Source organism: Pseudanabaena sp. lw0831, assembly GCF_016584665.1.
Taxonomy (GTDB): Bacteria; Cyanobacteriota; Cyanobacteriia; order Pseudanabaenales; family Pseudanabaenaceae; genus Pseudanabaena.
The window spans coordinates 1-57671 of record NZ_BBJB01000084.1 but is presented as its reverse complement, the minus strand read 5'-3'; the positions used below and the strand labels follow the sequence as shown (position 1 = coordinate 57671).

The window sequence follows — 57671 nt, the reverse complement described above, 5'->3', positions numbered from 1 at the left end:
CAAACTCTCGAAGAAGCTGGCTTACTAGAAAAAGTCGGTGTGGATATTCATCCAAATCCTAAGGCTGCAAGTAATGAATATCAAGGTATCGTTTTTATCAATCAGGGCTTAATTACCAATCCTCCCTTTGATCGAGCCTATGAAGCCGCCGAAGACTTTACCCGCGCTTTACAGAAACGCACCAAGTCAGCAGGTTTCATGAAAACTATGCTCTTACAAAGAATTTGTTCCAGCTTTGCTTCTGGTCGCATCACCGCCGAAAAAATGTTGCGCCGCGAAATTCTCGAAGATGAAGACCAAACTCGCCTATTAGAAGAAACAATTAACAATTTGACCTATGAAGAAGAAACTCACCTCAAAACTATCGTTACCGAACTATCACGAACAGAGGCGCGAGATCCTAAATTAGCAGCAGTGCAGTACTTTCTCACCCAACATATTACCGATGGCAAAACATGGCTAGAGCATGGCTGCATCGTCTTTAGTCAGTATTACGACACCACCTTTGCGATCGCCTCAGAACTAGCAAAGCTCCTACCTAATGAAGCGATCGGTGTCTATGCAGGTGCAGGTAAAAGTGGACTATTCAAAGATCGTGACTTTAGTTCTGTGGAACGCAACGAAATTAAAACGGCGGTTAAAGAGCGAAAAATCAGACTAGTAATCGCTACCGATGCCGCTTGTGAAGGTCTAAACCTGCAAACCCTCGGTACTCTAATCAACGTCGATCTTCCTTGGAATCCTTCACGCCTAGAACAACGTTTAGGACGCATCAAACGCTTTGGTCAAGCAAGACGCACCGTTGATATGCTCAATCTTGTCTATCACGATACTCAAGATGAAAAAATCTACCAAGTCCTATCACGCCGTATGCAAGACCGCTACGATATTTTTGGCGGACTACCAGATACGATCGAAGACGACTGGATCGACAGCAAAGAAAAATTAGAACAAATGATGGATGAGTATATCCATCTCCGCCATCAAGCCCGTGATGTCTTCGAGATTCGCTACCAACAAACCATAGATCCTAATAAAGATCGCTGGGAACTCTGTGCCAGAGTCCTATCACGCCGAGATGTAATTGACCGACTATCTTTACCTTGGGGAACTATTCAAAAATAGGGTTCAATCAAGTAAAAAAAAGAGCATAAGTCCCTTGACCACCATTTAGAAAAATGAGGATGCAAGTTTTCATGCAATAAATGCATTAAGGTTTTGCAATTATTAAATAAAGTTTAAAAATATGTAGTTTCTTATACGAATCGGGATCGAAACGTTAAGTAGTGTAAACACAGAATAAAAAGTTTCAATAGCGCTTGAGAGTTTGAAATTTTGAGATTTTGCTTAAGTAGCGATCGCCAAAATCATAAAGTCTCAACCCTTAGCCAAGGATAAGTAATATGGCAAATAAAATAGAAGACCTAAAATCTGCAAAAGATGGTCTTGCTGTAAAAGCCGAAATCGCCCGCTTCGCCGAAATTGGCTGGGAAGCGATCGATAACGACGATTTGCAACATCGCTTGAAGTGGTTGGGCGTATTCTTTCGCAAAAGTACCCCTGGTCGGTTTATGGTGCGGATGCGAATCCCCAATGGCTTATTGAGTAGTGACCAGATGCGAGTTCTTGCTTCTGTGGTTAAAAAGTGTGGTGAGCATGGTGTTGCAGATATCACCACCCGACAAAATATTCAAATGCGCGGCATTCTCATTGAGGATGTCCCTGAAATGTTCGAGAAGTTTAGATCGGTGGGACTGACAAGCGTGCAGTCAGCGATGGACAACATCCGTAATATTACAGGTTCACCTGTAGCTGGTATTGATGCTAATGAGCTTTACGATACTCGTGAGCTAGCCATTCAAGTGCAAAACCTGCTTACAAGTAATGGTGAAGGCAACTCAGATTTTACTAATTTACCTCGCAAGTTTAATATCGCGATCGCGGGTTGTCGAGATAACTCAACCCATGCCGAGATAAACGATTTAGCTTTTGTGCCAGCTTTTAACGAAGATAACAAAGAAATATTTGGGTTTAACGTATTAGTCGGTGGATTTTTCTCAGCTAAGCGTATTGCTGCTGCAATTCCTTTAAATGTATGGGTTCCACCTGAAGACGTTGTTGCACTCTGTGAAGCATTACTCATCGTTTTCCGAGACAACGGACTGCGTGAAAATCGCGCTAAAGCTCGTTTGATGTTTTTGATTGATGAGTGGGGAATCGAAAAATTCCGTGCTGAAGTGGAAAAACAAATGGGTAAACCACTTGCCACAGCAGCTCTCAAAGATGAGATCGAATGGGAAAAGCGCGATCACATCGGGGTTCACAAACAAAAGCAAGCAGGAATGAACTACGTCGGGCTGCAAATTCCTGTCGGACGGATGTATGCCGACGATATGTATGAATTTGCGCGGGTTGCTGACACTTACGGCAACGGCGATATGCGCCTTACAGTTGAGCAAAATCTGCTCATTACTAATGTGAGCGATGAGCAAGTGTCAGCGCTTCTGCAAGATCCCCTTCTTCAGAAGTTTCCTGCTGATCCTGACAACCTTATGCGCGGGCTGGTTTCCTGCACTGGCAACCAGTTCTGTCCTGTAGCGATCGTGGAAACTAAAAATCGCTCCCTTGCACTTACCAAACAACTTTCCGAAGACTATGTTCTTCCTAAAGTTGTGCGGATTCATTGGAGTGGTTGCCCTAATTCCTGCGCTCAGCCTCAAGTTGCCGATATTGGCTTTACGGGATGCAAAGCTCGTAAAGATGGCAAAGTTGTCGATGGCGTGGACATATACATGGGCGGCACAGTGGGTAAAGATGCCCATCTTGGAACCTGTGTAATGGAAAAAGTCCCTTGCGAGGACTTGCGCGATGTGGTCGGCAAGCTCCTAGTCGAACGCTTTGGGGCTATTCCTAAAGAGAACTCTGCAAACGAGGCGATCGCAACACCATCGGCAGAACTTATTTCTGTCAGTTAACCAATTACAAATTCAATCTAATTCAATCTAATTCAATCTAATTCAATTTATATTAAGGAAATCAATGAGTACATTCTCTCGCCGCAAGTTTTTGACCACCGCAGGACTTTCTACTGTGGGCGCGATCGCTTTAAATGCCTGTACAAGCACTGAAGCTCCTAAAACGGACGCTACCACCAAGGCAAGCCCTTCTTCTACTGCAACTTCCACTCCTAAAGTCAGTGCGGCTGATACTCCTGAAACCACTAAGGCTAAGCTTGGCTTTATCGCTCTGACCGACTCCGCACCTCTCATCATTGCTAAAGAGAAGGGGATATTTGAGAAATACGGCATGAAGGATGTCGAAGTGCTCAAACAAGCTTCTTGGGGAACTACTCGCGACAATATCGTCCTTGGCTCTGAGGCAGGTGGTATTGATGGCGCTCACATCCTTTCTCCAATGCCTTACTTGATTTCTGAAGGCAAAATCACCAATGGTAATAAAGTGCCAATGTATATCTTGGCTAGGTTGAACACCAACGGTCAAGCCATTTCGATCGCTAATGAGTTTAAAGATCTCAAAATTGCCCTCAAAAGTGAGGCTCTCAAGGAAAGCTTTGCCAAAATCAAGTCTGGCGGTAAAGAAATCAAGTGCGCGGTGACATTCCCTGGTGGAACCCATGACCTTTGGATGCGCTATTGGTTAGCCGCAAATGGCATTGATCCTAACAATGATGTCAGCACAATCGTAGTGCCACCTCCACAAATGGTCGCCAATATGAAAGCTGGCAACATGCAAGCGTTCTGTGTTGGTGAACCTTGGAATGCCCGTCTAGTTGCTCAAAACACTGGCTACAGTGCTCTGATTACAGGCGAACTTTGGAAAGATCACCCAGAGAAAGCCTTCTCAATGCGTGCTGATTGGGTTGACAAGAATCCTAAAGCTGCCAAGGCAATGCTTGCGGCCGTTCTCGAAGCTCAAGTTTGGTGTGATAAACCTGAGAACAAAGAAGAGATGTGTAAGATTATCGGAGCTGATAAGTGGCTAAAAGTGCCTGCGGCTGAGATTTTGGGTAGACAGCAAGGTAAGGTTGACTATGGCGATGGTAGAAATCTTGACAATCCCGATCTCGCGATGAAGTTCTGGAAAGATAGCGCTTCTTATCCATACAAGAGCCACGATATTTGGTTTGTGACTGAAGATATGCGTTGGGGATACTTTGATGCTGACACTGATGCCAAGAAGTTGGTTGACAAGGTTAACCGCGAAGATATTTGGAAAGAAGCTGCGAAGATGATTGGTCAAGAGGCGGCGATTCCGAAGAGTACTTCTCGCGGTATCGAGACTTTCTTTGATGGAGTCAAATTCGATCCTGAAAATCCTAAAGCCTATTTGGACGGACTCAAGATCAAGAAGGCATAATATCGGCTATCGCAAAAGGCGGCGCAAAGCGCCGCCTTTTGCGACAAATACAAAAATATAGGTAGGGGCAATTCATGAATTGCCCCTACCATAAAATATTAATTCCAATTTAGGAGACAAAAAAATGGCGGCAGGTAGCATAACTTCTAAATTCACGCTTAATAACATAGGTGAATGGTTACAACAGCAAGCAAAATCTTTTATTCCACCATTGTTAGCGCTAGTCTTACTTTTAACGGCTTGGCAAGTAATTTGTTCTGGCAAAAAACCACCATTACCACCACCAAGTAAAGTTTGGGAAGAAACTCAACCATACATTTGGCATCCCTTCTTCGATCGCGAATATTACGATGTCAACTCCAAAGAAAAAGTTGATAGCCCCGCCCGCAAAGAACTCAAAGAAAAAGTAACAATCGAACAGGGCTTAGGTGTCAAAACCATGATTAGCGTTCGCCGCGTGGCGATCGGTTATACAGCCGCAGCGATTGTCGGTATTTCACTAGGCATTGCGATCGGCACAAATGCTTTTCTATATCGTGCCTTTGATCCAATCTTCCAAGTCTTGCGAACTATTCCTCCTCTAGCATGGTTGCCGATCGCTTTAGCCGCATTTAGTGGTATGAATGAATCTCTCCAAACTATCGGGTTGAACGTTAACGAAGCGGCGGGACTATTCGTAATTTTTGTAACTTCAATTTGGCCGATCTTGATGAATACGGCGGTGGGTGTACAGCAAGTTCCCCAAGACTATCGCAACGTAGCTAGGGTTTTACGTCTCGGCAAATTTGATTACTTTATTACAATCTTGATGCCCTCGGCAGCCCCCTATATCTTCACTGGTTTACGCATCGCTGTTGGTTTGTCTTGGTTAGCGATCGTTGCGGCAGAAATGTTGACCGCAGGTGGTGGCATCGGCTTCTTTATTTGGGATAGCTACAATAGTGGCAAACAGAGCGAATTGATTCTGGCATTGTTATATATCGGCTTAGTTGGGCTATTGCTTGACAAACTAGTTTATTACATTAGTAAATTTGCCGTTCAGTCAGATTCGTGATCATATAGGAGTTTTACTTGTGCCGAAGGCACAAGTAAAACTCCAAATCTTTAAAATTAATCAAAATAGCAATATGCAGACCCTCGATCTTACAGATAACAACCAGAAAAAAAATCAAGACCCTTTTTTAGTAATAGATGGAGTTTCCAAAGTTTACCAAACTGCCAGAGGCCCCTATACCGTTCTTGAAAACGTGAACTTAACGGTATATGAAGGTGAATTTATTTGTGTGATCGGTCACTCTGGTTGCGGTAAATCGACATTACTAAATATGGTGGCGGGTTTTAATAGACCAACTGCTGGAGAGATTTGCTTAAAGTCAAAACCAATTCTGCGTCCAGGGCCCGATCGCATGGTGGTTTTTCAAAACTATTCGCTATTGCCTTGGATGAGTGCTTTTGAGAATGTCTATCTTGCAGTAAAGCAAGTTTATACCGACAAGTCTAAAGAAGAAAAGACGAAGATTGCCAAAGATAGTCTGGCTCTGGTGGGTTTGGCTGAGGCAATGAACAAAAGACCGAAAGAACTCTCTGGCGGGATGCGTCAGCGCGTATCGATCGCGCGTGCATTGTCAATTCGCCCTGAAGTGCTAATCCTTGATGAACCCTTCGGCGCGTTAGATGTAATGACTCGCGAAGAGTTGCAAGAAGAACTACTATCAATTTGGCGAGCCAATCGAGTTACCGCACTGATGATCACCCATGACATCGATGAAGCCTTATTCTTAGCCGATCGCATTGTCCTGATGAGCAACGGTCCCGCCGCCCATATCGCTGAAGTTATTGACATTCCCTTCTCCCGACCTCGCGATCGCAAAGCAATTGCTGATGATCCCCGCTATTACACTCTTCGTAACTACATTCTTGAATTTCTATATAGCCGTTTTGCCCTTGCGGATGAGGCGGAATAATTACGAATTACGAATTAATAGTACATAATTTCTTAACTGCTAAATGGTAACGCTCAATCCATAATTCGTAATTCGTAATTCCCAATTCGTAATTAATAATTCGTAATTCCCAATTCGTAATTTACCAACAAACCATTATGTCTGCATTCCTAGAAATCGATCACGTCAGTCGTGTTTTTAAAACCCAAAATGGGCAACCCTATGTTGCTGTCAAAGATGTCTATTTTGAGATGAAAGAAGGCGAATTCGTCTCGATTATTGGACATTCGGGCTGCGGTAAGTCAACAGTTCTGAATATTTTGTCAGGCTTAGATAAGGCTAGTGCTGGCGGTATTGTTTTAGAAGGGAGAGAAATTAGTGAGCCTGGACCCGATCGCATGTTGGTTTTCCAAAACCATTCGCTATTGCCTTGGTTAACGGTGAGGCAGAATATTGGTTTGGCGGTAAATCGGGTCTTAAGAGATTTACCTAAAGAAGAGCGTCGTCGGATTATTCAAGAAAATATTGATTTAGTTGGGTTAAGTCACGCAGCAGATAAGTACCCTCGAGAAATTTCAGGCGGCATGAAGCAACGGGTGGGAATCGCTCGTGCTTTGTCGATTAAACCAAAGATTTTATTGCTAGATGAACCTTTTGGCGCGTTAGATGCCCTGACTAGAGGGCGCTTACAAGAGAAGCTAATGCAGATTTGCGACGAAAGCAAAATTTCGGCAGTGATGATTACCCATGATGTCGATGAAGCTCTGTTACTAAGCGATCGCATCATTATGATGACCAACGGGCCAGAAGCGAAAATTGGTCAGGTTCTCACCGTTGATTTACCTCATCCACGCAAAAGGCTGGAGTCAGTCAATCACCCGAACTATTATCGACTCCGAGGCGAAGTCGTTAACTTCCTCGATCGCCAGAAACAAATCAAAATTGAACGTGCTAAGAATAAGAGCACGGCAGCGATCAGTATGGGCAATATCGAGAAAACCAATCTCACAATTGGATACATTCCTCTTACTGATTGCGCTCCCTTTGCGATCGCCCAAGAGAAAGGGTTATTTGCTAAATATGGTCTAGATGTTACACTCTCCAAGGAAAATAGCTGGAACGATCTTGCTGAAGGAATCCGTGAAGGTCGTTTGGATGCAGCACAAATGGTCACAGGAATGCCTCTCGCCATTAGCCTCGGTATGGGGAATAAGATTCCTGTACCTGTGGTCACTTCCTTAACTTTGAGCCGTAATGGTAATGCGATTACCCTCAGCAATAAGCTTCATGAGGAAGGTGTGCATGATCTTGCTTCCCTCAAAGAATATATCGATAAATTTGCTGATGATGCGTATAATCCTGCGATCGGTATGGTACACCATGCTTCCATGCATAACTTACTGCTGCGTCATTGGTTAGCTAGTGGTGGGATTCAGCCCGATCAAGACGTAGATGTGATTGTGATTCCACCACCACAGATGGTTGCCAACCTGATGGCAAACAATATTATTGGTTACTGTGTAGGCGAACCTTGGAATGTGAGAGCTGTCAATAGTAACGTTGGTTTTGTGGTAGCTACTGATTTAGATATTTGGCGGGGACACCCAGAGAAAGTTCTTGGTGTACGTAAAGATTGGGCCGAGCAATATCCCAATACACATTTGGAACTTGTCAAGGCTCTATTGGAAGCAGCACAGTTCTGCGAACCGTTGGAAAATCGTGATGAAGTGGTGCTGACTTTGGCAAGTCCGAAATACCTCAATATCGATCCCGTTTATATTCGTCCAGGCTTTGCTGGGCCCTACCGCGTCAGCACTATGGAAGCGAAATATGAGAAAGATTTCTGCCAATTTGGTGTGGGCAATATGCCTTCACGCAAGGAGCATCTATGGGTGTTGACCCAAATGGCTCGTTGGGGATTGATTAGTTTCCCAGAGAATCACGCAGAGGTGATTTACAACTTGCTTGCCACTGATGTCTATCAGCAAGCTGCGAAGGAGCTAGAAATTCCCATTATTGAGGAAGATAAAACGCCAATTGTTTTAGCTGATGGTTCTATGTTTGATCCTAACGATCCGATCGCAGCCTTACAATCTATGCCCTACTCTAAATTCACTGAAACCAGCTATTTTGACTCTGTCAAAGGTTTCGCCAGCAAAAAAATAGCTGTTCGCCAATAGCTAAATAACCGTCTATGTCTGCATCTAGCCCTTCTACTCAATCTATACCGCAAATCGTCAAAACCCTATGTCCCTACTGTGGTGTTGGTTGCGGCTTAGAAGTCGTGGAAACAACGAATCAACCAACAGTCAAATTTCCCGATCGCTTTAAGGTACGAGGCGATCGCACACATCCTTCCAGTCAAGGCATGGTCTGTGTCAAGGGCGCGACTATTGCTGAATCAATTCAAAAAGATCGGCTCCTGCATCCGATGATGCGTGATCGCCTTGATGATGAGTTTCGCCAAGTTAGTTGGGATGAAGCTCTAAATGAGATCGTCAATCGGATGCAGCAGGTGATCGCCACCAAAGGCGCAGATGCTCTCTGTATGTATGGTTCAGGGCAATTCCAAACCGAGGATTATTACACTGCTCAAAAGTTATTTAAAGGTTGTTTAGGAACTAATAACTTTGATGCTAACTCACGGCTCTGCATGTCATCAGCAGTTTCAGGCTATGCCAAAAGTTTCGGCTCCGATGGGCCACCCTGTTGCTATGAAGATTTAGATATTACCGATTGTCTATTTGCGATCGGGACAAACACGGCTGAATGTCATCCCATTATTTTCAATCGCTTTCGGAAACATCACAAAAAGAATTCCCACGTTAAGCTCATCGTCGTTGATCCGCGCCGCACCCAAACCGCAGCAGTGGCAGATTTGCATTTAGCGATTCAACCAGGTACAGATATCGATTTATTAAATGGTATCGCCCATTTGTTATTGAAATGGGAAAAATGCGATCGCGAATTTATTGAGAAGCACACTACAGGTTTTGCTGAATTTGCTGAAATCACGCAACTCTATACGCCAGAATTTGTAGCGCGACGTTGTGGAATTGATGTTAACGATCTAGAACTAGCTGCTAAATATTGGGCAGAATCTTCACGAGTTCTATCCATTTGGTCAATGGGTGTCAATCAATCTACTCAAGGCACAGCAAAAGTCCAATGCATCATTAATCTACATTTGCTTACTGCTCAAATTGGTAAAGCTGGATCTGGGCCCTTCTCATTGACTGGTCAGCCCAATGCGATGGGCGGAAGAGAAGCTGGTGGCTTAGCGCATTTATTGCCTGGATATAGATTTGTTGCTAATCCTCAACATCGTGCTGAACTAGAAACATTTTGGGGATTGCCTGATGGTCAAATATCCAGTCAAGTCGGACGTACTGCATGGGATATAATTCGCGGCTTAGAAGCCGATGAAGTGGACTTTCTCTGGGTTGCGGCGACAAATCCTGTCGTTAGTTTTCCCGATCTGGTGAGGACTAAAGCCGCTTTAAAGCGATCGCCTTTTACGGTCTATCAAGACGCATATTACCCAATCGAAACTTCTGCTTTTGCTCATGTTCTGCTCCCAGCTACACAATGGAGCGAGAAGACTGGCACAATGACCAATTCTGAACGCTGTGTCACACTCTGCCAAGCCTTTCAGCCGCCTCTAGGAGAAGCCCGCGATGATTGGTCGATTTTTGCTGAAGTTGGTCGTCGCCTCGGTTTTGCCGATAAGTTCAACTTCCAATCTTCGGCAGATGTGCATTCTGAATTCGTGCAGATAACCCGCGATCGCCCCTGTGACATGACAGGGATTAGTCACGCGAAGCTGGCGGAAATAGGCGTAATGCAATGGCAAGCTTCCGATCAAAATCCTGAACAAGACCAAGTTCACAATAAGCGGCTCTACACCGATCTCCAATTCCATACGCCCGATCTCAAAGCTAGATTTGGAGCTTATCATTCCAAAGGTGTATTTGAAATTCCTGATGAGCAATATCCATTTATCCTTACAACAGGAAGACTTTATGGACATTGGCACACGCAAACCCGCACAGGGCGCATCGACAAAATCCGTCAGATGCACCCAAATCCCTTTGTCGAGATTCATCCCAAGGATGCGAACAAATTCGGTATTAATAATGGTGATCTCGTAGAAGTGCGATCGCGTCGTGGTTCTTCCAAATTCCCTGCTCTGGTAACAGAGGCGATCTCCAGAGGCGTTTTATTTGTGCCCATGCATTGGGGAGCGCTCTGGGCAGACAATGCGGAGGCGAATGCGCTCACCCATTCTGAAGCCGATCCCGACTCGAAGCAACCAGAGTTAAAGGCTTGTGCTGTAGCGATCGCATTAGCTAGCTCTCTTTATCAGAACTAATTTCTGTAACCAGTGAATCACTAGCGCATTCACAATCTCAGGGCGATCATCGTGGGGGCAATGCCCTGTATTGGGAATGGGAATTAATTGAATATCCTTAGTCTTACCTGCTTCTTCATAAACCTTCGCTCCATTAATTGGAGTCCAAGGATCAGCATCACCCCAAAGAACTAATAGAGGCTTCTCTAACTTAGCCAATAAATCGGCAGTGCGGGGGCCAGCAGGAGCCATCAAAATTGAAGCAAAAACCTTTTGTGCACCTTTATCACAGGATGGCTGATAGAGCATATCCACCAACTCATCATCGATCGCTTGATGATTGCGATAAACCTGACGCAGAGAATTCCGAATATTTTGTTTTTTGCGAACTTGATTGAAGACAAACTTACCAGTCACCTCAGAGCTTACCAATTTTGCAAAAGCACCCATCACTAATCGCAATGGCAAATTTAGCTCTTCAGGACGATGATTTAAGCCACCTGCGGCATTGAGTAAGACTGCGCCGATCGCAATTTCAGGACTGTTAGTTACCACCATCAACGCTAGCAAAGCACCGATGGAATTACCGATAAATATCGCTGGTTGCTGTACAAATTCTTGATGAAAATCCTTGAGCAGTTCTTCCCAAAGCTCTAATGAGTAACCTAAAGCTGGTTTCGCCGAACCACCAAAGCCGAGCAAGTCGATCGCAAATACTTGATAGCCAGCCTCAGCAAATGCAGGAATGTTCTTTTTCCAATGACCGATCGATGCGCCGAAACCATGAATTAGGACGAGAGGCGTACCTGTACCCGTGACTGAATATTTGATTTGATGTCCACGCCATATCCAAGTTTGTGAAGCACTTTGCAATAGATCTTGGGGACGATCGCGAGTTTCAGGATTTTCTGTGGTTAGCACGGCGGTGACTCTTTTTTTTGGAAATGTCTAAGTATAAAACCTAGAGCTTGCACCGCCCGCTGCGCGGGCGGTGCAAGCTCTAGGTTCTAAGTTTATTTTATGATGATTTATTCAGAGCGTCATCATACCTAGAGTTGACCCTATTCTTTTTCGTAAAAGACTAGGGCAGTTTGTCCATATTGGCGGCGATCGCAACAGATGAGATCTCCCATCACATCAGGAAGCGGACGTAAGCGATCACATTCGGCAATTACTAGCGCTCCATCGGCAAGCAATGGCGATAATGCTGTAAGCACGGGTTGGTATAGATCGCTTTGGTAAGGTGGATCGAAATAAACCAAATTAAAATATTTGGGTTGTAATTTCCGCAATGTCTTGAACGCATCGCCTTTAATAATTTCAAATTTTTGATTTGACTTCGCAAATTTCTGCCAGTTTTCGCGCACAATCTGACAGGCTATCGCAGATAGCTCAATGCCGACGATATTAGCTGCACCCCTTACTAACGCCTCTGCTCCCATAGCACCTGACCCAGCACAGATATCTAGCCAATTTGCGCCTTTGATGCGAGTTTGCAAAATATTAAAAACTGCGGCTCTAACCTTACTAGCGGTTGGTCGAATTGATAGATCGGTTGAAGTTTTGAGCGCACCTGCGCCGTTGATACGAATAGACATATTGAAATCCACTAAGCGAAGGCGGAGCGAAGCGATACCTTCACTTAAATTAAATGATTAGAAAAAGATAAACCTTCAATCTGATCGATGGGAACCATCCAAATCTTATTTTGGTATGGTCGCCATACTGCACTCATGACATAGTGATTACGGATCGAGATGATGTGAACATGAGGAATGCCAGAAAATTTTGAGCAGGAGCGTAAAAAATCTAAAGTTCTGATTAGACGGCTATGTAAAAAAGTTGCCATTTCATCACTACAGTTTTGGCGCAACATCGGTACAACTTGCGGATCGGTATCCCCCCTTAGCTCGTAAATAATGTGAGTTTTACCCTTGAAATCAATTTTGCGAGATCTCACTTCCCAGCTACACAACACGCCAAAGCCAATCACAGCCATACCCAAATCGATATGGAAGTCACGCATTTGGAATTTCGTGTTACTACTCATATCTGTGTGGGTGTTATACCCAGTCCAAGCATGAAACCTCTCTAAGTTATCGTCGTTAATATCAACTGCCGAACGATAGGGAGAAGTTACAGCACGGTTAATTTGCGTGTTTTCTGAAGGTGGCTCTGATGTCATACTTGTCCCATGAGTGACAGCATTTATTTGCAAAAACTAGACCGATGTAATAAACAACAATCTTACTAAAAATGCGTAAAAGCTAAAGCTATATATCTATAAGCAGCTTAACATTCTTTTATAAAAGTTCTTGGTTAAATTACTCATAGCTTATAACTGTACAGACATGTATGCCTTCTAAAAGTTCGCTTAACTACCAACAATTGCAACCAATTTATCTACAGCGTGAGTTGCTGCAATATCAGCGTACTTTACTTGCTAATGTCGGAATTTTAGTCGGTCTGACTGCATTTGGCACATTGGGCTATCGCTTCATCGAAGGATGGAGTTGGTTTGATGCCCTCTATATGACGATTATTACCCTTGCCACGATTGGTTATGGCGAAACTAATCCTCTACATTTTGAAGGGCGTATTTTTACGCTTACTTTAATCGTGATGGGAGTTTTAAGCATTAGTTATATCGCTGCTCAATTTACAGCAGCGATCGCCAATGGTCATATCTATAATATTTTTCAAGCGAGGCGGCAACGAAAGGTCATGGATGCATTAGACAAACACTACATAGTGTGTGGATTTGGTCGAACGGGGCGACAGGTTACAGCAGAATTTGCGGCGGAGGGAAGTATTTCATTTGTAGTGATTGATAGCGATCCCGTGGCAATTGAGCAAGCTGAGCTAGAGGGTCATCCAGCTTTGCAAGGAGATGCCGCTCTCGATAACACTTTACTTCTTGCGGGGATTGAACGGGCTGTTTGTATTGTGGCGGCTTTACCATCGGATGCTGAAAATCTCTATACGGTATTATCGGCAAAAACCTTAAATCCTGAGATTAGGGCGATCGCTAGAGCAAGTACGGAAGAGTCGATGCAAAAGTTACGGCGCGGAGGAGCAGATGAAGTGATTTCGCCATATATTACTGGTGGCAAGCGTATGGCGGCAGTGGCGCTGCGTCCGCAGGTGATGGATTTTGTCGATGGCATTATCGCTGGGGCAAATCGCTCATTTTATATTGAGGAATATCGCATTGATGACTCTAGCTATGTCGGAGTCACTTTGAAAAAGGCGAGTTTGCGATCGCAGACTGGGGCTTTAGTATTAGCAATTCGTCGCGCTGATGGCGATGTCATTGCGGGACCTGATGGCAATACGGAAATTTTGCAAGGTGATGTATTGATCTCCATGGGGACACCTGAGCAATTAAGAGCGCTGAATCAAATCCTAAGTCCGCTTTCAAAAAAAACAAATGTGTTACGGTTACCTCGCATGAAATAAATTCCCAAATAGTTAGGCTTTTGCCCCGCAGGGGCGCAAACCTAACTATTTGGGTTTGTAACACTATCATGAAATTTACTTCTCCATCTCGAACTCTTCAAATAGCGATCGCCTCAGCCATTAATTCAGAATTTAAGCTTTTGCTAGATCCTAGAGAAATCGCGCTGGAGATTTGCTATCCAAAATATGATGCTCATTACACATCGGCGATCGCGTTGTCGCTCGCCAATCGCTTACAGAGAAGCCCTGTACAGATTGCTGATGCGATCGCGCAAACTTGTTCGCAAAATCCAGAAATATCTACTCAATCGCAAATCAGAGCATTTGGCAAAGGTTGGTTAAATATTTTTTTTAGGGAGCAATATATCTCTGAAATTTTATTATTTCTGGAGAATTTGCGAATAGAAGGAATTACGAACTGTAATGGATTCTGGCAAAAATGCGAAATTGTTCTAATTCCTATAGGGAATTCAACTGAACAATATGTCTATGCCCGATGCTGTGCGCTCATGCGATTGGCAATTCATGAATATGTAGGGGCAATTCATGAATTGCCCCTACATTTAGAATCTGATTTAGAACCTGAGGAAATTAGTTTATTGATGCGAAATTTGGCGATCGCAGATTATTTAGAAGATGAGAATATCTTGCCTTTGAATAGACAGAAGAGACAGAAATTATCGCGATCGCTAGCTGAAGCTTTTTTGCGTTTTTACGATCGCTGTCGAATTTTTGGAGTATCTCGCGAAATAGTGGTCAGGCGATTATTACTAATTAGAATTACGCAAAAAATGCTACTCGCGATCGCGCCACCCGAAATTAATTACGCAATATACTTGTAAAACCCGTAAGGTTTCGCCCCTGCGGGGCGAAACCTTACGGGTTTTTTATCGAAGTATCAACATGGCATCACCGAAGGAATAAAAGCGATATTCTTTGGCGATCGCTTCTTGATATATCGACATTAAAAATTCGCGCCCACCCTCACCCAAAAACGATGACACCATCATTAGCAAAGTTGACTTAGGCAAATGAAAATTAGTCACCATTCCATCTAAAACTTTCCACTCATACCCAGGATAAATCATCAAATTCGTTTTACCCTTAAAAGCCTGAAAATTTGAATTTTCCAGCGATCTCGCCACCGTGCTACCAACGCCGATCACGCGCCCACCGTTTGCTTTAGTTTCTTTGATTTTAGCGATCGTCTCCTCAGGAACTTCACACCACTCGTTATGCATCACATGTTGCGTGATGTCCTCCACCTCCACAGGGCGAAATGTACCAATACCCACATGTAGAGTCACAAAGGCTTTATCAATGCCTTTGTCAGCAAGCTTTTCAAATAGCGGCTCGGTAAAATGTAAACCTGCTGTAGGTGCAGCGATCGCGCCTGCGATCTCTGCGTAAATAGTCTGATAGCGATCGGGATCGGCATGGGAATCGGTGACATAGGGCGGCAAGGGAACTGTGCCTAGTTGATCAATGATTTTGTCAAGGTCAGCCCCAGCAGGAATATGAAATTGCAATTCTCTAGCTCTAGTGGTTGTCTCAATCCCTTCAACTGTCGCTTTGACATTATCCGAAAAGATGATCGTGCTACCAATCGGCAAGCGCTTACCAGGCTTAACCAAGGCTAACCAGCGATCGTGTCCAACTGGCTCCATCAGCAAAATCTCGACAGGCACACCCGATTGCTTATGCCCATACATTCTCGCAGGAATAACTTTGGTGTTATTAAAAACAAGTAAATCTCCCGCCTGCAAAAAATTTGGCAAATTATAAAAGTACTGATGTAGTAAATTGCGATCGCGATCAATTACCAATAGACGCGATGTATCCCTAGGTGTAACTGGATCTTGAGCTATGCGATCGCTTGGCAATTCATAGTCATAGGCGCTTAAAGCATAATCAGGCTCAAGTTCAGTCGCAGGCGATGAAGTCATAGAAAAGTTACACTTTGGGACATTGGCGCTACTAAAGTAGCTAAGCACGGTTAAATATAAAACTGCAAAAACTGTACCGCCCGCGCAGCGGGCGGTACAGTTCTTGATTTTTTGTTTTTAATTATGCTGAGGTACTTAATTATTTACAGCACTTCTCTAAGTGTTTGATAAAAAGTGACGAAGTTACAAAAAAATATAAGAAATTTTATATACCAATCGCGGAAACAGTGGTATACAGATGGCAGCAGCAACATATGCTATACATATGGGGCGATCGCGTTTTCAGACTTTCAATATTAAACGAGGAGTTTATGCAGTATTTAATGACAGATCTTCACCAACGCTTTATTGGTGCATTGAACTACAACAAGCCTCTCTCTGTGGGCGATGTATTTCGTGCAGATAATACCAAGACTTATACAGTTGTTAGCATTAACGACACTCGCAACAAGAGTAAGGATGTCAAGTCAGTAACCGTCATTCCTGTACGCGAAGCTGTGGCTGCTCATTAACTTACTAAATTAATAGGCAAGTTAATTGGCTTATTAACTTATTGTCTGGTAATTGTTCGCTTGATAGTCTATGTACATTGCTCACACTAGCTAAAAGTATTAGCTAAAAATACTATTTCAAAACATTGAAAGTAAGAAATAAGTCTAGGGAATTATCAAAATCAATCTGAGAGAAGCATCGAAGCTATTGACAATACATTGATATAAACGAGTATTTCTTTGTTCTCTTCAGATATCATCATTAATGACAAAAGAAAAGCAGCGCCAAGCGCTGCTTTTCTTTTGTCATTAATACAAAACCCCAAAAACATTACCGCCCGCTACGCGGGCGGTAATGTTTTTGGGGTTTTATATTAAAATCATGCCATTTTTCAAATTATTTAAAGAGGCTGCATCAATAGAGTTGCCTCTTAGATCTAGGCGCACAAGACTCTTAAGATTTGAGATTTCATGAGGCAGAGCCGTTAGCTGATTGTAAGACAAATCTAGTTCTGTGATCTTTCTGAGATTACCGATCGCAGATGGAAGACTAGTTAGTTGATTATTGCCAAGATAGAGATCTGTAAGTGCGGAAAGATTGCCTATTTCTTCGGGTAAATTAGTTAGATTATTTTTTCGTAAATCTAGCTCAGTTAAATTGGTGAGGTTAACAATTTCTGGCGGTAGTCTTTCCAACTTATTTTCACTCAAATCAAGCCATGTTAAAAACTTAAGCAATCCAATCTCAGATGGCAACTCTCTTAAAGAGTTATTGTTAACTGCAAATCTTGCCAAATTTGATAATTTGCCAAGATCCGATGGCAAACTAGAAATACGATTTTCAGCTAAATTTAGCACTGTAATATTTTTGAGCTTCATGACTGCATCAGGAATTTTCGGCAGTTGATTAGCTTCAAGATGCAGCCATGTTAGTTTTTGTAGATTCGCGATCGCATCTGGTAAAGAGGTCAATTCATTCTCGCTGAGATACAGCCATACTAGATGTTTCAACTTGCCAATCTCTTCAGGAACTGACACCATCTGTAGTTCACTAAGATAAAGAGATGTTGCTTCAGCATCTCTGGCGCTCTCAATTTCTTTCAGAATTTCCTGTTCGTTCATGGTCTCGCTTGCATTATTTGGTTATGGTACTCAAGGTGCAAATTGATAATTATTGTTTTAGCTACTGCTCAGAGGGCAATTCCAAGCATCCCACAATTTTGTTTTTGCATGGATTTATGGGAAATCGTTTTGAGTTCAAACAAGCGATCGCGATTTTGTCGAAACAGTTTTACTGTGTGGCGATCGATTTGCTGGGGCATGGTCAGACTTGTGCTTTAGATCAAAGGACGGATCAAGATGACTCCTACACAATACAGTCCAGCGCAAACTTTGTCATCAAATTTTTGGATTTACTTCGTATAGATTGTTGTTTCTTAGTTGGCTATTCGATGGGCGGTAGATTGGCTTTATATTTAACAATCCATTTCCCGCAATATTTTCATCGGGTTGTGCTCGAATCTGCATCCGCAGGATTGTCATCAGCCGTTGCCAGACGCGATCGCCTAGCCAAGGATCTGCAAATGGCAACAAAGCTAGAAACTGGTGATTTTCGATTATTACTAGAAAATTGGTATCAGCAGCCCATTTTTGCTAACCTGCGATCGCATCCAAATTTTGCGCAGATGCTAGAGCAAAGGTTAAACAACTCTCCCGCGCAGTTATGTAAATCCTTACGCAATCTCAGTACAGGAATGCAACCATCATTATGGGAAAAGCTCTCTGAAAATGAGATTCCGTTGCTATTACTTGTGGGTGAGTTAGATCTCAAATTTGTGCAAATAAATCGACAAATGCAACAGCTATGCAAGTACTCACAGCTAGAAGAGATATCTAGCTGTGGTCACAATATCCATTTTGAGAGTCCAGATCTATTTATTGAGAAGATTAAAACTTTTTTTTGATATAGCCTTCTCTAAATGTATCAAAAATCAAAAGAGAGTTGCGGCGCGAAGCGCCGCAACTCTCTCAAAAACAAAAGCGGCGCAACGCGCCGCTTTTGTTTTTAGCTAGAAGCAATATTTCTTAAATCTGGACGGGGCGCAGGTGCAAAAAAGAGCGTCTCAAAGGAAGCATCACGATTACCTAAAGTTTCGTAAAAGAAGAATGAGAAACCGTCAAGGGTGAGTTCACGCACGATTTTGACTTGACCCTTGATTTGCCTCATATCGATATTTTGGACTCTTAAACCCGTCAAAATACCCACCGCTACAGGGATTTTTAGGCGAATCTCTTGCAACTCTGGGCGTTCTAATTCCCGCTTAAAATTGTCAATATCATCACGATATACCTGCACAATTAATTCATCAATATATTTGAGATAAACCCAGCTATACCAATCTTGTAAGTATTTCTTATAAGAGAACTCTTTAGGATTGGGGGAAAGAGAAATTAAGCAGTTAGGTTTGATCGCTCTAACTGATTTAGATATCTTTCTCATTAAATTGGTGACGTATTTAGCACGCCATTTCATCCATGCAGGATCATTGATATCTTCTGGTGGCAATCTACCGAAGTGATCTTTCTTATACAAAGCGATCGTGTAATCATCGTACCCAAGTTCTGCTGGCATCCCAAAATGATCGTCAAGCTGAATGCCGTCAATATCATATTTGGTAACAACTTCTACGATCAAATCTGTGAGCAATTTCTGGACTTCAGGGCGTGCGGGGTTGAGCCAAGCAAGGCGATGTTGATCTCTTTCGCCATGCAGGAAAACATGGGAGCCATCTTTACGCTGGGTGATCCAGTCAGGATGTTGGCGCATTAACTCCGAGCCTTCCTCAGTCATTAAGCCATACTCAAACCAAGGAATTACCGCAAAATCTTGTTCATGTCCAAACTTGATCGCTTCGGCAAGCATATCTCGCTCTTTAAGCTCAGGTATGGGATAAACAGGTACACCAAAACTCTCTTTGGCAACTTTACTAGGGTATAGCGTGTATCCTCGATTCCAAACCGTTGGATATATGGTGTTAAATTTTAAACGCTTTAATCTTTTAATCGCCTTTTCAAGACTCTGAGACGAAAACAAAACATCACTATCGACATTAGTAAGCCAGATACCGCGCAATTCATTGCCATTAGATGGTCTGATTATCGGTAGATTAGGTGGCGCTGGTTGATCAACTTGGTTAGGTGGGGGGGATTGATTAATGTTGTTGCTAGCAGTATCACTGTTAGGAGTCTGAGCTACCGCCCAAAAAGGAAAATTGATCATCATTGAGATCGCGAATCCTAAGAACGTTAAAACTAGGAAACGGAGGCGCGTTCGCCACGAGGCAGAATTGATTTTCCCCATAATTACTAACGAGCTAGGTAAGCTCTAACTCCTCACATTTAGTCTGCAAATTTTTTTGTAAATTTATTGTATAACAATGTAAAAAAACACAAAAGTAGAAGTGATACTTAGCGATCGCATCTTTATTTACGAACTTTTGGGCTGAGGTCCCAGAAACTGTCGATTTATCTCCAAAATGGGACATAACAAATCGGCAACATTTTTGGGCAGCAGATCTTTGACCACATCTTGCATGATCAAATAAGTGATATTACAAACCTCTTGTGCCCCAAAGGCTTGCATGATCGTCTGAAACCAATACAAGAACTGCTGTCGTAAAAGCTCTGGGTCATCTAATAAAACGGTCATTGCCGAATGACGTAAAACCCTTAAAGTGTCTTGTTTCCATTTACCTTGCAAGTCCTCTCCCTTTGGTAAAAGCAATTTGGGATAGGATGTGCGCAGTTTTTGTAAAACAGTTTCGACGATCTCTTTCTCTACTTCTTTGATGCGGCGATAAGCCTCAACTCGTGAATCAAAGGAGTTGATATAGGTATCCATAAACTGCAATTCTGCATCGCTGGCATAGCGACCATCTGCATTTGTTCCTAGTTCTTGCAGCTTACTTAACATTGCTGGCTTTACTCGATGTTTGTGTATAAATAGCTAAGCACAATTAAATATAAAACCCAAAAATCTATACTGCCCGCGTAGCGGGCGGTACAGATTTTGGCTCTGGGTTTTTAATTATGCTGAGGTACTTGCATGATTTTATATGAATTTGAGTCTGAAACAATCCGCCACTTCAAGCATTATCTCTAGCGATCGCCATTTTTTTGTTACGATTCAGATAAATCGATAAATAAATAATCGATATTTCCGACACACATCTATGCGATCGCTCGCCGCCATATCCTGTCATGTTATCTGACAATGATCACATTGAAGGGCTGTTCCCCGAAGCTGCCCAAAATTGGGATTTAAATCGGCTTTATGCAGATTTACAAGCTTCTAGTGGCAAAGAAATTAAGCCATTTGAAAAGGCTTGCTTGCGTGGGTTGCTATGTCGTTATCGTCCAGGGCAGCTTGCGTTTAAGCTGACTTGGACTTCAGGGGCTTTGCGAGTTGAGTTAAATAAGGGGTTGTATCGATCGCTTGAGGCGATCGCGGATCAGCCAATCAATACCCTACGCTGGGAAAAAGTGCCTGAGTGGTTGGAGGCTAAAGGATATAAAGCACAACGCCAAAGTTTGCATAATACAACTGCAAACTCTCAAGTTAGTTTTGGGACAAATGTGGCTGATTGGGGCGAGGCTCCAAATATTCAGACTTTTTATGGACGCACTGAAGAGCTTGCCAAGTTAGAACAATGGGTTGTGCGCGATCGCTGTCATCTTTTGGCAATTTGCGGCATGGGCGGTATCGGCAAGACGGCGCTGGCAGTAAAACTGGTCGAAAATATCCAATCGGAGTTTGATTGTTTTATTTGGCGATCGCTGCGTGGGGCACAGCCGACCGCACAATTAATCGCCGATCTGTTGCAATTTCTGAATAGTTCGCAGCAAACTGGTTGTGGTATTTCCGATCTGTTAGAAATTTTGCGCCAAAAGCGTTGTTTAGTTGTACTAGATGACTTTGAGGCAACGCTCCAAGATGGGGAATTAGTGGGAGCCTATCGCCAAGGTTGCGAAGCTCATTCGGAATTATTACAGCGCGTTGGTTCGGAACGACATCAAAGCTCAGTAATTTTGATTGGGCGGGAACAGCCGAAGGAAATATCGATGCATCAAGGGGAAGATCAGCCGATTCGCTATTACAAAGTGAATGGATTACAGCGACAAGATGCTTTTGAATTATTAAGAGCGCGAGGTTTTAAAGGGACTGAAAATGGTTTAGATGCTTTAGTTCAACAATATCGTGGCAATCCTTCTGCTTTAAGGATCGTGGCGGGGACGATTCAGGAATTATTTAATGGTAATGTTTCGGAGTTTCTCAGACAGACGGCTCTAGCTCTAGGTGATGTATTACGCACTCTTCTCTATCAACAGTTTGAGCGTCTCTCAAAACTAGAAAAAGATGTGCTGTATTGGCTAGCAATTAAGCATCGTCCAGTGTCCCTCTCAACCTTGCGATCGGAGATGAACTTGCAAACTTCTGGTTCTGAATTAATCAATGCTCTGGAGTCATTGCGCTGGCGATCGCTAATTGAGAAAGTCTCAGAACAGGATGAGGTGATGTTTTTGCTGGAGCCAGTGGTGTTGAAATATGTCAATCGTCAATTTGTGGATGAAGTGAGCAAAGAAATCACCGCGATCGCTATGCAACAAAATCTCAAATCAATTAATTTACTACAAAGCCATGTCCTCGTTGAAGATCGTGCCCCTGACTCGATTCGGGCGATGCAGATTCGCTTAGTTCTGAAGCCTATTAAGGACAAGTTAAATAAAGCGATCGCGCAAAATAATATTGAATTGGAAGCTCTACGGGAGATTCTCGCTAGTCAACATCAAGTACAACCAACTGAAGGCACAAGTTACACCGAAGTTAATCTCGCCCTGATCGGCTTATGGTGGTAGTTGATCGCAATGTTATGATTAGTGTTGCGAATTGCTGCTAATCTTGAGCCTAAAATTCTGAATGCTAAACCTATGACAACATCACCGACCCTATTGGCAACAAACCTCAAAGATGCCTATCGCGTGTGCAATCTTGCACCATCGGTGATGCAGAGTGAGGAATTACGGCAATATTACGTGGATTTGTCAGCATCGCGTAAAACTAATGCAATTAACAGTATTAGCTTAATTCTGGAAGATTTAGAATCGGGCGATCATTGCACCATCTTATTTACGGGACATCGTGGTTGTGGTAAGAGTACGGAATTGGTGCAAATCCAAAGGCAGTGGGAAAAGGAATATAAGATAATTTATATTGATGCAACCCTTGATACGGATGTCAATGATGCGGCTTATACAGATATCTATTTGATTGTGCTTAAGTGGGTGGGCTATGTATTGCGACAGGAGCGATTAAAGTTTGATGCAGAACTATTGAAAAATGTGGAGGATTGGTTTAAGGAAGTCACCAATGAAACGGAAGAGTCGGTTGAGCAGTCAGTTTCTTTACAAGGAGAGCTAACACTCAATGCAGAAGTTTCTGACAAAGGATTACCAGTATTACCAACATTTTTAGCAAAATTGGTTGTAAAGTTGCTTGCCCAAATCCGAGGCTCGGCAAAGGAAAAGAAAACGATTCGGCAAACCTTGTCAAAGGACATTTCGCGGTTGCAGTCGGATGTAAATTTACTGTTGGCTGACGCTTTTAGTAAATGGAAACAGAAGTTTCCTCAATGCAAAGGATTTTTGTTCGTTTTTGATAACTTAGACCGTAGCCCTGTAGATGTTGCCAATCATTTGTTCTTTGACTATGCTTCACAGCTAAAGGAGCTACATTGCCCAATTATTTACACAGTGCCAATCTCAGTTGTTTATTCTCCTCAAAATGTGAATAATACTTTTGAGAACTATCATATTATTCCGATGATCAATATCTATCGGTATGATGTGAGGGATCGCAGTGGAAATGAGCCTGATTATGATGATAAAGGATTGGATGCGATCGCAAGTTTAGTAGAAAAAAGGGTTGATGTGAATGCAGTATTTGAGTCGCGTGACGGCTTGATCGAGTTAGCTAAGGCGAGTGGTGGGCATGTGCGCCAGATGATGCAAATGGTGCGAAAGGCGATCGAAAATGCGAGATCTGGATCTGTTCGCAGGACAAAGGTAACGGCTGAAGATGTGATCTATGCGATTAATCAGGAACAGTTTAATTTTGAGCGAATTATTCCGACAGAGCATTATCCGATTTTGGTACAGGTATATTTGAATAAGAATGCACCAAAGAATGAGATTGGACAATTGATGCTGACGAATATTTCGGTATTAGAGTATAACGGTACGAGTCGCTGGAATTATCCTAATCCTGTGGTGATTAGAAGTCATATTTTCCAAAGAGCGCTCGAAGATTATCGTCAACAAAATCCCTAATTGTTTAGATAAATCCCTATGAATCCGACTGATCTAGAAAGTTATAGTCCAGAAGTTCCTCTAGATATAAGTGAATTTATGACGCTCAATCATGATGCGTTACGAAGCATAACGTCACTCTTAGATTTGGCTTCGGGTTTCACAATTGCTTTTGCGGAATGTAATTTTTGGCAGGATGGGGTAGCACTAGCGGCTGCGATCGCAGATATTTTGGATCACGATCCTGAACTAGAGCCGATGCAGTTGGAGGTATGGGAATTTATCGAGCCTAAGTTGCGGTTGTTGGACGAGTTGGAAAAACGTTTAGAGACTTTGCAGCGCCAAGAGGAGAAGAAGTTGGTGTTGGTCTTCAGTGGCTTAGAAAATGCGATCGGTGTGGTGGGGGAATATCCGCCGTTTTTAGTGGATTTGAATTTTGTACGCGATGCTTATGCACGCATGGTTCCTCATCCTGTGGTGTTTGTGTTGCCAGACTATGCGATCACCCGTGTAGCAAATTTTGCACCCGACTTTTGGGCTTGGAAATCTGGTGTGTTTAAGTTTCAGACTACAAAGGAAACTAGAGATTTTGCTGAAGCAAAAACAATTGGCTCAGGTCGGATTATTGACAATTATATCAAACCTGAAAAACAAGAACGAATCGATTTATTGCATCGACTCTTGATGGAAGATAACCCATCTGGCTCTGACCCAAAATCCAATCGCAATGTCTCTAGGCAGATGAATATTTTGCTTGAGCTAGGGATTGCTTACCGTAGTTTGAGTGAATTCAAGCGTGCAATTGAATTTGATCGACAAGCATTAGAAATATCTCGAAGGATAGCAGATCTCAACGTTGAAGCAAATTCTCTTGGCAATCTAGGTCTTGCTTACGGTTCACTAGGGCAGTACCAGCAAGCGATTGAGTTCCATCAGCAGTCTCTAAAAATTAACAGAGAAATAGGCAATCGCAATGGTGAAGCAGCTTCTCTTGGCAATCTAGGTCTTGCTTACGGTTCACTAGGGCAGTACCAGCAAGCGATTGAGTTTCATCAGCAGTCTCTAGAAATTAACAGAGAAATAGGCAATCGCAATGGTGAAGCAGCTTCTCTTGGCAATCTAGGTCTTGCTTACGATTCACTAGGGCAGTACCAGCAAGCGATTGAGTTCCATCAGCAGTCTCTAGAAGTTAACAGAGAAATAGGCAATCGCGATGGTGAAGCAGCTTCTCTTGGTAATCTAGGCAGTGCTTACGGTTCACTAGGGCAGTACCAGCAAGCGATTGAGTTCCATCAGCAGTCTCTAGAAATTAACAGAGAAATAGGTGATCGCGATGGTGAAGCAGCTTCTCTTGGTAATCTAGGCAGTGCTTACTATTCACTAGGGCAGTACCAGCAAGCGATTGAATTCCATCAGCAGTCTCTAGAAATTAACAGAGAAATAGGTGATCGCGATGGTGAAGCAGCTTCTCTTGGTAATCTAGGCAATGTCAGCCAAAATCTAGGAAAGTATCAGCAAGCGATTGATTTCCATCAGCAGCAGAGAAAAATCAACAGAGAAATAGGTGATCGCAATGGTGAATCAATTGCTCTCAGCAATCTAGGCGAAGCCTACCGAAGTTTAGGACAGTATCAGCGAGCAGTTCAGTTTTATAAGCAGTCTCTTGTGATTTGCAGAGAAATCGGCAATCGCTATGTTGAAGCATCTTCTCTCCAAGGGCTAGGACTTGTCCTAAAAAAAATCAGTCGCAGTGGTGAGTCTATAAAGGTTCTCAATGCTTCGAGAAAAATATTTGAAGAATTGGGGCTTTATCATAAGATTCAGGGCTCAGACAAATTCTTTGCACCGCTAGAAACTGTGGCAAAAGAGCTCAAGCGTTTCCAAATTAAAGATGAACTAGAAGAATTGCCAGACTGGTATAAGAAGTCTCTACCAGACCCTAAACCTAAACCCCACAGACGCACCCACCGCAAAAATCTCTTTCAGATTATTTTTGATTGGTTTCGACGCATCTGAGCAAAACTATGGCCAAGAAATTAACGACTCTGAGATATTAAGAAAAGTGTATTTAGGCAGTAAGTGGAAGGTCTAAATTAGCGATCGCAATTAGTGTGAGTCGTGAGTGCTATGCGATCGCATTTTTGCGATCGCATTTAGCGATTTTGCTTTAGAGTGGCTTGGCAATCTATAAAATCAAACAATTAATAGGCGATAAGCACTTATTAAGCAACCTCACTCAACGCCTCACGAATCACCTCATCACTTACCCCATGACGTTTCAGACTCGCGATAAGCAGAGAAACGGTATCTCCATCCAACCTCTCAAGATCGGCACGAAGTCCCTGACCAATGTAAGAGCGAACTAGAGGCTGATACCCAGAAAAGCCTAATAATGGTGCGACTTTTTTCAAGTCTTCAATTACATCTTCAGGAATACGGATTGTCACTGTCGTCATCGGACGATCTCGATCCAGTCGTTTTTTTAAAGCTTCAGTTTTCATGATTAACAGGATCAATTCGAGCCTTCTCTTCTTCCCAAACGAAGTTAATGCTGTTTAGTACAAAATACGCGTCCATAGTTTTGTATTTTAGCCAAAATGTATTTACGTTGTCAATACAAAATACATCCAAAAAGCTTGATTGCAATATAGATGAAGTGATAGGCGATCGCATTTTTTGCATTTAGATGTACACTTAGATGTACAGATGGACTTAAAGACAATGTTATCTAACATTCCAATTACCGAAGCAAGACACGAGCTAACCTCATTACCCGAAAAGCTTGCCCAACAAGGCGGAACGCTTGCCATTACCCGTAGAGGCAAACCAGTCTTGGCTGTGATGACATGGCAGCATTACGAAGCAATACTCGAAACCTTAGAAATCTATGGTGATGCCAATCTCATAGCTAACTTGCGTCAAGGAATTGCTGAGGTAAAATCAGCACAAGGAATAGATTGGGAATTAGCTAAACAAGAATTAGACCTGTAATGTATCGCATCGTCATTCAGCCTACAGCCCTCAAATTATTAAAAGACATCAGCGATCGCCGCATCCGTCAAAAAATTAGCGATCGCATCGATAAGCTCCAAGAATCTCCTGAAATGCAAGGAAACCCATTGCTAGGAGAGCTAGATGGTTATTACAGTGTGCGAGCAGTCGGACAAAGATATCGCATAATTTACGCGATCGAACATATGCAAGTCACTGTCATAGTTGTAGCTTTAGGGATTCGCAAAGATGGCAGTAAGCAAGACGTATATGTTCTCGCTAAAAAATTATTGAGACTCGGACTTCTCGAAGATCCAGACAACGATCAAACAGACGATCAGAATCCAAATCAATAAAATTGAACTTCTGTTGATTTAAGGAGTAAGTAGAAGTTCTAAATTTGCGAGAATTAGTATTATGTTTCGTCAGGGTCAATTCCTAACGCTCTAAGCTTTGCAGCAAGTCGTTCAGCTTTTTGCTCAGCTTGTTGTTGTCTCTGCTCAGCCTGTTGCTTAGCAAGACGTTCTTGGTCTGCGATCGCATCCGAACGTACAGCCCTTTCATCTCCAGTTAATAACAAATTACCAGTCTGATCCCACCAACGTAACCAAGGTAGCCCGGCATCTTCTTTAATGCCAAGCTCGACTCCCATCACTGCGATCGGATAATGTCCACGATCATTGGGCGATAGCTTCTCATACTGCCCATCAACTAGATGATAAACCTCAACAGAGGCTTTCTTCGCTTCAAAAATGGCATAGAATGGAATGCGAATGGCTTGTTCGTAGACCCAAAACTTTCCCACTTTGTCGTTTTTGCTAGGAGGTGTGGCATCACGTTCTTCGGAACCATTACCAGAAACAAACTCAATCGCAATTAAGGGCGCGACAACTTCTTTCCATAACACGTAGGAACGGCGATATTCTCCATCGAGAAGTGGTGGTACGTTGGGAACATAAAACCAGTCTGGAGCCTCGGCTCCCTTTTCGGCTGGTTCGGTCAACCGCCAGTAGATACCGCTATCCTGTCCGATACAGTAGCGCCCATCAGGATGTAGTTTTTGTAGGACTGGCTCAATGGAACTAGTTAAAATGACGCTTTGCGGATGTTCCTGAAAATTTTTCACAAAGGTTCCGTCTGAGTCGGGTAGTTGCGTATGATCGGGGAGGCTAATTTTGTTTGTGGGAGGTTGAGAAGTGGGAGCATCGGGCAAAATCAGTGCTTGGGTGCTTTGCATAGTAATTCCGAGAGATCCATTGGTTCAACCTTAACATATCACTATTGATTTTTTGAGGTTGACAAATAGGTGATTGCCTATTTGTCAGTGTAAGGTTCAGTCGATCTCAATTACTGTGAGTCGTGAGTTCAATGCGATCGCAAAAATCGGGTTTCATTCTGATTTCATTTTCTTGAAGTAAAATAGAAATAGAACGTTAGGGAAAATCTATGAACTCTAAAGATGCTCAAAACTCAGCCAGAGAGAATCAGACCAGTCCCAAAAAATATAAGGCTTTGCTCTTGGGTATTGCTAGCATTTTGGTCGGTAGCACTGCCGTTGCCGCTGCTACTAATGTTGTCCAAGCAGAACAAACGTCACGTCTAGTTATTAGTCAGATGATGCCGCAGCAAGGCATGATGATGCATGGCATGATGGCAGGAGAGCAAACCGATCGCCATTTTATCGAAATGATGATTCCTCACCATGAAGGCGCTGTGCAAATGGCAGATCTCGCTCTCAAACTGTCTAAACGTCCTGAGATAAAAAAACTTGCGGAATCAATCAAGATCGATCAAACTCGCGAAATTGCGCAAATGAAATCTTGGTATAAGCAATGGTATGGCACAGAAGTTCCGACTGCTACAACCATGAATCATGGCAACATGGATCACAGTGGCATGATGGGAATGAAAAAGCCAATACTAACCAAGAAGCCTATGGGAATACAGAATATGATGGCAATCGATCTTAAAGCCCTCAAAAATGCTCCTGATTTTGACAAAGCCTTTATTGAAGAGATGATTCCCCATCACAAAATGGCGCTGATGATGTCCAGCATGATCATTGACAGCGATCGCAATGAGATGAGAACGCTCTCTTATGCGATCGTTAAAGCTCAGAGCACCGAAATTGAGCAGATGCGTCAGTGGCATCAAACTTGGTATAAATAGCACTTGTTGCTGTATTAAACCTTTTCTTACACCAATTCTCAAAATGACAACGCCATTTTGAGAATTGGTATTGTCAAATCATTTTTTTGTCTTAGCTCCTGAGTCTCAAATATGTTGTTCCATATTGCAAAACATCGAATTGCTTCACTGATACTAATAGTCACTGCGGCAGCAAGTAGCGGATTGACAGCTTGTACAGCGAATAATTCTGCCTCAGTACCTGTTACTACTCCATCAGCTCAGCCTACAAAAGCTGTAGACAAACCATTGCCAGTGCAGAATTCAAGTGGCATGATGTCCCATGACATGTCCCATAGTTCAATGGATTTAGGTGTTGCCGATGCTGATTATGACTTGCGCTTTATCGATGGAATGACACCACATCATCAAGGCGCGATCGCTATGGCCGAGGATGTCTTAAAAAATTCTCAGCGTCCTGAATTAAAGAAGTTAGCACAAGAAATCATTCAAGCACAAAAGAAGGAAATCGCGCAGATGGGAGAATGGCGCAAAACATGGTATCCCAAGGCTGATGAGAAGTTGATGAAGTGGCACGCAGAATCTAATCACATGATGGCAATGACTCCCGAATTTCGTCGCAATATGATGATGAGTGTGGACTTGGGACGTGCTGACGATAAATTTGATTTACGGTTTCTAGAAGCGATGATTCCCCATCATGAAGGTGCTTTAGTGATGGCAAAAGATGCGATCGCGAAGTCAAAGCGTCCTGAAATTCAAAAACTGGCTCAAGAGATTCTCAGTTCTCAACAGGCTGAAATTGATCAAATGCAACAAAGGCGCAAAAGTTGGTACACGCAATAAACTTGTGCTGGTTTAATTTTTTGGCGATCGCATTTGACATAAATCTCGATTTGCGCGATTATAGATAAGCTAATAAATTAGCTGATTTCTGGGGCTATAGCGCAGTTGGTAGCGCATCTCAATGGCATTGAGAGGGCCAGCGGTTCGAATCCGCTTAGCTCCATACTATAGCGGTTTTCAAATGAGTGCATACTCATTTGAAAACAAAAAATCAATCTCAGTAATATTTTTGAGTTTTCATTTTGCCGTAGGCAAAATGAAAACCGCTATAAAATAGGGAAAGCACTTTGCGCCTTCCCTATTTTTTTGTGCTAAGAAATTATGTATCAATTCATGTCAAGTGCTGCTGTGGCAGCGATCGCCTTTTTTGTCGCTGCGAATCCGCCCCAACCAGTTAAAGCGCAAACTCCACCAATCCGCGCTTACCAACCTAAAGCTACAACGAGCGCTAGAGATGCCCAGATACTTGACCAACAGCAGAAATCGAATCCTAGCAGGTTTGATCTTCAGAAATATCCTCTCACTGAAAGTAATGCCGCGCATTGGCAAGAATCTTTATGGGCGATCGGCGTTTTAGCACCCGAAAAAGACTATGCCTTGCAAGCCTTAGAAAATGTTTTGCAGATGACGACAGCCGCAAACCTCACCGATCCCCAAAAAGGGATTATTGACACAGCGATCCAAGTTGCCACACAGCTTTATACACTCAAACCTACGGTTTATGGCAAGCTTAAGCAGCATTTTTTGCGCACCATTGACTATAGTACTGACCCGCAATGGGTGGCGATTTCCCTAGCCGCGATCGCCAAGTCAGCGGGTTATCCATCGGCAAATATTTCCCAAATCCAAATCGATAAACTGAGCCTCAAGGTACAACAACGCTTTCCTAACTGGGAGCAGGATCTCCATCTGCTAACTACAATCAAAAATATTCAAAGCGATCGCCAACTTGCAAAAAAAATACCAATTCCCAATCTTACAGATTTATTGAAATGGCAAATCGCGCCACAACAGGCGCATATGTATGTTCTTTGTCGTCCTAATCGCGATATTTTGTGTCTAGCAGTTTTAAAGGATCGTCAGGGGCAATTTGTTAGACAAAACAAACAATTTTGGTCAGCACCGTTACTGCTTCAGTCCATCCATAATCTCGATTGGAATTTTAGCAATGGGCGCACTCCACAAGGAATTTATCGCATGGAAGGGCTTACTCGACAACCTGATGATGAAGTGTTTCACGCCTATGGACAGTTTGCGCTGGTAAATTTATTTTTACCCTTTGAGGATGGCGTGAATGCTTTTTTGCCACAACAAAAAGGTAAATTCACAGGGGATTTACAAGTCTATCAAACGCTTTTACCGCCCACATGGCGCAATTACGAGCCAATTCAGCAAGCTTATTTGGCGGGGACTATGGGGCGATCGCTATTTCGGATTCATGGCAGTGGCGCCGCGATCGACTTTTTTCGTAACAAACCCGCAGTGGTCAACACCAAAAACTTTGACTGGAACGCCACGCTTGGCTGTCTCTCGGCGCTAGAAATTTATGATGATCGAGGCAGTTTGGTCAAAGCCGATATGCCAAAAATTCTCAATGCTTTAAATACTGTGGGCAAGAGCAAAATCGACGGCTTTTTAATCGTTGTTGATGTCCCCAGTCCATCGAATGAGCCAGTGACAATTGCTGAAGTTGCTAAATATCTAGCCCCCAGCGCTTTGCGCTCAAACCCGAACTAAGAGATTTTGTAAAAGCGTTGCGAAGCAACGCTTTTACAAAATCTCTTAGGGTTAGTTCTGCTCGACGCTACCAGCACGAAAAACACGCCCGATTACTTCTTCGATCGCAGGTTCATTTACCGAGAGATCCAGAATTTCTAATTCGGCAAGAATCTGCGAAACCGCCTTAGTCAAGTTTTCTCGCGGCACTAAAAAACAAACTGCTTGACCATCAATATTTAAGATTTGACCATATTTCTGTAAAACTTCGCGATCGGTAATCGGTTGGGATAGCTCCACGCGCACTTCTCGATAGGGTGCAAAATTATTATGCAGCCCTTCGAGACTGCCATCATAGATCAGACCACCTTCATGGATCAGCAACACCCGTTTACATAAAGCCGTAATGTCGGCCATATAGTGACTTGTTAAGATAATCGTCGCTTGGTATCGCTGATTATATTCCCGCAAAAATTCCCGTACACTTGCTTGGGCATTCACATCTAAGCCCAAAGTTGGCTCATCTAAAAACAAAACTTGGGGCTGGTGCATCAAAGCCGCCAATAATTCTGCCTTCATGCGCTCACCGAGGGAGAGTTTTCGCATGGGCTGCGAGAGCTTTCCTTCCAGCAATAGCATCTCTGTCAGCTCACCAAGGCGGTGCTTAAATACTTTGTCAGGGATGTCATACACCGCCGCATTCATTTTTAAAGAGTCAAGGGCTGGCAGATCCCAAATTAATTGTTGTTTCTGCCCCATGACTAAGGTGATTTTTTGCAAAAAACTCGTGTCTCGATCAAAGGGGATATGCCCTGCAACTTGGACATGCCCCGATGATGGATGGATTAAGCCTGTTAGCATTTTCAGCGTCGTAGTCTTGCCCGCACCATTTGGCCCCAAAAAGCCGACCATTTCCCCCGATGCGATCGCGAAGGAAATATCTTTAACCGCTGCGATCGCCCGATATTGACGATGCCAAAAGTGTCTAAGAGTGCCAACTATTCCCGCATCTTTGACCGCAATGTTATAAATTTTACTTAAACCATCAACTGTAACCATTGCCATAGCACTCTAACCAAGATGCATTCTGATATACTGTCAACAATATCAATGTCTTTCATTAATATTGTTCATTGATTAAATAGAGTTGAATCAACAATTCTGTAAACACACATGATCAATAAACAGTTAATGTTGATTAGGCAATATTCTTAACCTTATCCTACTTTTAAGGTTTTAGAAATTTTATGATTGCATTAGCAATTGATCGTTTTAAATGGGCTTAATTCTCAAAAGTATTGAGTTTTGATGACGATTTACGCTAACGCACAACTGGAAAACAAGGAAAGCAGTCATGGTAAAAGTCCTCGTAGTGGACGATAGTCCGATGGTGTTGGAGATGGTCTCAGCACATTTGAAACAACACGGTATAGAAGTTACGGAAGCCAATAACGGTGCTGAGGCAGTTGAAAAGCTCAAAGCTTTTACTCCCGATCTCGTTGTTACCGATGTGGTCATGCCTCAAATGAATGGGTATGAGTTATGCCGTTGGATAAAAAATAATGCCTCTACGAAGAATGTACCCGTAATTATGTGTACAACCAAAAGTGAGGAATTTGATAAGTACTGGGGCATGAAGCAGGGGGCAGATGCTTACTTAACTAAGCCCTATCATCCACCTGAATTAATCAAAACAATTAAGCAGTTACTTAACCAAATCAAGTAAAAGCAAAGAGGGGCGCAATGCGCCCCTCTTTGCTTTTACAGAATAAAACATAGAGGGGCGCAACGCGCCCCTCTATGTTTTATTCTGTAATTTTTTTGTCCTTGCGTCGTGCGGAGGCTATTTGTTGAGGATCAACGCCTTCAAATGTGGGCGGCAACCAAACCCTGACTACTAATAGTAGGGCTAGAGCAATTAAAAAAGCACATGTAGCCATGACTTGCTTCCATTCAACTTCTAACAATCCTTTAACAATCACTTCTCGCAATACAGAAACGATGGTGACTTCTACGGAAACTCCTATCGAAACTCGCTGTTCTTGTAGATAAATAATTAATAGCCGAAATAATTCCACTAAAATGAGGATGAATAAAATATCTGCAGTGATGTCATGAAAGTGCAGGGTGGTTAATAAAGATAGAAAAATCTCTTTAAGCTGCAACACCATGACACAAAACAGCCCAATACAAAGAGAGATAGCGATCGCGTCTTGCACCAACTCTAAAGTTTTGACAATTCGACTTCGCAAAACTTTGCCATCCCATGGAGTGATTGGCTGATCTTTGGCTAGATCATCTAAGTGCTGCATATTTGATTTCATCTACTAAGAAACTTTGACACAAAGTAACATAGTTGAGACTTATACAACAATTACATTTCTATCAGATATTCATATATATGCTATAGCAATTGTCGCAAGTGTTCTGCGATTTAATAAAGAGCGAGTTTTTATGGACTTTCAATTTTATTTGGGTTGTGCGGTTTGGGCTTATAAAGGTTGGGTTGGTGATTTTTATCCTAGAGGGAGCCGTTCAACGGAGTTTTTGCAACTCTATAGCGATCGCCTAGCAACCGTAGAGGTAAATTCGACTTTTTATGTGATCCCCGATCGCCAGACTGTTGAGCGCTGGGCAAAGGATACTCCCGCAAATTTTAAGTTTTGTCCTAAGTTCCCAAAACAATTAACCCATAATGGTTTGTTACTGCCTTATATCGATCGGGCGTTACATTTTTTAGGTTTAATGTCTGGGTTTGGCGATCGCTTAGGTGTGCTATTTGTCCAACTGCCACCGAGCTATAGCCCAGTTAATTTTGTTGATTTAGAAAGTTTTCTCAGAGCTTTGCCGACAAAAAACTATCAAATTTCTCTGGAAGTACGTCATGGGGATTGGTTTAAAGCGCCCCATTGCGATCGCCTGAATACGCTATTACAAAATCTAGGTGTTGGTCGAGTGTTACTCGATTCTCGACCAATATACGATCTGCCCTCAGGTGATGAAATTGATCCCGCGCTGTCAATCCCTGTGCAGCAGGAACGTCGTAAGCCAAATTTACCTTTACAACCTTTAGTGACAGCACCCTTTAGCATTGTGCGTTTCATTAGCCATCCCGATCGCGATTTAAATATTCGCTTTTGGCAAGAATGGGTGACTTATTTGCAAGACTGGTTAGTTAATGGAACCCAAATTTATTTTTTTATGCATTGTCCTATCGAAGAGCGATCGCCGCATAATGCTAAATATTTTCAGGAAATGCTAGAAAAAGCAAATGTTCCTGTGCCAGCCTTGCCTTGGAATGATCTAACTCCGCCGCCACAACAATTAACACTATTTTGATATGCTCACAATTAAATCAGTTTTACGGGTCTTGCTTGCGATATTCATGATCACCGCAGGGACACTTCACTGGGTAACGCCCGATCCCTTTGTGAAGATCGTTCCTTCTTTTTTACCTTATCCTTTAGCTTTGGTTTACATTAGTGGCGTATTTGAAATTTTAGGTGGAGTTGGCTTGTTAGTTCCCCCAGTCAGTCAAGCCGCAGCATGGGGATTGATCGCCCTATTCATTGCTGTATTTCCTGCCAATATCAACATGGCAGTTAATCGTATTCAAATAGATGGAATTCCCGACTCAGACTTATTACGTTGGGGGCGGTTGCCACTGCAAGCAGTACTCATCGCATGGGCTTGGTGGTACACCAAGAAGATTTGAGAAGCGATACAAAATATCGCTTCTCAAATCTTCTTGGCTCGTACTTAGTGCTTAGCAATAAAAGTGATCAATTATTGGCGATTGCTTAATAATTAGCCCTGTTGGGCAATCAAAAAGTCTTGTAACCTAGTCTGGGCAAAAGTTTCAAGGATATTTAATCAAAAGGCTTGAAAGCTATTCTCTGTGAGGATTTCAGCGATTCTAGTCGTTATTATCCAACAGTGCTATTATTTGACTTTGCGATCGCCAATAACCTTTCGGAACTAAACAACGAAGTCAACCATTTTTGCTTGCCTATTTTCGTAAAAAAAGACAACTTTAACGGGCGTGTCGATTCGGTATAACGCCCCCATTCACTCGCCGGAGATAACCTCAAACTCCCAACAGATAACCTTTCGGCGGGTCGGGTCGGTGTGCAACGGGATTGTTAGGCAGCATACCAGTCGATTGCTCCCTAATCAAGGAGTCTCTTCCGCCCGTTTCTTCAGTGAAGCGGCAAACTCATCGAACGAAGGTTGAAGATCAGGAATTGATTGGGTTATCAATGGTGCCATAAGCCCACTAAACATCTCTCGCATTGAAAACTCCACAAATCCATCCATCTGCTTAGACAAACTGTAGGTACGCTCGCCTTTAAAGAGTCCAAACGGCATCCCGCCCGTCCAAACCATCTGTTCATAGGGAATGAACTCGCTTACTTTGACTGGGAATGCTTGATTTGGATTTATCTTTGTGTGTACCTTCAACGTCTCGCCGAGAGCAATATTTCCTTCGATTTTGGCAATAGTGGGGTTCCACTGCAACCAGTTATTTCCGTCAACCAGAATGTTCCAGATCGCTTCCGGCGAAGCTCGGATAATCGTAGAAGTACTAAAGCATTTCATGATTCATTTCCTATTTGATCAGTCTCCTAATTCTTGCTGGCTAACGGCTGAGTTCACCTGCTCACGATAGTTTTGGCTTATCGTCGATCGCCTCATTAAGTCAGGTGCAACGATTTGTTATGCTACGATCACTTATCAATAATTAAGCAAGACGATCAAGTCCACCTTCAAGAAGATTTTTAACTGTGTCTCCAAAATCAGCACCTTCCTTTGCTTTGGCAAGTTCATCAAAAATATCTCCTTCGGGAGGTTGCTGAGTTAGAATCTCACGCTGTAAAGTGTAAAAATGTGTGTAGATTCCTTCAGTTTCCAACTCAGCGGTTACAAGACAGAAACCTTGAGCACCTAAGTAGTTTAAAAATTCATGTATAGTCTTCACTTTGGGTTTAAGACGCTTCCCGTTCACATAAAGGTTCATAATCTCATTGGTCATTCCACGCCCTAGCAGTTGAACACGAATCTGAATAACTTGGTAAGCCTTTCTCATTGTTGTAGAAGTTGAAACAGTCATGAGTAAGTAGCACTCCTTAGATTTTAAAGATTTGATTAATTGCCTAATTTGGCTAGAAACAAACAACCTTAACGAACTTATCGATTTCGGCATAACGGTTGAACTCACCCGCCGCCAATAATCTAGGGTAATATAGGAAGTTTAGCATACGGTCGGGTGCAGTAATTTGTTATACATTGCGGTATTGGCTTAGTAATATTGCCGATCAGCATAAAAGTGTGAAGAGATTTCCTATGATTAGAGGTAGCTCTTCTGACGTTATATAAGTTCCGAGAGCCTGACCGAATAGAGGCTTAGTCATCTTTTTGCCCCCCTGATTCAGAGATTTTAGAGCTTTAGAAAATTTATTCTTATCTTCACTAGTAGTGCATTCGCTTTTAAGATTCTCAATTGCATCAACACACCACGTATTTGGATGGGTTCGACCACATTCATTATGATACTCAACCCAACACCGATATAAAACTAGGGAATCAAATGCATCTTCAAACTCACGATGCCCTATTTGGAAATTCTGACATTCTGGAAGATTAAGACATCTAATAAGACTTACAAGTTCTTCTGAAGCATCATTATCATATAAAACATAAACTTTTTCTGAACCATGTAATTCAAGTATTGCCTTTGCAAATCCTGGAATATTCTGTATCCCTTGAGCGTTTATAACCTTGATTAGCCCAGAGGAAATTGTGCGTTGAGTACGTGCCAAATAATATGATGAGATAAAATTTTCTTCCGTCTCGCCCTCAACTAGTACAATTTGACGAGAGAAGAATAAATGAGTATTTTCAACTCCTAATGATCTAAGCGATTGTGTTATCGCTAATGGATTTTCTTTTAAGAATACAACAGATGTGTTATTTCTATATCGGCTCAGCAATCTGACCTGACTCGGCTTTACAGAATTCATAATAAACGGAGAGTGAGTAGTCAAAATGACCTGATTGCCAGACAGAGCAAAAGCTTCGACTGTGTTAACAAGATCTATTTGAGCTTTGACATGTAAATGCGTATCTGGTTCATCGAGCAGGTAAACAGTTTTATCATCACCAGGAACTAGCGATTTCTCTTTTTTAAACTCAAGAAGAGCCATCGTTATTCTTCGCTTTGTGCCATCTCCTTTATTGTCAATGTTGATTTCATTTCCATTCTCAAGAAATATTACTTTTGCCTCTATATTTAGGTTTCGCGGTTGGCATATTAGCTCAATTTTCACATCAGTCAAATCTCGAAGGAATATTCGCATCTTGTCAAGTATTCCTAACTCCTCTAACTGCTGCGATATTTCTGTTGAATATTCGCTTATTCGATCTTTTACAAAATCCTCTATCGTAGAATTTTCATCGATACGCTCCTGCCAAATACTAGATTGTTTCTCTTTTATGAATACCTCTTTAAAGAAATCTGAAATATTTTCAAATTGACGACCATCTAATTGAATATTGTTGAAACGTGGAAATGTAGCATTTTGGATGACCAAATTTTCAGTGCGATTTCCAATCTTTTCTATGATCCCATTTTTTAAGTTGTCAAGATTTGAATTTGCTCTTACCGTTGATCCAAATCTACGTGCTGTCTCGAATATGTAATCTTTATCTTGTTCATTAGATTGATTGCTATTGAGGCGCTCCAGAATTTTATCAAGAGAAGCAGGTGTTGGCAATTCATGGAATGAGATCTCTCTTATACTATTATTGCTACGCTCGTAAACTCGATTAAAAATGGAATCATCGATTTCAATAGAAATTGTAAGTTGGTCTTTTCCATAGGTTATATCATCAAGCGTAACTGAACGCCCTTGGGTAATAACTTTGAGGCAGTCAATTAATGATGTTTTTCCACTATCGTTTTCTCCAACAATTATTGTTAGATTCTCATCAAATGTGATTTCAAAATCAACTAAGGATCTAAATCCATCAACTTTAAGACGCTTTATTTTCAAAATCCTACCTTACATTTATTTGATTGACATTATTTAACGGCAATATTTCAGCATTGATAATTATCTCTTATGTGATTATTGTAATAAGTTCCTTTAGAACTCGATTCTAATAATCCTTGAAATATGTGTTTTGGAACTTGACAAAAATCATAGACTTTACCTTGTTTGAATTTGATTTTCATTTGTTGTGTAGACTCATTATATCCAATCTCAAGAATTGCACTAGAGTCAACGGATTGCATTTCCATAATTTGTTCCTTCAATTAATAATCTGGTTCGACTAAATTAAATCCAGTAATTCAAGAGTTAGTTTACTTACTGTAGGCACGCTTAGCTTTTAATACATCTAAATTATCCCTATTTTCACATACAGTGATGTACGGTAATCTGATTGGTGTAGGTATAACTTATGATTCATACGCTAATGCGGCACAAAACATCTATTTAACCTCAAACTACCGCAAAACCCTATATCTATTGAATAAATTTTAAAATACGAGATTTTAAAATTTATTCCTCATGATTTTACCTATATTAAGCTCTTGCTTTTACCAGCAGCGTCACAAATTTTCACAATTCGCATTACTCACGTCAATTTATTCTCAATATACTACTAAAATCCAGATTAGTTCTGGACTGACTTTACAACGCGCTTTGTTCTTAAATTAAAAATCTAAGTACAGGACAAAAAACTTGAAATACCCTCCCAGTAACGATTTTAGCTTTCAAGCCCAAAATAGCTGCTGGATAAGACTTTTAGGCTGATTTAGCAGCTATTTTTGATTTTTTATCCTGTGCTTATACTTGAACTACAGCGTTTTGCGCTCAAACCTGAATCAATAAACTTGTGAAAAGTGTCGCGAAGTAACACTTTTCACAAGTTTATTGATTCGTTTTACTTAATTTAATCAGCAGTATCAAATCATGACCCAATCCCAATCATATTCAAGCGATCGCTATGAAGATTTCATTCAGCCCGTGGATGCCTATAATCGTGATTTGATTGCAAATGTACATCCCCTTGATTGGGTAAATCCTCAACCAGCCGCTATTTACGATCTGGTCGTGATTGGTGCAGGAACGGCAGGGTTAGTAGTAGCGGCAGGGGCGGCAGGTTTAGGCTTGGGATTAAAAGTTGCCTTGATTGAGAAAAACTTGATGGGTGGTGATTGCCTGAATGTCGGTTGCGTTCCTTCTAAATGTGTGATTCGTTCGTCGAGGGTTGTTGCAGATATGCTTGACGCGGCTCCCTTTGGAATTAACCCTCCGAGCCATATTGATATTGACTTTGCCGCCGTCATGGAACGAATGCGAAAAATCCGTGCTGGGATTAGTCACCATGACTCTGCTGAGCGATTTCGCAATCTCGGCGTGGATGTATTTCTTGGTTCGGCACAATTTATTAATGAGAAGGCGATCGCAGTTAATAATATACAACTACGCTTTAAAAAAGCCGTAATCGCTACAGGTGCAAAGGCTGCCGATCCGAAAATTGCAGGACTAGCCGAAGCTGGATATTTAACCAATGAGACTGTATTCTCACTGACCGATCGCCCTAAAAGATTGGCGGTGATCGGTGGTGGCCCAATTGGTTGTGAATTAGCCCAAGCTTTTCATCGCCTAGGCTGTGAAGTGACATTACTGCATAAAAATCCGCATTTACTCGATCGCGAAGATGCTGACGCGGCGGAAATTGTCCAGCAAAAATTTATCCGTGAAGGATTAAATTTAGTTCTTGGCGCTGCGATCGCTGAAGTCGAAACAACTAGCGCTGGTAAAGTCATCCATTATCAACAAAATGGAATTACAAACCAAATTGAAGTTGATGAAATTCTGGTTGGTGCAGGGCGATCGCCAAATGTGGGATTGAATCTGGAAGCTGTGGGCGTAGACTACGACAAGCGTCGCGGCGTAATCGTGAATGATTATCTCCAGACTACGAACCCACGCATTTTTGCCGCAGGAGATATCTGCATGGATTGGAAATTTACTCATGCTGCCGATGCTGCTGCCAGAATCGTGATTAAAAACACGTTATTTGCTCCCTTTGGTTTAGGCAAGAGTAAGCTGAGTGATTTGGTAATGCCTTGGGTGACTTATACCGATCCCGAAATTGCCCATGTGGGTTTATATGCCGAAGAAGCTAAAGTTAAAGGCTTAGAAACCAATGAGATTAAAATTCCATTCTCTTCCGTCGATCGGGCTATTTATGATGGAGAAACGGAGGGATTTGTTAAAATCCTGCATCAGCGTGGCTCAGATCGGATTTTAGGGGCAACAATTGTGGCGCGTCATGCTGGCGAAATGATTAGCGAAATTACTTTTGCGATCGCGACAAAGCAGGGCTTAAATGCACTTTCTGGTGTGATTCATTCTTATCCCACTCAAGCTGATGCGATCAAAAAAGCTGCTGATGCTTATCGGAAAACTTTACTGACCCCACGTACACAGTCAATTTTAAAGTTTTTAACTAAATTTAGCTAAAGAATTAAGTAGCGCGAAGCGCTACCTAATTCTTTGAAATTATGCCTTAGTCATCAGATATTGACCATTGCCATTGTATTCACCATCGCAAGTCGCAAAAATTGTACCTAGCAACAGTAAATAGAAACGCCAAATTCGACGGAACTTGGCGTAGTCCATGCCATAGTCTAGAGACTTAGCAATATCTTGAGAAGCATCAAATCTCTCTAACCAAGCTGTTAAAGTTTTATGATAATTGATGCCATTCATGTACCAGCGATCGATGGTTTTAAGATCGCGGTTATGATTGGGAACTGCATCATAATTCCAGTAGCGACCGTGAGGGAAAATATACTTGTGCGTGAATCCAGACGACATATGATTTGGAGTACGCACAGTAATGATGTGAATGAATACCTTGCCATCACTGTTGAGAAAAGAAGCGAGCTTTTGGAAAGCATTGGTGAGATTGCCAACATGACAAAAGACTCCGATAGAGAGAATTTTGTCAAATTTTTCGGTGAACTGTGCTTCATTCAAATCGCCTTCATGCAAAGTGAATCGACCTGAACTCAGGAAGCTCTCTGGATCTTGCATTTTATGACGCATGTACTCACATTGTTGATGACTCAAGTTCAGCCCTGTAAATCGGACGTTAGGGAACTTCGACATAATGTAATTGGGTACACAGCCCCAACCACAACCAAAATCTAAAATATTGTCTCCATCAACGATCTCTAGACGTTCAATCACTTGATCGATCATATGCTTTTGAGATTCTTCAAGATCGATCGCCCCATTCTCCCAAAGTCCCATACTGTACTTAGGATAGATGACTTGCCAATCGCCCAACATCGGATTCAGCATGGCTTGAGGCAGGTCATACTGCACCTTCATCAGTTCTCGTGAAGACTCGGCAAGATGATCTGATTCCTGCAACACCCATTCGTAAGGAGCCAGTAGGCTAGGAAAGTGCTTAAACAAGATCGGCATCGATGTATGCAATAGCGATCGAAAAACGGAGTCTGGTATTTCTAATCCGTTAATATAGGCTTCGGCTAAAGCCATTTGCGTCGCGTTAAAAGCTCCGGACATTAATCGTGTTGCTTTATACGCGATCGGGCTTTTGATCGTGGCATCTCCCACAAGAGGGATATGAGGTTGAATGTTTGGAAATAAATCCGTAGAAGTCATGTTGGTTCCTCTTAAGTTTAGAAGGTATCACAGACAAGAAATCTTAAAAGCCATTGACTTAAGAACACTTTGATTTTAAGTAACACAGCATAATTGAAAAAACAGAGCCAAAATCTGTACCGCCCGCGTAGCGTGCAGTACAGATTTTGGGGTTTTATATTTAATTATGTGTACTTTCTTAATAGAAGTTAATCAAAAATGCTCTTAATTGTTGACTTGTAATTCATTATAGCCATTTATACGACTTTTAGCGGTTAAGAAATTATTTGATTCATGTTAAAGCCTAAAAAAAATAATCATGCGCGATCGCATTATTTATATTCAAAAACATCACACGCCTTTGTTTATCACTTTATGCTAAACGAGCTACTTTGTTTGCGTTTTATATCGTATTCAAGCAATTCATTCATGAAGTAAAACACCCGCCTGTCAAATTGTTTTCATAAACTATGGAGGCTCAATCGATTTTGGTTCAGCATTTTTCTAACACAATAAAATTAATAGAGAGATAACCGTGAGTACTACAATTGACAAATTCACTAAACAACTCCATGACAATTTAGAAATGGTTGAAGAGCGGATGAAATCGCTAAGAGATCATATTCAGTTTGTGCCTAAGCAACCTCATGTTGAAATTCAGTCAAGACTCGATGAAGCAAAGACGAATCTAAGTACTAAGAAGGTAGAATTTGAAGGCTATCGAGCCAAGCTGCGAATTCAATTTGAAGAAAAAGAATCTGAGTTGAATTCCAATGTCGAGGAATGGAAATCATGGCGCGAAATCAACAGGCTTGAGCTGCGTGCAGATAAAGCTGAGGACTATGCAGCTAGAGCAACCTACTTGGCAATCGCGACAATGGAAGAAGCCGAAAAAGCAACATTGGAAGCGATCGCAGCCCGACTAGATGCAGAAGTTGCGGGAACTCCATAAAGGTTTTTTGTTTTCAAATGAGTATGCACTCATTTGAAAACCGCTATAGACAAACATTCAAGAAGAAGTCACATCAAAAGTGTAGTCACACTTTTGATGATTGGTATTAGTGTAGCAATTTGTATCGTAATCAATCAATTCAATTAATTCATTCAGGAAATCAATCGATCTTCTGTAACTCTATAAGTAACTCGACATAATTATTAAAAACCCATAGCCAAAATCTGTACCGCCCGTGTAGCAGGCGGTACAGATTTTGGGGTTTTATATTTAATTGTGCCTAGCTACTTAGAAGGCAATACCAAATTCTGAGTTACTAATTTTTTTGCGAGGAATCCTATGACGAATACAATCGCCCTGAGTAAATCTCTACCCATTGTGCAATGGGAGAAATTTTTCGACCAGTTTTCTGGTGATAACCGTGGACGACATATTGCGATCGAAATTATTGATTCAGAACTCGGTGACCAAGAGCTGATTAAGAATGCACCTTTGTTGGCGATGATTTACGATCGCCCTGACAAAGGCAATAGCTTGGCGATCGAAGTGGGTAAAGATCAAATGAACTATGCTCACACAGTCGATTCACCAACAGAAATTTCAACAGCACAGAATGCTAGCGGTGACATTGTTGCAATTTGGATCGCTGATGCTGCTGGGAGAAAAACACTGGTCAAATTAGAGGCCTAAAGAAGTGATAGTATGCTGCGCTCAGCGCAGCATACTATCACTTCTTTAGCCAGACAAACCAATTTTTTCAGGAGTTCTATTAACATGAATAATGAATCTAAAGCATATATGTTGGGTGGTGGGATTGGCTCTTTAGCCGCCGCTGCTTTTATGATTCGTGATGGTGGATTCTCTGGGGCAAATATTTTTGTTTTAGAAGTGAAGCCGCTTCTAGGTGGGAGTATGGATGGAATTGGGAATCCTGTGGATGGCTATTCGATGCGTGGAGGTCGGATGGTAACGACTGACAATTATGAATGCACTTGGGATCTTTACAAGTCGATTCCTTCCCTAAATTCGCCACACAAAACCGTATTTGACGAAACGATGGAGTTTAATGAGCAGCACAAGTCAAATTGTATGGCGCGACTCGTCGATCGTCGTCGAGGGAAAGTCCCTGTCAGTTCAATGGGCTTTTCGATGCAAGATCGTCAAGAGCTACTAAAGCTCAGCCAAACTGAAGAAAAAGAGCTGGCTGCTAGTCGAATTACAGATTGGCTCTCTCCAGAATTCTTCGAGACTGAATTCTGGTATATGTGGTCTACTACCTTCGCTTTCCAACCTTGGCATAGTGCTGTTGAATTCAAGCGTTATTTACATCGCTTTATGCTCGAATTTTCTCGGATTGAAACCCTCGCTGGAGTGAAGCGGACAATCTACAATCAGTATGATTCATTAATTTGTCCTTTGCAGAGTTGGCTTGTATCCCAAGGAGTTAACTTTGTCCTAGATTCCAAAGTATTAGATCTCGATCACCGCACGGAAGAGAATAAATTTGTCGTCACGAGCATCCATTATCAGCAACATGGCGATCGCAAAACAATTGAAGTTAACAGCAACGATTTTGTTTTTCTCCAAAATGGCTCTATGACCGATGCCTCCAGTTTGGGTTCGATGACCAGTGCGCCGCCAAAATTGATTAAACAGGACTGCACCAGTTGGAACCTATGGGAAAAGCTGGCGATGAATAACCCAGGGTTTGGTAATCCTTCTGTCTTCAACAGTAGTATTGCCGAATCTCTTTGGGAATCTTTTACAGTCACCCTATCGACCCCTACATTCTTCAATAAGATGTTGGAATTTAGTGGCAATCAAGCGGGAACTGGAGGACTTGTCACTTTTAAAGACTCCAATTGGCTGATGTCAATCGTACTTGCTAATCAACCCCATTTTAACAATCAACCTGCAAATGTACAGGTTTTCTGGGGATATGCACTCTTTCCCGATCGCGTGGGGGATTTTGTTCCCAAACCAATGTCCGATTGCAATGGTGAAGAAATTCTTCGAGAGCTGTGCGGTCATTTACGATTCGATCTAGATGTGGTTGCTTCAGCAAACTGCATCCCTTGCCGAATGCCATATATTACCAGCATGTTTATGCCGCGATCGCATAGCGATCGACCATTACCAATTCCTCACAGCTCAAAAAACCTCGCTTTCATCAGCCAGTTTGTCGAAATTCCTGATGATGTTGTTTTTACGGTCGAGTATTCAGTAAGAGCTGCACAAATGGTGGTCTATGAATTCCTAAAGATCGATCGCCAGATTCCACCCGTTACACCTCATGACAAGTCTTTGCTAGTTCAGTTTGAGGCTTTAGTCAAAGCATTTAAGTAAGTTTATCCATACAAATTATTAGGAGAAAAAACGATGAAAACGAATGCCTACGCTGCCCAAAGTGCCACAACTCCCCTTGCGCCCTTTATGTTTGAACGCCGTGAACTTGGCAAACATGATGTGCAGATCGAAATTCTATATTGCGGCGTGTGTCACTCCGATTTGCACACCGTCCGCAGCGAATGGAGCAGTACCACCTACCCTTGCGTCCCCGGTCACGAAATCGTCGGGCGGGTCAAGAACGTTGGTGCAAAAGTCAATAAATTTAAAAAAGGCGATACGGTTGGGGTGGGTTGTATGGTCGATTCCTGCCTTACCTGTGCTAACTGCAAGGAAAACCTAGAGCAGTTCTGCGAAAAAGGTACGATTTGGACTTACAACTCTCCCGACAAACACAATGGTGGAATAACCTACGGTGGATACTCCGAGAGCATTGTGGTGGATAAAGAATTTGTGCTAAAGATTCCGAAAAATTTGGATCTCGCCGCCACTGCGCCATTGCTGTGCGCTGGGATTACGACTTATTCGCCCTTACGCTATCACAATGTGACCAAGGGTCAGAAAGTAGGCGTTGTTGGACTCGGTGGGCTAGGACATATCGGGGTGAAATTGGCGAAAGCTCTCGGTGCATACGTCGTAGTCTTCACTACCTCAGCGAACAAAGTTGAAGATGCGCTGCGGCTCGGAGCAGATGAAGTTGTCAATTCTAAAAATGAAGACGAGATGCAGAAACACCTAAATAGTTTCCACTTCATTCTCGATACCGTGTCTGCAAAGCATGATATTAACGCTTACCTCCTGATGTTGAGACGAGACGGCAACCTCACTCAAGTTGGAGTACCACCCGATCCACTTTTGCTTTCGGTCGGCAGCCTAATTTTCGGTCGGCGCAGTCTCAGTGGCTCTCTGATTGGCGGCATTAAAGAAACCCAAGAGATGCTGGATTTCTGCGGTAAGCACAATATTACTGCCGATATCGAACTTATCCCCATCCAAAATATCAATGAAGCCTACGATCGCCTCGTGAAAAGCGACGTGAAATATCGCTTTGTTATTGATATGGCTTCGTTAAAACAAGATTGATAAACCTTTACGACTGATAACGAAATGAGTTGTGAGAGGCTTCGACTTCGCTCAGCCAGCATATATCGTTGGCTGAGCGAAGTCGAAGCCCTATTTTTCTCATAAATGATTTAGGACTGCTATAGCATTTTAAGAGTTATGAGAAGCGCACCCGTAGGGTGCGCCTCTCATAACTCATTTCGGATTGCTATAGTTCAGTTTGAAGCTTTAGTGAAAGCGTTTAAGTGAGTTTATCCACACAAATAATCAGGAGAAAAAACGATGAAAACGAATGCCTACGCTGCCCAAAACGTCACTATTCCCCTTGCACCCTTTATCTTTGAACGCCGCGAACTTGACAAGCATGATGTGCAGATCGAAATTCTATATTGCGGCGTGTGTCAATCCGATTTGCATACCGTCCGCAGCGAATGGAACAGTACTACCTACCCCTGCGTCCCTGGTCACGAAATCATCGGGCGGGTTACCAACGTTGGTGCGAAAGTCCATAAATTTAAAGAAGGCGATACGGTTGGGGTGGGTTGCTTGGTCGATTCTTGCCTTACCTGTGCTAACTGTAAGGAAAACCTAGAGCAGTTCTGCGAGAACGGTACGATTTGGACTTACAACTCTCCCGACAAACACAATGGTGGAATAACCTACGGTGGATACTCCGAGAGCATTGTGGTGGATAAAGAATTTGTGCTAAAGATTCCGAAAAATTTGGATCTCGCCGCCACTGCGCCATTGCTGTGCGCTGGGATTACGACTTATTCGCCCTTACGCTATCACAATGTGACCAAGGGTCAGAAAGTAGGCGTTGTTGGACTCGGTGGGCTAGGACATATCGGGGTGAAATTGGCGAAAGCTCTCGGTGCATACGTCGTAGTCTTCACTACCTCAGCGAACAAAGTTGAAGATGCGCTGCGGCTCGGAGCAGATGAAGTTGTCAATTCTAAAAATGAAGACGAGATGCAGAAACACCTAAATAGTTTCCACTTTATTCTCGACACTGTGTCTGCACAACATAATATCAACGCTTACCTCCTGCTGTTGAGACGAGACGGCAACCTCACTCAAGTCGGAGTCCCCCCCGATCCGCTTTTGCTTTCAGTGGGTAGCTTAATTTTCGGTCGGCGCAGTATGAGCGGCTCTCTGATTGGCGGCATTAAAGAAACTCGATTCATCAAATCCACGACATTTAACCGCTTACGTCTCAGTGGCTCTCTGATTGGCGGCATTAAAGAAACCCAAGAGATGCTGGATTTCTGCGGTAAGCACAATATTACTGCCGATATCGAACTTATCCCCATCCAAAATATCAATGAAGCCTACGATCGCCTCGTAAAGAGCGACGTGAAATATCGCTTTGTCATTGATATGGCTTCATTAAAACAGGCTTGATAAACCATCGCTAGTTCAGTTTGAAGCTTTAGTCAAAGCGTTTAAATAAATCTTGTTTAAATGAATAATTAGGAAAAAATTATGACAGATGAAATAATTAGCAACGAGATCCGTCTAGCTTCCCGCCCCAATGGGATGCCAACCGCAGCTAACTTTGCGATCGCGCAGACCAAACTAGAGCCGCTTCAAGATCGACAGGTGTTGGTTCGCAATCTCTATATGTCAGTCGATCCATATATGCGCGGTCGCATGAGCGACAGGAAATCCTATGTTCCGCCCTTTGTATTAGGCAAACCCCTTGATGGCGGAGCAGTCGGAGAAGTGATCGAGTCCCGCGCTAAGGAATTTAAGCAGGGAGATTTTGTCATTTCCAACTTTGGCTGGCGAGAATACTTTATTGCTGCGCCGAAAGCGTTGCATCTGGTCAGTCGCCAGATCCAACCACTTTCAACTTATCTCGGCGCACTGGGTATGACGGGTATGACCGCTTGGGCTGGATTGAATTTAGTAGAAGTTAAAGCTGGTGACGTGATTTTTATTTCGGGCGCGGCTGGAGCCGTAGGTAGTGTTGCTGGGCAACTAGCGAAATTGCGCGGATGTTATGTGATTGGGGCAGCAGGCTCTACGGAAAAGGTCAAATTTCTACAGGAAGAATGTGGCTTTGATATCGCCTTCAATTACAAAGCTGCGCCTATCCTCGAACAATTAAACGAAGCAGTTCCCGATGGCATTGATGTCTATTTCGATAATGTCGGTGGTGAAACTCTGGAAGCAGCCCTCTCCACGTTAAGCATACATGGCAGGATCATTGCTTGTGGTGGTATTTCTGGCTACAACGAAGAAGGTCCACAGGCAGGCCCTTCTAATCTCTTTAACATGATTACTAAGCGATTGACGATGAAAGGGCTAATCGTTAGTGATTTCCTCGATCTTCAGAACGAATTTGAAAAGGAAGTGGGCGGCTATTTCCGAGAAGGCAAACTGAAGAACAAAGAAACCGTAGCGGTAGGTATCGAACAAGCTGTGAGTGCATTTATCGGACTCTTTTCGGGCAAAAATATTGGCAAGATGGTAGTGAAGTTAGATTAAGAGTCAAGATTGGCGGCGCGAAGCGCCGCCAATCTTGACATCTTTTGGTGAAGGTTTGTATCTTATTCAGTCAATTCAATCAATTCAATCAGGAAATCAAGCGATCGCCTGTCACAGTAGTTCCATAAGCCAGAGTTGTTAATTCATCTCTAGTATATATTCTCAAATCATTCTCAAATTAAGGAGTACATCATGAGTTTAGAAAATAGAGCTAAAGCTGCTACTAAAAACGTCGAAGGCAAGGTTCAAGAAACAGTCGGTGATATGACTGGGAATACGAAAGATCAGATGCAGGGCAATGCAAAACAAGCTGAGGCAAAAGTGCGTAATGCTGCTGAAGATGTCAAAGATGAAGTCAAAAAAGCTGTTGACTAATTAGTTGAGTAGGGGCAATTCATGAATTGTCCCTACGATGAAATGCGGTTCTCAAGACTTAAATATAAAAGGAAAAGGAGATCGTTATGAATCTAATCTGGACTGGTATTGGGGTTCTTATTATCCTCTGGGTATTAGGATTCTCTATTAACATTGGTGGTGGTTTAATTCATATTCTCTTGGTTTTAGCCGTAATTGGGATTGTCTACAACCTATTTATAGGCCGAGGACGAAGTATCTAAATTTCCATTTTTACAGCAATTTTCGATCAAACGAACCACAAGGAATTTTGTAAAAGTGATGCAAAGCAGTATCTTCACAAAATTTCTTGGTTCTGGTTTGATCGGAAATTGCTACATATAAACCCCAGAACAACATGAAAAACAATACCTAAGACAAATTTGAGTTAGACGGGAAAATTATTGGCAAGATCCATAAAGGATCTGAATTTCCTCAGTCTCCTGATCATCCCGATCCCATTGGGAAATTAACTACCAACATCTCCTTTGAAGGAGTAGTAATCGAAAATGCCGATAAAGTAGTTTTTAGAATTACGGAGGTAAACGATCACGGAAATAAGCAGATTGAGCAGATGAGAGAGAGGAACGCAAGCAATTACCGTAGGTCAAATTTTTTCGGTTGATGAATTAACTGGATGGGATATTAAACCTATTTAATATTTAAATAGAGGGAATTTAGGATGGCGTTAAAACATACAAATGCGATCGGTATATTTCCCGATCGCCAAAGTGTTGAGTCAGCGATCGCACAACTCAGAGAGACTGAGTTTCCAATGAATAAAGTTTCGGTAGTTGTCGAGCATCTTAATTCAACAGACACAACCATAGGAGGTTTAATAGAGCCAGTCGTGGAGTCTGAGAGACAGTTTGCCCGCGATCGCACGAGCACTCAAATCGGACATGGTGCTTTAGACGCTGGTGCTTTGGGAAGCGTTGTCGGTGGTATCGTTGCAGGACTCTCAACTCTAGCATTTCCCGCAGGTGGAGGTGCTGTCTTATTAGTTGGTATGGCAGCGGGAGCCTTTTACGGTGCTTTATCAGGTGGATTGCTAGGAGGTGCGATCGGCGCTGGTATTTCCGATGAACAATCTAAACACTACAGCGATCTTTTGGCGCATGGAAATTACCTAATAGCGATCGAAGGAACTGATACTGAAATCGATCTGGCTGAGTCAGTTCTGAAAACTGAAAATATTCAAGATTGGATAACTTTTGACAAGTTCTAGTTAGGACTTACGCAAAAGAACGAGATGTAGGGGCAATTCATGAATTCCCCCTACGATGTAATCAGGCTCTCAGGGTATTTTTGCGTAAGTCCTATCTTGTAAAGATTCATTAGATCTTTGTACAATCCATTCAATTTATACGTTAAACGTACAGGAACTCAAACAGCCCAATGAGATGGTAGTCAATGTAAACGGATTAAAACGTTACGAAAAACAATATGCCAACTCTTATCGCAGAAAAGACTGATACTGAAATCAAAACTGACGTATTTGCTGAACTCAAATATGAGCCGAGCGTAAAGGTTACCGATATCGGTGTCTTGGTAAAAAATGGAACCGTGACACTCAATGGCTACGCGACTAGCGCTGCTGAAAAATGGGAGGCTGTTCAGGCAACTAAACGGGTTGTTGGCGTGAAAGCGATCGCGGATGACATTGAAATCAAGCTTCACGAAACCTTTATCAATACCGACTCAGACATTGCTGCTGCCGCGATCCATCACATTGACTGGTTCACGACAATTCCTAGAGGATCAGTAAAAGTAACTGTTCGGAATGGTTGGATTACTCTCGATGGTGAGGTGGAGTGGCAATATCTCAAGATTGCTGCTGGACATTTTCTGCATCACTTGTCGGGTGTTAAAGGCGTATCTAACGAGATCTCGATCAAACCTAGATTGTCGGTAACAGAAGTCGCCACGGACATTAAATCAGCATTCAAGCGCAGTGCCATGCTTGATGCCAATAAGATTCAAATCGATGTTGCTGGAAGCAAGGTGACCCTCAAGGGTAAGGTTCGCAACTATGCCGAGTTGGAAGAAGCAGAACGAGCGGTTTGGGCTGCATCGGGTGTACTAACAGTTGATAATCAGCTATCTGTGCAGTGGTTTGGTTACGATGCTTAGAACGGAATGAGATAAATGGCGCGAAGCGCCATTTATCTCATTCAACGGGTTTAGAAAAACTCGATTAATAATCAATCAGGAAATGACCATGAGTACTACAGTTGACAACTTCACTAAAAAGCTTCATGACAATTTGGAGGCGGTTGAAGATCGAGTGAAATCGATAAGAGACAGCCTTCAATCTGTGCCGAAAAAAACTCAAGATGAGATTCAATCTAAACTTGATGAGGCGAAAGCAACACTCAACTCCAAGAAACATGAATTTGATGAATACCGCGCCAAGCTCAAAACTCAATTTGAGGAAAAAGAATCTGAGTTGAAGTCGGATGTCGATGAATGGAAATCGAGTCGGAAGGTGAAAAAGCTTGAACATCGAGCTGATAAGGCTGAAGACTATGCCGCTACTGCGATCGCTTTGTCTATAGCGACGATAGAAGAAGCTGAAGAAGCAACTTTGACAGCAATCGCCGCTAGACTAGATGCCGAAACTGCTGCAAAGACTTAGGCTATAGCGATTTTTTGTTGAGTTTGGCTCCAAAAAATGCATGGGAAATTTATAAATTTCCCATGCATTTTTTTGTGTTTTCGGTACAGCGGTTATTTGAAAACCGCAATAAGCTAGGTCTTTGAGTAAAGATTTGCTTTGTATTCATGCAATCAACTCAGTTTATACGTTGCTTAATCACGATATCAATCATTGAGATATGATGCTAGTTCTTGTAAATAGATCGTGCATAACGTTAAGAGAAATAAATGACCACACTTCTCTCTGTCCAAAAAACTGACACAGATCTCAAGACTGATGTGCTTGCTGAACTCAAATATGAGCCGAGTGTCAAGGTCACAGACATTGGTGTTTTAGTCAAAGATGGAACGGTGACTCTCAATGGCTATGCAACTAGCTCTAACGAGAAATGGCAAGCCGTGCAAGCGACTAGACGGGTTGCTGGCGTAAAGGCGATCGCGGATAACATCATAGTTAATTTGCCAAGTTCTTCGCTTCATACAGATGGAGACATCGCTACGGCAGCTGCGCACCACATCGACTGGTTCACATCAATTCCGAGGGGAACCATTAAGGTGACGGTTAGTGATGCTTGGGTCACACTTGAAGGTGAAGTCGAGTGGCAATACCTAAAGACTTCTGCTGAAAACTACCTGTATAATCTTTTGGGAGTTAAAGGAGTGTCTAATCTGATCACGGTCAAGTCCAGATTGAAGGCAACCGACATTACCAACGATATTAGAGATGCCTTCAAACGGAATGCGCAGTTAGATGCGAACAAGATTCGTGTTGAGACCTCTGGAAATAAGGTCACATTGCATGGCAAGGTTCGGAACTATGCCGAGCTAGACGAAGCCGAACGAGTTGCTTGGGGCGCACAAGGAGTGCATTCTGTGGACAATCAGCTCAAGGTGGAATGGTATAGATATGAATCGTAATGCTAGGGGCAGCGCAAAGCGCTACCCCTAACCCTAAAATCCTTAGCACTAACGAATAGAATAACCTAGTCGAGAGAGATTCAACATGAGCGTTACTGAATACGACGATACTGACGAGCAAGTTATTGGTTCTCAATGGATGACAGCGATCGCGATCATGATGATCGTGTTGGGTATTATTGCGATCATATTTCCCTTCTTCGCTACCATCGCTTCAACTGTTCTATTCGGTTGGTTATTTATTCTTGCTGGAATTACCCAAATCGCTTATGCCTTTCAGTCAAGAGGTACAGGTCAATTCGTCTGGAAAATAATTTTAGGCTTATTGTATCTCCTGTCTGGAATTTTCGTAATGTTAAATCCGCTCGAAGGAGCAGTTGCTTTCACCATAGTGTTGGGCATTACCATCTTCTTGCAAGGTATGATTCAGGTATCGCTCGCTTTTCAAATGCGTTGGATCTCTTTTAATTGGGGATGGATGCTTACGAGTGGACTCATGGGCATCATTTTCGGTATTTTTATTTGGTCTAGCTCTCCGCTTCGCGCCGTTTGGTTCATTGGCACTCTAATTGGAATAAATCTCTTGTTTGATGGAGTTTGGATGCTCACTTTACATTCAGGCGAGAAGATTACTATTTCACGTGAGATATAGCAATCCGAAAAGAGTTGTGATAGTTGCGCCCTGCGGGCGCAGCTATTACAACTCTTAAAAATCTATAAATCATTTTGGATTGCTATATAGCCCTCGAAAACAATTTACAATTTTATGCCAACCAATTCTTCCCTCTCAAATATTCCGATAGATTGTAGTCAACCTGTTTTACATCAGCAAGGACAAGAAATTCAGTCGTTTGGAACTATTCGCAACTTACCGATCGCTTTAGCTTGCAACATTCGTTTAGAGAGTTGTGGGCAGATCAACCAAATTCTTGCTGATAGCATCATTCTCTATAGCCTCTACAAAAAGCATCATTGGCTAATGCGTGGCAACACATTTTATCAATTGCATCTTTTACTCGATAAACACGCAAACGAGCAACTTACGCTGATTGATATGTTGGGCGAACGAGTGCAAACTTTAGGTGGTGTAGCGATCGCCGATCCGCGCCATGTTGCCGAAGTGACAAGGATTGAGCGTCCTCCTAATGGTGTGGAAGAAATTCCCGTCATGTTGTCGCGCTTGCTAGAAGGTCATGAGTTAATCCTGCGTGAAGTCCGAGAAGGAATTGCTCAAACTGCGGCAAATCGTGATGATGGAACTAATGACTTGCTAGTTAGTGATGTTCTACGAACAAATGAAACTCAGGTATGGTTTATAGCTGAACACCTAGTTGATACACCGCTAGTTCGCAGCTAATATAGCGGTTTTCATTTTGCCTACGGCAAAATGAAAACTCAAAACCTTTACTGGGACTGATTTTTTGTTTTGCAAATGAGTAAGCAATCATTTGCAAAACGCTATACGAGATAACGAATATGTCGAATACTGTAAACAAAATAGCTGAAGTCCCTCAACGATTAATTGCTCCCGAACCACTGCCAACTTTAATTTTAGGCGGCGGATTCACAGGCTTATTCACCGCATTACATTTGAGTCATCAGCAATACACAACTCCAACAATTCTGATCGATCGCGAATGGAATTTTATCTTTAAACCGCTATTGTATGAGTTTCTCAGTGGTGAGATGAACATGCAATTTATTCGTCATCGCTATGACGCTCTTTTACATAAAAGTGGCATTACTTTCATTCGTGATGAGGTGCAATCGATTGACCTACAGCAGCGACAGGTTCGCTTAAACTCTGGCTTGCATTACACCTATAGTAATTTAGTGCTGTCCCTCGGATCTGTCGCGGGTTACTTCGGCGTTAAAGGAGCTAGAGAAAATGCTTTAGCATTTCGTACCAGTGACGATGCGATCGCTTTAGCTTGGAAACTACGAGATTGTCTGCAACAAGCTACCCAAACTTTGGAACCACAGCAGAAAAAGAACTTGTTAACCATTGCTATTCTCGGCGCAGGATGTACTGGTGTGGAGCTAGCTGCCACGCTTGCGGATTTATTGCCAGCTTGGTACAGTCCATTAGGTGGAGACATTGCCGATATTCGGATAGTCGTAATTCAACGGGGTAAACAGATTCTCAAAGGTGACAGCGATCGCTTACGTCAGACCGCTCAAGAAGCCTTGAAAAAACGCACAATATCGGTAGAGGTGATGCTGGAAACTGCGGTAATTGAGATTCGCCCAAATGTAGTAGTTCTCAAACGAAATGACCAAATTGAAGAACTTGCTGCCGCGACAATTATTTGGACGACGGGAATTGTCATAAATCCACTCATAGATACCTTATCCATTCCTGAAGGTGGTCGAGACAAACAAGGGCGACTCAAACTAACCGATACTTTACAACTTATCGACTTCCCAGAAGTATTTGCAGGTGGTGATTGTACTGTAATGGAACAGCCTTTACCAGCCACCGCACAAGTGGCTTATCAGCAAGGAGTGGCAATCGCCCATAATTTACAAGCGCTATCTGAAGGTCACTCACCAATTGCGTTTGAGGCTGGGATGCGAGGCACTCTGATGAAACTTGGCTTAAGCGATGGTGTCGCGGAAATATACGATCGCTATGAGGTGAAGGGGAATCTCGGTCATTTAATTCGTCAGGCTGCCTACCTTCAGTTATTACCAACTCCTGCGCGCAACTTTAAGGCAACTGTTGAATGGTTATCTGATGAGATGTTCCATTGCATTGCTGGATTATGAGATATATACATTAAGGAAATTTTTTATGGAAACCACAAAAAAACGTAGCCAATATTTTAAATATATTCGCCATCTTCATCGCATTCTTGCCCCGATTATGTTGTTTCCTCTATTGCTAACCACTATTACAGGCATAATTTATCAAATCAAAGCCCAAATAAAGGCGGCGCGAAGCGCCGCCTTTATTTGGGCTTTATGTCCTAAGCAAATCTTGTATTGTTAGTGAAGCGACAGAACCCACCCATAATAGTGAGATGAACTTCCTAAGTTGATTGTGCTTGCCTTTACAACTGGTGCTTTGATGGTAGCGATCGCTGAAGAAATTATTCCAGAAGCGCATCAAACTCAGGATTCCAACTGGTAAATGTTGACGTTCATCGGGAGTTTTGCGCTTTCTATATTAGACCTCTTCTTATTTTGAATAGCCAAGCAACCCTTTTTATGTGATCGCTGTAATCACAATTTATATCGTAATCAATCAACTCACACACCAAATCAAATAGTATCCGTTCAGAGTATGAGTAGTGCAAAAAATTTATTTGATCTAGGTTATATAAAGATGCGTAATTTAATGACTCCTTTAACAGTATTAACGCAAAAACCGCTTCTCGAAGAAAGTCGGCAATCTAGTTCTATTAAACGCGATCTATTTATAAATCGTAGACCTAGATGCCCTTTTTGCTCAAGTCTTTTATCTGCTGATCAGGCTGAACCAGTATTTTATTCTGCCATATTCGTTTTGGCAGGCTTTAGCGGCACTATAGTCATTCCAGTCAGACAATGTCTCTAATTCAATAAGGTCTATCACTCTCATCCGCTATGAATAAATCGGAAAAGCCAGCCTTAAATCTAGCTTTAGATCAAGAGCGCAATCAAGTGCTGCAACAGTTTGAAGACTGGTTAGAGACTCCAATGTTGGTGCTAGGCTTTGCTTGGTTAGGACTATTTGTCATTGAGCTAGTTTGGGGACTTAATCCTCTCCTTGAAGCGATCGGCATCATCATTTGGATCGCCTTTATCGTGGATTTTGGCATCCAATTTCTTCTCGCTCCTCAAAAACTTTTTTATCTCAAACACAATTGGTTAACCGCTTTCTCACTGCTAATCCCAGCGCTGCGAACTTTTCGGATTGTGGGAGTAATTTATTCTTTGCAATCAGTTCATGCAGTTCGAGGATTACAGTTGCTGCGAGTGATGACAAGAATCAATAAAGGAATGAGAGTGTTAGGAGCAAGTATTGGTCGCCGAGGGTTTGGCTTTGTGTTGGGATTAACAACAATCGTCACTTTAATTGGCGCATCTGGAATTTATGTGTTTGAGCGCGAACTTCCTAATGGCACTATCACCGACTATGGTACGGCGCTGTGGTGGACTGCGATGGTGATGACAACGATCGGGTCTGACTTCTTTCCGAAGACAGCAGAAGGGCGAGTGTTATGTTTTTTGCTAGCTATGTATGCATTTGGCGTAAGTGGTTATGTGACGGCAACGCTTGCCACATTCTTTGTCGGTCAGGATGCCGAGAATGATGAGTCGGAACTAGCGGGGGCAAAATCGATTAAGGCTCTGCAAGTAGAAATTAGCGCCTTACGAACTGAGATTCAAATCCTAGCGAAACGCTCATCAGATCCATGATTTGAGTGTGTTCGATTACGTTTTATTTCGTATTCAATCAATTCACTCAGCAAACAAAACAACTTTCTGTCACATTAAGTAGCTATGCATAAGTAATCTTAAAACTTAGAAGCGTGGGTCGCCC

56 protein-coding genes and 1 tRNA gene (1 of these 57 running past the window's edge) are annotated in these 57671 nt (G+C 42.4%); 41 read left to right on the top strand and 16 right to left on the bottom strand.

The annotated features are described in order from the left end of the window. The 7 genes from APA_RS17890 to APA_RS17860 all read left to right on the top strand — a co-directional run. Nucleotides 1-1125, top strand: the 3' end of a protein-coding gene (locus APA_RS17890; protein ID WP_201323615.1) for a phospholipase D-like domain-containing anti-phage protein. It extends 1590 nt beyond the left edge of the window; the window shows 1125 of its 2715 coding nt (coding positions 1591-2715); the start codon falls outside the window, past its left edge; its stop codon occupies nt 1123-1125. Nucleotides 1126-1403: 278 nt separating this feature from the next. Then, a complete protein-coding gene (locus APA_RS17885) occupies nt 1404-2975 on the top strand; it encodes a ferredoxin--nitrite reductase (RefSeq protein WP_201323614.1) in 1572 nt (523 codons plus the stop codon). Nucleotides 2976-3039: 64 nt separating this feature from the next. After that, entirely contained in the window at nt 3040-4377 is a 1338-nt protein-coding gene (locus tag APA_RS17880; RefSeq protein WP_201323613.1) for a CmpA/NrtA family ABC transporter substrate-binding protein, read from the top strand. 124 nt (nt 4378-4501) lie between these two features. Beyond that, on the top strand, nt 4502-5431 hold the full coding sequence (gene ntrB, locus APA_RS17875) for a nitrate ABC transporter permease (protein WP_201323612.1): 930 nt from the start codon (nt 4502-4504) through the stop codon (nt 5429-5431). Nucleotides 5432-5504: 73 nt separating this feature from the next. Then, on the top strand, nt 5505-6341 hold the full coding sequence (locus tag APA_RS17870) for an ABC transporter ATP-binding protein (RefSeq protein WP_201323632.1): 837 nt from the start codon (nt 5505-5507) through the stop codon (nt 6339-6341). A 137-nt stretch (nt 6342-6478) separates the two neighbouring features. Then, complete coding sequence (locus APA_RS17865; RefSeq protein ID WP_201323611.1) at nt 6479-8500, top strand: nitrate ABC transporter ATP-binding protein; 2022 nt, start codon at nt 6479-6481, stop codon at nt 8498-8500. A gap of 14 nt (nt 8501-8514) precedes the next feature. Further along, the gene (locus tag APA_RS17860) at nt 8515-10692 is read left to right on the top strand and encodes a molybdopterin oxidoreductase family protein (protein WP_201323610.1); all 2178 of its coding nucleotides are present in this window, start codon (nt 8515-8517) and stop codon (nt 10690-10692) included. Here APA_RS17860 and APA_RS17855 read toward each other — a convergent pair. From APA_RS17855 to APA_RS17845, 3 genes are all read right to left on the bottom strand, one after another. Beyond that, nucleotides 10666-11544, bottom strand: coding sequence for an alpha/beta fold hydrolase (locus tag APA_RS17855; protein WP_374101371.1), 879 nt, complete (start codon nt 11542-11544; stop codon nt 10666-10668). The two genes, APA_RS17860 and APA_RS17855, sit on opposite strands and share 27 nt — an antisense overlap. Before the next feature lie 188 nt (nt 11545-11732). Further along, nucleotides 11733-12269, bottom strand: a complete 537-nt coding sequence (gene rsmD / locus APA_RS17850) for a 16S rRNA (guanine(966)-N(2))-methyltransferase RsmD (RefSeq protein WP_201323608.1) — start codon at nt 12267-12269, stop codon at nt 11733-11735. A 44-nt stretch (nt 12270-12313) separates the two neighbouring features. Then, complete coding sequence (locus APA_RS17845; protein ID WP_201323607.1) at nt 12314-12856, bottom strand: hypothetical protein; 543 nt, start codon at nt 12854-12856, stop codon at nt 12314-12316. A 170-nt stretch (nt 12857-13026) separates the two neighbouring features. Between APA_RS17845 and APA_RS17840 the strand changes: the two genes are divergently transcribed. Both APA_RS17840 and APA_RS17835 read left to right on the top strand, forming a co-directional pair. After that, entirely contained in the window at nt 13027-14130 is a 1104-nt protein-coding gene (locus tag APA_RS17840; RefSeq protein WP_201323606.1) for a TrkA family potassium uptake protein, read from the top strand. 68 nt (nt 14131-14198) lie between these two features. Then, the gene (locus tag APA_RS17835) at nt 14199-14972 is read left to right on the top strand and encodes a DALR anticodon-binding domain-containing protein (RefSeq protein ID WP_201323605.1); all 774 of its coding nucleotides are present in this window, start codon (nt 14199-14201) and stop codon (nt 14970-14972) included. Between the two features lie 45 nt (nt 14973-15017). Here APA_RS17835 and queA read toward each other — a convergent pair whose 3' ends face one another. Then, nucleotides 15018-16076: a tRNA preQ1(34) S-adenosylmethionine ribosyltransferase-isomerase QueA gene (gene queA / locus APA_RS17830; protein ID WP_201323604.1), complete on the bottom strand. Its 1059-nt coding sequence runs from the start codon at nt 16074-16076 to the stop codon at nt 15018-15020. Between the two features lie 254 nt (nt 16077-16330). On the opposite strand from queA, the gene APA_RS17825 reads away from it, so the two are divergent. Further along, nucleotides 16331-16588 carry a hypothetical protein gene (locus tag APA_RS17825; protein WP_236579819.1) on the top strand — a complete coding sequence of 86 codons (258 nt, stop codon included), beginning with the start codon at nt 16331-16333 and terminating at the stop codon, nt 16586-16588. 348 nt (nt 16589-16936) lie between these two features. Here APA_RS17825 and APA_RS17820 read toward each other — a convergent pair whose 3' ends face one another. After that, a complete protein-coding gene (locus tag APA_RS17820) occupies nt 16937-17689 on the bottom strand; it encodes a leucine-rich repeat domain-containing protein (RefSeq protein WP_201323603.1) in 753 nt (250 codons plus the stop codon). A 23-nt stretch (nt 17690-17712) separates the two neighbouring features. On the opposite strand from APA_RS17820, the gene menH reads away from it, so the two are divergent. Next, nucleotides 17713-18531, top strand: a complete 819-nt coding sequence (gene menH / locus APA_RS17815; RefSeq protein WP_201323602.1) for a 2-succinyl-6-hydroxy-2,4-cyclohexadiene-1-carboxylate synthase — start codon at nt 17713-17715, stop codon at nt 18529-18531. Between the two features lie 101 nt (nt 18532-18632). On the opposite strand, the gene APA_RS17810 is transcribed toward menH, so the two are convergent. Both APA_RS17810 and APA_RS17805 read right to left on the bottom strand, forming a co-directional pair. Beyond that, entirely contained in the window at nt 18633-19850 is a 1218-nt protein-coding gene (locus APA_RS17810; protein WP_236579815.1) for a glycoside hydrolase family 10 protein, read from the bottom strand. Between the two features lie 204 nt (nt 19851-20054). Then, nucleotides 20055-20540 (bottom strand): phycobilisome protein, encoded by a 486-nt coding sequence (locus APA_RS17805; RefSeq protein WP_201323600.1) that lies wholly within the window; start codon nt 20538-20540, stop codon nt 20055-20057. A gap of 287 nt (nt 20541-20827) precedes the next feature. On the opposite strand from APA_RS17805, the gene APA_RS17800 reads away from it, so the two are divergent. From APA_RS17800 to APA_RS17790, 3 genes are all read left to right on the top strand, one after another. Beyond that, nucleotides 20828-22483, top strand: coding sequence for an NB-ARC domain-containing protein (locus APA_RS17800; RefSeq protein ID WP_201323599.1), 1656 nt, complete (start codon nt 20828-20830; stop codon nt 22481-22483). Nucleotides 22484-22555: 72 nt separating this feature from the next. Next, nucleotides 22556-23953 carry an AAA family ATPase gene (locus APA_RS17795; protein WP_201323598.1) on the top strand — a complete coding sequence of 466 codons (1398 nt, stop codon included), beginning with the start codon at nt 22556-22558 and terminating at the stop codon, nt 23951-23953. Between the two features lie 18 nt (nt 23954-23971). Beyond that, entirely contained in the window at nt 23972-25948 is a 1977-nt protein-coding gene (locus tag APA_RS17790; RefSeq protein ID WP_201323597.1) for a tetratricopeptide repeat protein, read from the top strand. A gap of 206 nt (nt 25949-26154) precedes the next feature. Here APA_RS17790 and APA_RS17785 read toward each other — a convergent pair whose 3' ends face one another. Further along, nucleotides 26155-26433, bottom strand: coding sequence for a hypothetical protein (locus APA_RS17785; protein ID WP_201323596.1), 279 nt, complete (start codon nt 26431-26433; stop codon nt 26155-26157). A 220-nt stretch (nt 26434-26653) separates the two neighbouring features. Between APA_RS17785 and APA_RS17780 the strand changes: the two genes are divergently transcribed. Together APA_RS17780 and APA_RS17775 are read left to right on the top strand one after the other, a co-directional pair. Next, entirely contained in the window at nt 26654-26923 is a 270-nt protein-coding gene (locus tag APA_RS17780) for a type II toxin-antitoxin system Phd/YefM family antitoxin (protein WP_201323595.1), read from the top strand. Further along, nucleotides 26923-27279 carry a type II toxin-antitoxin system RelE/ParE family toxin gene (locus APA_RS17775; RefSeq protein ID WP_201323594.1) on the top strand — a complete coding sequence of 119 codons (357 nt, stop codon included), beginning with the start codon at nt 26923-26925 and terminating at the stop codon, nt 27277-27279. Before APA_RS17780 ends, APA_RS17775 begins: the two co-directional genes overlap by 1 nt. Before the next feature lie 59 nt (nt 27280-27338). Here the strand turns inward: APA_RS17775 and APA_RS17770 are convergent, their stop codons facing one another. Further along, complete coding sequence (locus tag APA_RS17770; RefSeq protein WP_201323593.1) at nt 27339-28160, bottom strand: Uma2 family endonuclease; 822 nt, start codon at nt 28158-28160, stop codon at nt 27339-27341. 209 nt (nt 28161-28369) lie between these two features. Here APA_RS17770 and APA_RS17765 point away from each other — a divergent pair, with 209 nt between their 5' ends. The 4 genes from APA_RS17765 to APA_RS17750 all read left to right on the top strand — a co-directional run bounded on the left by APA_RS17765 (nt 28370) and on the right by APA_RS17750 (nt 31654). After that, complete coding sequence (locus APA_RS17765) at nt 28370-29092, top strand: DUF305 domain-containing protein (RefSeq protein WP_201323592.1); 723 nt, start codon at nt 28370-28372, stop codon at nt 29090-29092. Nucleotides 29093-29203: 111 nt separating this feature from the next. After that, on the top strand, nt 29204-29917 hold the full coding sequence (locus APA_RS17760; protein ID WP_201323591.1) for a DUF305 domain-containing protein: 714 nt from the start codon (nt 29204-29206) through the stop codon (nt 29915-29917). 90 nt (nt 29918-30007) lie between these two features. Further along, nucleotides 30008-30080, top strand: a tRNA-Ala gene (locus tag APA_RS17755). 170 nt (nt 30081-30250) lie between these two features. Next, nucleotides 30251-31654, top strand: coding sequence for a hypothetical protein (locus tag APA_RS17750; RefSeq protein ID WP_236579813.1), 1404 nt, complete (start codon nt 30251-30253; stop codon nt 31652-31654). A 51-nt stretch (nt 31655-31705) separates the two neighbouring features. Here the strand turns inward: APA_RS17750 and APA_RS17745 are convergent, their stop codons facing one another. Beyond that, complete coding sequence (locus APA_RS17745; protein ID WP_201323589.1) at nt 31706-32698, bottom strand: ATP-binding cassette domain-containing protein; 993 nt, start codon at nt 32696-32698, stop codon at nt 31706-31708. Nucleotides 32699-32987: 289 nt separating this feature from the next. Here APA_RS17745 and APA_RS17740 point away from each other — a divergent pair, with 289 nt between their 5' ends. Then, on the top strand, nt 32988-33359 hold the full coding sequence (locus APA_RS17740) for a PleD family two-component system response regulator (protein WP_201323588.1): 372 nt from the start codon (nt 32988-32990) through the stop codon (nt 33357-33359). A gap of 79 nt (nt 33360-33438) precedes the next feature. Here the strand turns inward: APA_RS17740 and APA_RS17735 are convergent, their stop codons facing one another. Then, nucleotides 33439-33945 (bottom strand): phosphate-starvation-inducible PsiE family protein, encoded by a 507-nt coding sequence (locus APA_RS17735; protein ID WP_236579811.1) that lies wholly within the window; start codon nt 33943-33945, stop codon nt 33439-33441. Between the two features lie 142 nt (nt 33946-34087). Here APA_RS17735 and APA_RS17730 point away from each other — a divergent pair, with 142 nt between their 5' ends. Both APA_RS17730 and APA_RS17725 read left to right on the top strand, forming a co-directional pair. Beyond that, nucleotides 34088-34972: a DUF72 domain-containing protein gene (locus APA_RS17730; protein ID WP_201323586.1), complete on the top strand. Its 885-nt coding sequence runs from the start codon at nt 34088-34090 to the stop codon at nt 34970-34972. Between the two features lies 1 nt (nt 34973). Next, a complete protein-coding gene (locus APA_RS17725; protein ID WP_201323585.1) occupies nt 34974-35348 on the top strand; it encodes a DoxX family protein in 375 nt (124 codons plus the stop codon). A gap of 458 nt (nt 35349-35806) precedes the next feature. Here APA_RS17725 and APA_RS17720 read toward each other — a convergent pair whose 3' ends face one another. The 4 genes from APA_RS17720 to APA_RS17705 form a co-directional block, all read right to left on the bottom strand. Beyond that, complete coding sequence (locus APA_RS17720; protein ID WP_201323584.1) at nt 35807-36232, bottom strand: SRPBCC domain-containing protein; 426 nt, start codon at nt 36230-36232, stop codon at nt 35807-35809. Nucleotides 36233-36374: 142 nt separating this feature from the next. Beyond that, the gene (locus tag APA_RS17715) at nt 36375-36743 is read right to left on the bottom strand and encodes a hypothetical protein (RefSeq protein ID WP_201323583.1); all 369 of its coding nucleotides are present in this window, start codon (nt 36741-36743) and stop codon (nt 36375-36377) included. Between the two features lie 205 nt (nt 36744-36948). Further along, entirely contained in the window at nt 36949-38685 is a 1737-nt protein-coding gene (locus tag APA_RS17710; protein ID WP_201323582.1) for an ATP-dependent endonuclease, read from the bottom strand. 47 nt (nt 38686-38732) lie between these two features. Further along, a complete protein-coding gene (locus tag APA_RS17705; RefSeq protein ID WP_201323581.1) occupies nt 38733-38933 on the bottom strand; it encodes a KTSC domain-containing protein in 201 nt (66 codons plus the stop codon). Nucleotides 38934-39609: 676 nt separating this feature from the next. Between APA_RS17705 and APA_RS17700 the strand changes: the two genes are divergently transcribed. After that, complete coding sequence (locus APA_RS17700; RefSeq protein ID WP_201323580.1) at nt 39610-41169, top strand: mercuric reductase; 1560 nt, start codon at nt 39610-39612, stop codon at nt 41167-41169. A gap of 39 nt (nt 41170-41208) precedes the next feature. On the opposite strand, the gene APA_RS17695 is transcribed toward APA_RS17700, so the two are convergent. Further along, nucleotides 41209-42342, bottom strand: coding sequence for a cyclopropane-fatty-acyl-phospholipid synthase family protein (locus tag APA_RS17695; RefSeq protein ID WP_201323579.1), 1134 nt, complete (start codon nt 42340-42342; stop codon nt 41209-41211). A 514-nt stretch (nt 42343-42856) separates the two neighbouring features. On the opposite strand from APA_RS17695, the gene APA_RS17690 reads away from it, so the two are divergent. The 17 genes from APA_RS17690 to APA_RS17610 all read left to right on the top strand — a co-directional run bounded on the left by APA_RS17690 (nt 42857) and on the right by APA_RS17610 (nt 57547). Next, nucleotides 42857-43273 carry a hypothetical protein gene (locus tag APA_RS17690; RefSeq protein WP_201323578.1) on the top strand — a complete coding sequence of 139 codons (417 nt, stop codon included), beginning with the start codon at nt 42857-42859 and terminating at the stop codon, nt 43271-43273. 339 nt (nt 43274-43612) lie between these two features. Continuing rightward, nucleotides 43613-43963, top strand: a complete 351-nt coding sequence (locus APA_RS17685; protein WP_201323577.1) for a DUF5335 family protein — start codon at nt 43613-43615, stop codon at nt 43961-43963. Between the two features lie 84 nt (nt 43964-44047). Further along, the gene (locus tag APA_RS17680) at nt 44048-45619 is read left to right on the top strand and encodes an oleate hydratase (protein ID WP_201323576.1); all 1572 of its coding nucleotides are present in this window, start codon (nt 44048-44050) and stop codon (nt 45617-45619) included. A gap of 33 nt (nt 45620-45652) precedes the next feature. Then, nucleotides 45653-46702, top strand: a complete 1050-nt coding sequence (locus tag APA_RS17675) for an NAD(P)-dependent alcohol dehydrogenase (protein ID WP_201323575.1) — start codon at nt 45653-45655, stop codon at nt 46700-46702. 261 nt (nt 46703-46963) lie between these two features. Next, nucleotides 46964-48085 (top strand): NAD(P)-dependent alcohol dehydrogenase, encoded by a 1122-nt coding sequence (locus APA_RS17670; RefSeq protein WP_201323574.1) that lies wholly within the window; start codon nt 46964-46966, stop codon nt 48083-48085. An 81-nt stretch (nt 48086-48166) separates the two neighbouring features. Beyond that, nucleotides 48167-49174: an NADP-dependent oxidoreductase gene (locus APA_RS17665; protein WP_201323573.1), complete on the top strand. Its 1008-nt coding sequence runs from the start codon at nt 48167-48169 to the stop codon at nt 49172-49174. 192 nt (nt 49175-49366) lie between these two features. Then, nucleotides 49367-49549, top strand: coding sequence for a CsbD family protein (locus tag APA_RS17660; RefSeq protein ID WP_201323572.1), 183 nt, complete (start codon nt 49367-49369; stop codon nt 49547-49549). Nucleotides 49550-49635: 86 nt separating this feature from the next. After that, nucleotides 49636-49791, top strand: a complete 156-nt coding sequence (locus tag APA_RS17655; RefSeq protein ID WP_201323571.1) for a lmo0937 family membrane protein — start codon at nt 49636-49638, stop codon at nt 49789-49791. 458 nt (nt 49792-50249) lie between these two features. After that, nucleotides 50250-50795: a hypothetical protein gene (locus APA_RS17650; RefSeq protein ID WP_201323570.1), complete on the top strand. Its 546-nt coding sequence runs from the start codon at nt 50250-50252 to the stop codon at nt 50793-50795. Nucleotides 50796-51013: 218 nt separating this feature from the next. Then, complete coding sequence (locus tag APA_RS17645) at nt 51014-51700, top strand: BON domain-containing protein (RefSeq protein WP_201323569.1); 687 nt, start codon at nt 51014-51016, stop codon at nt 51698-51700. 88 nt (nt 51701-51788) lie between these two features. Then, complete coding sequence (locus APA_RS17640) at nt 51789-52205, top strand: hypothetical protein (protein ID WP_201323568.1); 417 nt, start codon at nt 51789-51791, stop codon at nt 52203-52205. Nucleotides 52206-52453: 248 nt separating this feature from the next. Beyond that, nucleotides 52454-53143 (top strand): BON domain-containing protein, encoded by a 690-nt coding sequence (locus APA_RS17635; protein WP_201323567.1) that lies wholly within the window; start codon nt 52454-52456, stop codon nt 53141-53143. Between the two features lie 85 nt (nt 53144-53228). Beyond that, nucleotides 53229-53795 (top strand): HdeD family acid-resistance protein, encoded by a 567-nt coding sequence (locus APA_RS17630; RefSeq protein WP_201323566.1) that lies wholly within the window; start codon nt 53229-53231, stop codon nt 53793-53795. A 114-nt stretch (nt 53796-53909) separates the two neighbouring features. Next, complete coding sequence (locus tag APA_RS17625; RefSeq protein ID WP_201323565.1) at nt 53910-54500, top strand: Dps family protein; 591 nt, start codon at nt 53910-53912, stop codon at nt 54498-54500. A gap of 119 nt (nt 54501-54619) precedes the next feature. Next, a complete protein-coding gene (locus APA_RS17620; RefSeq protein ID WP_201323564.1) occupies nt 54620-55912 on the top strand; it encodes an NAD(P)/FAD-dependent oxidoreductase in 1293 nt (430 codons plus the stop codon). A 25-nt stretch (nt 55913-55937) separates the two neighbouring features. Continuing rightward, on the top strand, nt 55938-56135 hold the full coding sequence (locus APA_RS17615; protein ID WP_201323563.1) for a hypothetical protein: 198 nt from the start codon (nt 55938-55940) through the stop codon (nt 56133-56135). 596 nt (nt 56136-56731) lie between these two features. Next, nucleotides 56732-57547, top strand: coding sequence for a potassium channel family protein (locus APA_RS17610; protein WP_201323562.1), 816 nt, complete (start codon nt 56732-56734; stop codon nt 57545-57547). Nucleotides 57548-57671 lie beyond the last annotated feature (124 nt).

Bases quoted from the DNA above. Each gene is read 5' to 3' on its own strand.
- APA_RS17805 (WP_201323600.1), bottom strand. From the start codon at position 20,540: ATGTTAAGTAAGCTGCAAGAACTAGGAACAAATGCAGATGGTCGCTAT.
- ntrB (WP_201323612.1), top strand. From the start codon at position 4,502: ATGGCGGCAGGTAGCATAACTTCTAAATTCACGCTTAATAACATAGGT.
- APA_RS17800 (WP_201323599.1), top strand. From the start codon at position 20,828: ATGTTATCTGACAATGATCACATTGAAGGGCTGTTCCCCGAAGCTGCC.
- APA_RS17860 (WP_201323610.1), top strand. From the start codon at position 8,515: ATGTCTGCATCTAGCCCTTCTACTCAATCTATACCGCAAATCGTCAAA.
- APA_RS17790 (WP_201323597.1), top strand. From the start codon at position 23,972: ATGAATCCGACTGATCTAGAAAGTTATAGTCCAGAAGTTCCTCTAGAT.
- APA_RS17680 (WP_201323576.1), top strand. From the start codon at position 44,048: ATGAATAATGAATCTAAAGCATATATGTTGGGTGGTGGGATTGGCTCT.
- APA_RS17650 (WP_201323570.1), top strand. From the start codon at position 50,250: ATGGCGTTAAAACATACAAATGCGATCGGTATATTTCCCGATCGCCAA.
- APA_RS17735 (WP_236579811.1), bottom strand. From the start codon at position 33,945: ATGCAGCACTTAGATGATCTAGCCAAAGATCAGCCAATCACTCCATGG.
- APA_RS17750 (WP_236579813.1), top strand. From the start codon at position 30,251: ATGTCAAGTGCTGCTGTGGCAGCGATCGCCTTTTTTGTCGCTGCGAAT.
- queA (WP_201323604.1), bottom strand. From the start codon at position 16,076: ATGACTTCATCGCCTGCGACTGAACTTGAGCCTGATTATGCTTTAAGC.
- APA_RS17795 (WP_201323598.1), top strand. From the start codon at position 22,556: ATGACAACATCACCGACCCTATTGGCAACAAACCTCAAAGATGCCTAT.
- APA_RS17665 (WP_201323573.1), top strand. From the start codon at position 48,167: ATGACAGATGAAATAATTAGCAACGAGATCCGTCTAGCTTCCCGCCCC.
- APA_RS17695 (WP_201323579.1), bottom strand. From the start codon at position 42,342: ATGACTTCTACGGATTTATTTCCAAACATTCAACCTCATATCCCTCTT.
- APA_RS17865 (WP_201323611.1), top strand. From the start codon at position 6,479: ATGTCTGCATTCCTAGAAATCGATCACGTCAGTCGTGTTTTTAAAACC.
- APA_RS17675 (WP_201323575.1), top strand. From the start codon at position 45,653: ATGAAAACGAATGCCTACGCTGCCCAAAGTGCCACAACTCCCCTTGCG.
- APA_RS17880 (WP_201323613.1), top strand. From the start codon at position 3,040: ATGAGTACATTCTCTCGCCGCAAGTTTTTGACCACCGCAGGACTTTCT.
- APA_RS17715 (WP_201323583.1), bottom strand. From the start codon at position 36,743: ATGACTGTTTCAACTTCTACAACAATGAGAAAGGCTTACCAAGTTATT.
- APA_RS17620 (WP_201323564.1), top strand. From the start codon at position 54,620: ATGTCGAATACTGTAAACAAAATAGCTGAAGTCCCTCAACGATTAATT.
- APA_RS17870 (WP_201323632.1), top strand. From the start codon at position 5,505: ATGCAGACCCTCGATCTTACAGATAACAACCAGAAAAAAAATCAAGAC.
- APA_RS17615 (WP_201323563.1), top strand. From the start codon at position 55,938: ATGGAAACCACAAAAAAACGTAGCCAATATTTTAAATATATTCGCCAT.
- APA_RS17885 (WP_201323614.1), top strand. From the start codon at position 1,404: ATGGCAAATAAAATAGAAGACCTAAAATCTGCAAAAGATGGTCTTGCT.
- APA_RS17625 (WP_201323565.1), top strand. From the start codon at position 53,910: ATGCCAACCAATTCTTCCCTCTCAAATATTCCGATAGATTGTAGTCAA.
- APA_RS17820 (WP_201323603.1), bottom strand. From the start codon at position 17,689: ATGAACGAACAGGAAATTCTGAAAGAAATTGAGAGCGCCAGAGATGCT.
- APA_RS17635 (WP_201323567.1), top strand. From the start codon at position 52,454: ATGACCACACTTCTCTCTGTCCAAAAAACTGACACAGATCTCAAGACT.
- APA_RS17775 (WP_201323594.1), top strand. From the start codon at position 26,923: ATGTATCGCATCGTCATTCAGCCTACAGCCCTCAAATTATTAAAAGAC.
- APA_RS17760 (WP_201323591.1), top strand. From the start codon at position 29,204: ATGTTGTTCCATATTGCAAAACATCGAATTGCTTCACTGATACTAATA.
- APA_RS17630 (WP_201323566.1), top strand. From the start codon at position 53,229: ATGAGCGTTACTGAATACGACGATACTGACGAGCAAGTTATTGGTTCT.
- APA_RS17770 (WP_201323593.1), bottom strand. From the start codon at position 28,160: ATGCAAAGCACCCAAGCACTGATTTTGCCCGATGCTCCCACTTCTCAA.
- APA_RS17700 (WP_201323580.1), top strand. From the start codon at position 39,610: ATGACCCAATCCCAATCATATTCAAGCGATCGCTATGAAGATTTCATT.
- APA_RS17825 (WP_236579819.1), top strand. From the start codon at position 16,331: ATGCTATACATATGGGGCGATCGCGTTTTCAGACTTTCAATATTAAAC.
- APA_RS17610 (WP_201323562.1), top strand. From the start codon at position 56,732: ATGAATAAATCGGAAAAGCCAGCCTTAAATCTAGCTTTAGATCAAGAG.
- APA_RS17725 (WP_201323585.1), top strand. From the start codon at position 34,974: ATGCTCACAATTAAATCAGTTTTACGGGTCTTGCTTGCGATATTCATG.
- APA_RS17765 (WP_201323592.1), top strand. From the start codon at position 28,370: ATGAACTCTAAAGATGCTCAAAACTCAGCCAGAGAGAATCAGACCAGT.
- APA_RS17640 (WP_201323568.1), top strand. From the start codon at position 51,789: ATGAGTACTACAGTTGACAACTTCACTAAAAAGCTTCATGACAATTTG.
- APA_RS17720 (WP_201323584.1), bottom strand. From the start codon at position 36,232: ATGAAATGCTTTAGTACTTCTACGATTATCCGAGCTTCGCCGGAAGCG.
- APA_RS17745 (WP_201323589.1), bottom strand. From the start codon at position 32,698: ATGGCAATGGTTACAGTTGATGGTTTAAGTAAAATTTATAACATTGCG.
- APA_RS17645 (WP_201323569.1), top strand. From the start codon at position 51,014: ATGCCAACTCTTATCGCAGAAAAGACTGATACTGAAATCAAAACTGAC.
- APA_RS17655 (WP_201323571.1), top strand. From the start codon at position 49,636: ATGAATCTAATCTGGACTGGTATTGGGGTTCTTATTATCCTCTGGGTA.
- APA_RS17845 (WP_201323607.1), bottom strand. From the start codon at position 12,856: ATGACATCAGAGCCACCTTCAGAAAACACGCAAATTAACCGTGCTGTA.
- APA_RS17780 (WP_201323595.1), top strand. From the start codon at position 26,654: ATGTTATCTAACATTCCAATTACCGAAGCAAGACACGAGCTAACCTCA.
- APA_RS17810 (WP_236579815.1), bottom strand. From the start codon at position 19,850: ATGATGATCAATTTTCCTTTTTGGGCGGTAGCTCAGACTCCTAACAGT.
- APA_RS17840 (WP_201323606.1), top strand. From the start codon at position 13,027: ATGCCTTCTAAAAGTTCGCTTAACTACCAACAATTGCAACCAATTTAT.
- menH (WP_201323602.1), top strand. From the start codon at position 17,713: ATGGTACTCAAGGTGCAAATTGATAATTATTGTTTTAGCTACTGCTCA.
- APA_RS17705 (WP_201323581.1), bottom strand. From the start codon at position 38,933: ATGGAAATGCAATCCGTTGACTCTAGTGCAATTCTTGAGATTGGATAT.
- APA_RS17785 (WP_201323596.1), bottom strand. From the start codon at position 26,433: ATGAAAACTGAAGCTTTAAAAAAACGACTGGATCGAGATCGTCCGATG.
- APA_RS17835 (WP_201323605.1), top strand. From the start codon at position 14,199: ATGAAATTTACTTCTCCATCTCGAACTCTTCAAATAGCGATCGCCTCA.
- APA_RS17670 (WP_201323574.1), top strand. From the start codon at position 46,964: ATGAAAACGAATGCCTACGCTGCCCAAAACGTCACTATTCCCCTTGCA.
- rsmD (WP_201323608.1), bottom strand. From the start codon at position 12,269: ATGTCTATTCGTATCAACGGCGCAGGTGCGCTCAAAACTTCAACCGAT.
- APA_RS17740 (WP_201323588.1), top strand. From the start codon at position 32,988: ATGGTAAAAGTCCTCGTAGTGGACGATAGTCCGATGGTGTTGGAGATG.
- APA_RS17730 (WP_201323586.1), top strand. From the start codon at position 34,088: ATGGACTTTCAATTTTATTTGGGTTGTGCGGTTTGGGCTTATAAAGGT.
- APA_RS17685 (WP_201323577.1), top strand. From the start codon at position 43,613: ATGACGAATACAATCGCCCTGAGTAAATCTCTACCCATTGTGCAATGG.
- APA_RS17660 (WP_201323572.1), top strand. From the start codon at position 49,367: ATGAGTTTAGAAAATAGAGCTAAAGCTGCTACTAAAAACGTCGAAGGC.